The 49,324-nt window shown below is 35.3% G+C and carries 43 protein-coding genes and 1 pseudogene (1 of these 44 running past the window's edge); 22 read left to right on the top strand and 22 right to left on the bottom strand.

The features are described from left to right. Nucleotides 1–3,119 (bottom strand): glycine-rich protein (locus BM253_RS06575; RefSeq protein WP_245758463.1); only part of this gene is annotated, 3,119 nt, incomplete at its 3' end. A gap of 122 nt (nt 3,120–3,241) precedes the next feature. Next, a complete protein-coding gene (locus BM253_RS06570; protein WP_091521078.1) occupies nt 3,242–4,924 on the bottom strand; it encodes a DUF4139 domain-containing protein in 1,683 nt (560 codons plus the stop codon). A gap of 295 nt (nt 4,925–5,219) precedes the next feature. Here BM253_RS06570 and BM253_RS06565 point away from each other — a divergent pair, with 295 nt between their 5' ends. Then, nucleotides 5,220–5,903, top strand: coding sequence for a hypothetical protein (locus BM253_RS06565; protein WP_091521075.1), 684 nt, complete (start codon nt 5,220–5,222; stop codon nt 5,901–5,903). A gap of 36 nt (nt 5,904–5,939) precedes the next feature. On the opposite strand, the gene radA is transcribed toward BM253_RS06565, so the two are convergent. The 6 genes from radA to panC form a co-directional block, all read right to left on the bottom strand. Next, on the bottom strand, nt 5,940–7,301 hold the full coding sequence (gene radA, locus BM253_RS06560) for a DNA repair protein RadA (RefSeq protein ID WP_091521108.1): 1,362 nt from the start codon (nt 7,299–7,301) through the stop codon (nt 5,940–5,942). A gap of 125 nt (nt 7,302–7,426) precedes the next feature. Further along, the gene (locus BM253_RS06555) at nt 7,427–7,729 is read right to left on the bottom strand and encodes a type II toxin-antitoxin system RelE/ParE family toxin (protein ID WP_091521071.1); all 303 of its coding nucleotides are present in this window, start codon (nt 7,727–7,729) and stop codon (nt 7,427–7,429) included. Between the two features lies 1 nt (nt 7,730). Next, nucleotides 7,731–7,949 carry a hypothetical protein gene (locus BM253_RS06550; RefSeq protein ID WP_091521068.1) on the bottom strand — a complete coding sequence of 73 codons (219 nt, stop codon included), beginning with the start codon at nt 7,947–7,949 and terminating at the stop codon, nt 7,731–7,733. Between the two features lie 74 nt (nt 7,950–8,023). Next, entirely contained in the window at nt 8,024–8,947 is a 924-nt protein-coding gene (locus BM253_RS06545; RefSeq protein ID WP_245758462.1) for a lysylphosphatidylglycerol synthase transmembrane domain-containing protein, read from the bottom strand. 45 nt (nt 8,948–8,992) lie between these two features. Further along, the gene (panD, locus tag BM253_RS06540; RefSeq protein WP_091521060.1) at nt 8,993–9,343 is read right to left on the bottom strand and encodes an aspartate 1-decarboxylase; all 351 of its coding nucleotides are present in this window, start codon (nt 9,341–9,343) and stop codon (nt 8,993–8,995) included. 18 nt (nt 9,344–9,361) lie between these two features. Continuing rightward, on the bottom strand, nt 9,362–10,210 hold the full coding sequence (gene panC, locus BM253_RS06535; protein ID WP_091521057.1) for a pantoate--beta-alanine ligase: 849 nt from the start codon (nt 10,208–10,210) through the stop codon (nt 9,362–9,364). Between the two features lie 107 nt (nt 10,211–10,317). Here panC and BM253_RS06530 point away from each other — a divergent pair, with 107 nt between their 5' ends. From BM253_RS06530 to BM253_RS06510, 5 genes are all read left to right on the top strand, one after another. Continuing rightward, nucleotides 10,318–11,121, top strand: a complete 804-nt coding sequence (locus BM253_RS06530) for a glycogen/starch synthase (protein WP_091521053.1) — start codon at nt 10,318–10,320, stop codon at nt 11,119–11,121. Between the two features lie 12 nt (nt 11,122–11,133). Beyond that, nucleotides 11,134–12,738: a BamH family beta-barrel-assembly machinery protein gene (locus BM253_RS06525; protein WP_091521050.1), complete on the top strand. Its 1,605-nt coding sequence runs from the start codon at nt 11,134–11,136 to the stop codon at nt 12,736–12,738. A 2-nt stretch (nt 12,739–12,740) separates the two neighbouring features. After that, on the top strand, nt 12,741–14,588 hold the full coding sequence (glmS, locus tag BM253_RS06520; RefSeq protein ID WP_091521046.1) for a glutamine--fructose-6-phosphate transaminase (isomerizing): 1,848 nt from the start codon (nt 12,741–12,743) through the stop codon (nt 14,586–14,588). Nucleotides 14,589–14,740: 152 nt separating this feature from the next. Continuing rightward, the gene (gene atpD, locus BM253_RS06515) at nt 14,741–16,252 is read left to right on the top strand and encodes a F0F1 ATP synthase subunit beta (protein WP_091521043.1); all 1,512 of its coding nucleotides are present in this window, start codon (nt 14,741–14,743) and stop codon (nt 16,250–16,252) included. Nucleotides 16,253–16,325: 73 nt separating this feature from the next. Beyond that, nucleotides 16,326–16,607 (top strand): F0F1 ATP synthase subunit delta/epsilon, encoded by a 282-nt coding sequence (locus BM253_RS06510; RefSeq protein ID WP_091521039.1) that lies wholly within the window; start codon nt 16,326–16,328, stop codon nt 16,605–16,607. A gap of 185 nt (nt 16,608–16,792) precedes the next feature. Here BM253_RS06510 and BM253_RS06505 read toward each other — a convergent pair whose 3' ends face one another. Together BM253_RS06505 and BM253_RS06500 are read right to left on the bottom strand one after the other, a co-directional pair. After that, nucleotides 16,793–18,367 (bottom strand): S41 family peptidase, encoded by a 1,575-nt coding sequence (locus BM253_RS06505; RefSeq protein WP_091521036.1) that lies wholly within the window; start codon nt 18,365–18,367, stop codon nt 16,793–16,795. Next, a complete protein-coding gene (locus tag BM253_RS06500) occupies nt 18,360–18,806 on the bottom strand; it encodes a deoxycytidylate deaminase (protein WP_091521033.1) in 447 nt (148 codons plus the stop codon). The genes BM253_RS06505 and BM253_RS06500 overlap by 8 nt, the downstream gene beginning before the upstream one ends. A gap of 223 nt (nt 18,807–19,029) precedes the next feature. Here BM253_RS06500 and BM253_RS06495 point away from each other — a divergent pair, with 223 nt between their 5' ends. Next, nucleotides 19,030–19,479 (top strand): tellurite resistance TerB family protein, encoded by a 450-nt coding sequence (locus tag BM253_RS06495; RefSeq protein WP_091521028.1) that lies wholly within the window; start codon nt 19,030–19,032, stop codon nt 19,477–19,479. Nucleotides 19,480–19,506: 27 nt separating this feature from the next. Here BM253_RS06495 and BM253_RS06490 read toward each other — a convergent pair whose 3' ends face one another. Next, nucleotides 19,507–20,268 carry an SIMPL domain-containing protein gene (locus BM253_RS06490; RefSeq protein WP_091521025.1) on the bottom strand — a complete coding sequence of 254 codons (762 nt, stop codon included), beginning with the start codon at nt 20,266–20,268 and terminating at the stop codon, nt 19,507–19,509. Between the two features lie 74 nt (nt 20,269–20,342). Beyond that, nucleotides 20,343–21,338: a class 1 fructose-bisphosphatase gene (gene fbp / locus BM253_RS06485; protein ID WP_091521106.1), complete on the bottom strand. Its 996-nt coding sequence runs from the start codon at nt 21,336–21,338 to the stop codon at nt 20,343–20,345. A gap of 144 nt (nt 21,339–21,482) precedes the next feature. Between fbp and BM253_RS06480 the strand changes: the two genes are divergently transcribed. The 10 genes and pseudogenes from BM253_RS06480 (at nt 21,483) to BM253_RS17670 (ending at nt 32,229) form a co-directional block, all read left to right on the top strand. Further along, nucleotides 21,483–22,736 (top strand): aspartate kinase, encoded by a 1,254-nt coding sequence (locus BM253_RS06480; RefSeq protein ID WP_091521022.1) that lies wholly within the window; start codon nt 21,483–21,485, stop codon nt 22,734–22,736. A gap of 343 nt (nt 22,737–23,079) precedes the next feature. Continuing rightward, on the top strand, nt 23,080–23,637 hold the full coding sequence (locus tag BM253_RS06475) for a hypothetical protein (RefSeq protein WP_091521019.1): 558 nt from the start codon (nt 23,080–23,082) through the stop codon (nt 23,635–23,637). Nucleotides 23,638–23,784: 147 nt separating this feature from the next. Further along, entirely contained in the window at nt 23,785–27,183 is a 3,399-nt protein-coding gene (locus BM253_RS06470) for a hypothetical protein (protein WP_091521015.1), read from the top strand. Nucleotides 27,184–27,442: 259 nt separating this feature from the next. Then, nucleotides 27,443–27,727 (top strand): annotated as a pseudogene (locus BM253_RS17675) (hypothetical protein); the annotation flags it as partial. Nucleotides 27,728–27,821: 94 nt separating this feature from the next. Continuing rightward, nucleotides 27,822–28,052, top strand: coding sequence for a hypothetical protein (locus tag BM253_RS06460; RefSeq protein WP_091521012.1), 231 nt, complete (start codon nt 27,822–27,824; stop codon nt 28,050–28,052). A gap of 202 nt (nt 28,053–28,254) precedes the next feature. Then, on the top strand, nt 28,255–30,315 hold the full coding sequence (metG, locus tag BM253_RS06455) for a methionine--tRNA ligase (RefSeq protein WP_091521010.1): 2,061 nt from the start codon (nt 28,255–28,257) through the stop codon (nt 30,313–30,315). Nucleotides 30,316–30,463: 148 nt separating this feature from the next. Further along, on the top strand, nt 30,464–30,925 hold the full coding sequence (locus BM253_RS06450) for a lipocalin family protein (RefSeq protein ID WP_091521006.1): 462 nt from the start codon (nt 30,464–30,466) through the stop codon (nt 30,923–30,925). A 20-nt stretch (nt 30,926–30,945) separates the two neighbouring features. Beyond that, complete coding sequence (locus tag BM253_RS17310; RefSeq protein WP_177205742.1) at nt 30,946–31,089, top strand: hypothetical protein; 144 nt, start codon at nt 30,946–30,948, stop codon at nt 31,087–31,089. A gap of 404 nt (nt 31,090–31,493) precedes the next feature. Further along, nucleotides 31,494–31,676 carry a hypothetical protein gene (locus BM253_RS06440; RefSeq protein ID WP_091521000.1) on the top strand — a complete coding sequence of 61 codons (183 nt, stop codon included), beginning with the start codon at nt 31,494–31,496 and terminating at the stop codon, nt 31,674–31,676. Between the two features lie 286 nt (nt 31,677–31,962). Next, entirely contained in the window at nt 31,963–32,229 is a 267-nt protein-coding gene (locus BM253_RS17670) for a T9SS type A sorting domain-containing protein (RefSeq protein WP_091520996.1), read from the top strand. Between the two features lie 36 nt (nt 32,230–32,265). Here the strand turns inward: BM253_RS17670 and BM253_RS06430 are convergent, their stop codons facing one another. The 6 genes from BM253_RS06430 to BM253_RS06400 form a co-directional block, all read right to left on the bottom strand. Beyond that, a complete protein-coding gene (locus tag BM253_RS06430) occupies nt 32,266–33,084 on the bottom strand; it encodes a helix-turn-helix domain-containing protein (protein WP_091520992.1) in 819 nt (272 codons plus the stop codon). Nucleotides 33,085–33,141: 57 nt separating this feature from the next. After that, on the bottom strand, nt 33,142–34,245 hold the full coding sequence (locus BM253_RS06425; protein ID WP_091520988.1) for a DUF2891 domain-containing protein: 1,104 nt from the start codon (nt 34,243–34,245) through the stop codon (nt 33,142–33,144). 75 nt (nt 34,246–34,320) lie between these two features. Continuing rightward, entirely contained in the window at nt 34,321–34,599 is a 279-nt protein-coding gene (locus tag BM253_RS06420) for a GNAT family N-acetyltransferase (RefSeq protein ID WP_091520984.1), read from the bottom strand. Nucleotides 34,600–35,139: 540 nt separating this feature from the next. After that, nucleotides 35,140–36,567 (bottom strand): amino acid permease, encoded by a 1,428-nt coding sequence (locus BM253_RS06410; protein ID WP_091520978.1) that lies wholly within the window; start codon nt 36,565–36,567, stop codon nt 35,140–35,142. Nucleotides 36,568–36,649: 82 nt separating this feature from the next. Further along, nucleotides 36,650–37,207 (bottom strand): hypothetical protein, encoded by a 558-nt coding sequence (locus tag BM253_RS06405; protein WP_091520975.1) that lies wholly within the window; start codon nt 37,205–37,207, stop codon nt 36,650–36,652. Then, on the bottom strand, nt 37,204–37,392 hold the full coding sequence (locus BM253_RS06400; protein ID WP_091520972.1) for a hypothetical protein: 189 nt from the start codon (nt 37,390–37,392) through the stop codon (nt 37,204–37,206). Before BM253_RS06400 ends, BM253_RS06405 begins: the two co-directional genes overlap by 4 nt. 121 nt (nt 37,393–37,513) lie before the next feature. On the opposite strand from BM253_RS06400, the gene BM253_RS06395 reads away from it, so the two are divergent. Together BM253_RS06395 and BM253_RS06390 are read left to right on the top strand one after the other, a co-directional pair. After that, the gene (locus tag BM253_RS06395) at nt 37,514–38,209 is read left to right on the top strand and encodes an HAD family hydrolase (RefSeq protein WP_091520969.1); all 696 of its coding nucleotides are present in this window, start codon (nt 37,514–37,516) and stop codon (nt 38,207–38,209) included. Further along, nucleotides 38,206–38,832 (top strand): CatA-like O-acetyltransferase, encoded by a 627-nt coding sequence (locus BM253_RS06390; RefSeq protein WP_091520967.1) that lies wholly within the window; start codon nt 38,206–38,208, stop codon nt 38,830–38,832. The genes BM253_RS06395 and BM253_RS06390 overlap by 4 nt, the downstream gene beginning before the upstream one ends. A gap of 15 nt (nt 38,833–38,847) precedes the next feature. On the opposite strand, the gene BM253_RS06385 is transcribed toward BM253_RS06390, so the two are convergent. Further along, a complete protein-coding gene (locus BM253_RS06385) occupies nt 38,848–39,846 on the bottom strand; it encodes a hypothetical protein (RefSeq protein WP_143095599.1) in 999 nt (332 codons plus the stop codon). Between the two features lie 37 nt (nt 39,847–39,883). Between BM253_RS06385 and BM253_RS06380 the strand changes: the two genes are divergently transcribed. After that, nucleotides 39,884–40,786, top strand: a complete 903-nt coding sequence (locus BM253_RS06380) for a histone deacetylase family protein (RefSeq protein ID WP_091520958.1) — start codon at nt 39,884–39,886, stop codon at nt 40,784–40,786. Between the two features lie 50 nt (nt 40,787–40,836). Here BM253_RS06380 and BM253_RS06375 read toward each other — a convergent pair whose 3' ends face one another. Then, nucleotides 40,837–41,160, bottom strand: a complete 324-nt coding sequence (locus BM253_RS06375; protein ID WP_091520954.1) for a single-stranded DNA-binding protein — start codon at nt 41,158–41,160, stop codon at nt 40,837–40,839. Between the two features lie 189 nt (nt 41,161–41,349). Between BM253_RS06375 and BM253_RS06370 the strand changes: the two genes are divergently transcribed. Together BM253_RS06370 and BM253_RS06365 are read left to right on the top strand one after the other, a co-directional pair. Continuing rightward, entirely contained in the window at nt 41,350–42,084 is a 735-nt protein-coding gene (locus BM253_RS06370; protein ID WP_091520950.1) for an ATP-grasp domain-containing protein, read from the top strand. Between the two features lie 93 nt (nt 42,085–42,177). After that, entirely contained in the window at nt 42,178–42,702 is a 525-nt protein-coding gene (locus BM253_RS06365; RefSeq protein ID WP_091520947.1) for a DUF6896 domain-containing protein, read from the top strand. A gap of 37 nt (nt 42,703–42,739) precedes the next feature. Here BM253_RS06365 and BM253_RS06360 read toward each other — a convergent pair whose 3' ends face one another. Beyond that, nucleotides 42,740–47,575, bottom strand: coding sequence for a DNA repair ATPase (locus tag BM253_RS06360; RefSeq protein WP_091520943.1), 4,836 nt, complete (start codon nt 47,573–47,575; stop codon nt 42,740–42,742). A 372-nt stretch (nt 47,576–47,947) separates the two neighbouring features. Further along, nucleotides 47,948–49,324 carry the 3' portion of a flotillin family protein gene (locus BM253_RS06355; protein WP_091520940.1) on the bottom strand. The gene runs 744 nt beyond the window's last position, so 1,377 of the gene's 2,121 nt are visible here — the last part of the coding sequence; the start codon falls outside the window, past its right edge; it ends in the stop codon at nt 47,948–47,950.

The following is a 49,324-nucleotide window of genomic DNA, read 5'->3' as shown; positions in this document are numbered from 1 at the left end:
AATCCTATTACTCCGTCTGACCATAACACCGTGTAAGGTGCAATACCGCCACTTGGTGACACACTGGCAGATCCGTCGTTCTTGCCGTTACAACTCACATTTGTGAATGTTAAATTAGGTACTACTAATGTTGGCTGGGTGATGGTAAACGATCTATTGATTACCTGTCCACTACCATCACTAACTGTTAATGAATAGGTACCCGGAGCCAAATTTGAAATAGATGTAGTTGTAGCTCCTGATGGTGTCCATGCATACGTATATGGTGTTTTTCCACCAGATGTTTTGGTTACGGAGATACTTCCGTTATCCGCTCCAAAACAATTAATATCAACCTGAACAACGTCTATAGCTAAAACCTCTAACGTTTTAAAAGCACCTGATTTCCAGAAACTAAAATCTGAAGAACTACAAGCTGTACGTACATAAATTTGATAATCGGTATTAGCAGGTAGTCCCGTAATATTAAACACCGGTGTAGTAGATGTTCCTGTTGCTACACGACCAACAGTCCCACTTCCTGCAGCTCCTGAAGTACGAACTTCATATTGATAAGTAACTGTACCCGTATTTTTTGGATCAGGAGCTAAAGTTACCGTTACTCCTTTTTCTGTAACATTTGATAATGTCATAGTTAAAGGTTCGTAACATGTTACGCGTTTAATTTCAATATTGTCTATTGCAGCAGGAGGCATTGTACCTCCACTACCATCATTTATCCATTCAAATATAACTCTGAAAGCACCTGTATAAGCAGCAGTGCCTCTAATAATCTGCGCACGTTTAAATGATGCATCTTGATTTAAATTTCCAAATAAATTAACTCTCCCTGTTGCTGTTGCTATTTCTGTTCCTGTTGTAGGTTTAAAGGTAATAGGCACCAACCACACCTTTAAGTAATCCCAAGATGATTCGCCCATAGCATGCCAATCAAAAGAAATACTTACATCTGTAATACCAGCTACCAATTCAAAATCTTTATATGCGTGTACTACTGTAGATGTACCTGTATTGTATGCGTTGGACACCCCTTGATCATTACTTATATATAGTGATTTCGTTCCAGCACTAGCAACAGCATTACCTATAACCCATTCGTTAACTGATCCTCCGTTAGCAAGTACCCAACCTGGTTGTGTTCCTTCAAAATTTTGTGTATATGGCAAGGTTGCCGGTATTCCAAATTCAAAAGAAGAATACTGACTAAAATCTGTTGCGCTACAACTAGTTCTAATGTAAACAGTGTAGACCGCTCCTGCTTGTAGTCCTGTTATTGGAAAGTTTGCACTTGTAGCTGATCCAGATGTTACAAGACCCGTAGCACCTGAGCCTGGTAAACCAGAAGTTCTAACTTCATATTGATAACTTACAGTTCCGGTGTTAAGTGGACTAGGTGTAATAGTTACGTTAACAGAAGTTGCAGACGCTTTTGTTACACTTGTTATTAATGGTCTGTAGCAACTTATTGGAATAATATTGACTTCATAATCATGTGTTTCACCCCAATTACCATTTGCACATGCGTCTACTGTAGCATTATAATTAGCACGTACACGCATTCTGTGTACCCCTGGATTAGCCGATGCTGGAATTAAGATTTTAGGGCTAACAAATGCTGGACTTGTTGCCATTGGTAAATCTTTTATCAACTGTTCAGAAGTTTCGAAAATACCATTGTCATTGAAGTCTATCCAAAGATTAGCCCAAACAAAAGATCCTGAGGAATAATTTGTATTAACTTGTACTACATATTCACCATCTTGTAAAAGATCCACCGGTGCAAATGAAGGTATTCTATTCTGATAATTACCTGTTGAACACCCCGTATTAAGATCACTAATAGCTGAAGTTCCCTCACCAACTAATATGAAACTATTTACATTTTCACTGGTATTTGAACAAGAATATGTATAAGTAGGTGTACAATAACATTGATTTACCGGTTTAATTGTAACAGTTACCACATTTGAAGTTGCAGTATTACTTGTGTGCGTACAAGTTACTATACAACGATAATCTCTTGAAGCAGTTGGGTTAGTTACTGTATAATAAACACCCGTAGCACCTGAAATATCACTCCAATTATTAGCCCCAGGAGCAGAACTTTGCCATTGGTACGTAATACCCCCACCGCTTGTAGCTCCCGTAAGAGACAAATTAAATGGCCCTGGACATATATTTGTTGCGGATGCTTGTGCAGTACCAGCAGTTGGCGTTCCTGTGCATGGTGCTAATGATCTAATAACAATTACACCATTTCCTGTTGAATCTGGATTAGGAATAAAACCTGCGTCACCAAACATAAGAGTTGTTCCTGCTGTTACTCCCCCTACATAAGAAGAGCCGCCGCCGCCGCCGCCAGCACAAGAGCCACCACCAGAACCGCCGCCGCCGCCGTAATAGCCACCGCCACCGCCAGCACCGTTACCAGTACCCGTACCACCGTTGCCACCTAAACCTAAAGTTCCTGCACTTCCATTACCGTGAGTGGTATCAGTTCCACCTGCACCACCTGCTGTTTGTGTACCACCTTTTCCTACTCGGGAAGTATATGAGAATCCAGCTGGGGTTTGCCCTGTAGAACCTCCCCCGTTACCACCTGAAATAACATTAGGCGAACCATTACATTCCTGATAACCTGCTGCGCCACCGCCGCCTGCGACTATTATTCTATTTGTTAAAGCATTACCTCCTATTCTTACATCTGAAGCACCACCACCACTACCACAAACGGCTCCAGTTGTTGTACCAGAGCTACCTCCTCCATTGAAGCCACCAGGAACATTCAGCCCCTCTAAAGCACCTTTACCTCCAACATAAATACTTACCGTAGTTGAAGCAGTTAATGTTAAAGTTCCCTTTGCATAGCCACCTTTTCCTCCCAATTTAGCAACGGCTGCAGAAGGATTTGTACCTGTTGTACCCCCTCCATCAGCTCCCCACATTTCTATTTCGTATGAGCCTGCAGCTAAAGTTGCGGTTTGTACAGATCCAGTGTGTGAAAAAGTCTGTGCTTGTCCTTGAATAAAGGACAACACCATACCAAACAACAATAATACCAAAGCATTATTGTTTAACCAACGTATTTTAAGCTTTGTTTGATTAGTAATTTTTTTCATAAATTATAATATTTACAATTAATCATTTGAATGATAAACTTAACTATTTTTTTTTTATGATTTCACATTCTTTTATATTTTTTTTAACTTTTAACAACATTATCCTAATATTGTTATCTAATTCATAGAGCTAAACTTTTATCCTTCGCAGATTTTACCTGATAACCAAAACGTATCTTCTTTGTTTCGTTTGGTTTTAGGTTTATTTCCCATGTAAGCTTACCTTTTTCTGCATCTGTTGTAGCACCACCTTTATCAGATAAAGTAATTTCGATATCGGTATTGCTGCTTATTGGCACCTGATCTTCAACAATAATGCTTATATTTTCTTTTTTGTTGTTTCGAATCGAAATTTCGTAAACAAAATCTTGTACTTTACGTGACGATAATGTTTTTGATCCCGATTTATCGTTAATCATAGTTCTGGTAACCGATATGTTTTGATCTTTACCTAAACTCAAGCGCAATTCATCTTCGTTGGCATTCGCGTTTACATAGGTTTTACCTACATACATTCCTTCAAAAACAACATTGGCTTCACCGGGTAAAATATTGTAGTCGCCATAATTTTTCACTTTTGCAATTAAATACGCATTGGTATCTAATTTTGGCGTGGTAATATAACTGTAAGTTGCCGGTAGCTGTGTATCTTTCAAAGCGACACTGTGCTGTTTGCCGTTGCTTAAAATGGTGTACGGAATATCAATATCAAACGTAATGTTTAATTGTGATTCGCTGATTTGGGTGTAATCACCCATTGTAGAAATTCCCATTCCCGGTTGTCCAGCTCCTGTCTGAATATTTAATCCTGGAACTTGTCCTTGAAGAGTTTGAATCACACTCGCATTCGGTCTTCCTTCAATACTTTTTTTACTAACTCTATCGGCTGAAGCAACAGAAACTTCTTCCATTACTTGATCATTTCGATAAGCATTCGAATAATAATAATCTAAAAACCAAGGTTGCAGTTCGGGTGCAAAGGTATTTTGATTTGCAGGTCCGCTGGTTAACGATAGTTTGACGTTTTTCCAATCGATACCCGTGTGTTGCTGAACCTGTGCTTTGTACAGCATTTGTATAGGTTCGTTAATTTTATCGATACGCATTTCGTAGCTTGGCTGCCACGTTGCCTGATTTGTTAAATACGACACTTCTAAAGGAATGGTTCCTGTGGTGCTGCTCATTACGTTCACAATCAACTTGCCTTGACTTGTTTTTTCAGTAGTCGTTTCGTTAAAAGTCAGTTTTCCTTTTAAAGTATTCAACTCTTCAAACAATGTTTTTTCCTGATTTTCTAACTTGTTGATAGAATTAGCAAGTTCGGTACGTTTGGTTTTGTAGAAATCTAAAAGTTTGGTTAATTCGGCTACCGAAAAATTTTGCGCATTGCTCATGGATTGATTTTTATCTAACAGTTCCACTCCTTTTCGTTCGGCAGTTAATTGATTCTGCAACGTTTTCAGTTCAATTTCTTTCTTGGCAATTTCCTCTTTTACCGGTTTAACCAAAGGCGAATCCTGATTATTGTCGTACTCTTCTACATACGCATTGGTAAATTGAACCGACATTACCGTTACATTTTTTGGAACACCGATTTGCACCGTGCTTTCGTTTAAATAATTCGCCACATTGGTAATAACGATTTCTGATGTGCCCGATGGAATTTGAACCGAAGCTTTGTGTTTTAACTCGGCAGCATTGTTATAAACTCGAGCCGATTGAATTTGCGCTTGTGTAAAAACAGGTTTTTGTGCATTTGCCGTTATACTAAAAACGATAGCGGCAGGAAATAAGATATTTTTCATAAACAACATTAATTAATGAGTTATTCTTTTAAGGATATTCCTTTTATACAAGGAGTATCAAAACAACCAAAAGGTTGGGAAAAGTAGTAAATATTTTTATTTTTTTTATTGATTTAAAACTTTTGTACAGATATAATTACGAACATACCCACAAGCTTTTTAAAACCTTGCAGCACAAAATAAGGTTCTACCAATTAAAAAATTTATGAGATTACTAACAATTACAATGCCGTTTTTAACAAAAATGTAGTATTTGATTAATTAGCTTCGCATCGAACATTTAAAACCTTCATCTATGAAAAACTTAAAATTAAAGATGCTTACAGCAGCAATTACATTAACTGCAATTTCGGCATCGGCACAAGAAGAAAAACCCGAACAAAAGAAATGGAACTTTGGTTTTCATTTGGGAAGTGATCAGTTTTACACTGGGAAAGCTCCTTCAAATCCTTTTAACTATCAGTTGGATAATACGCATAGTTATAAAATGGGTATTTTGGCAGAACGAAATCTGAACGAGAAATCGTCTGTAACTTTAGGATTAAATTACAACTTGTACTTTCAAAAATCATCTACACAATATAACGGTTTTGGTAGATCTGGCGGAAGAACTTTAGACAATTATTTCGATTTAGACATTCAATACAATAGGTATTTAGTTAAAAATCTAAACTATTTTGTAGGAACAAATGTTTCTTTTCAACGCGGACATAGTAATTATGGAGGTGGTGGCGGATCTAATGACGGAATTGGATTTAGTGTTCAAGGAAAAGCCACAGATTTTAATGTAGGATTAAACACTGGTTTAAAATACACCCTTAATCCAAAAAGTAAATTTAAGGTTGAGCCTTATGTAATGATGGGCGTAAATGCTTTTAGCAAAGAAAAAGAAGAAGTAATTTTTACACCAAGCAATCAAACACAACAGCATACATTAAGTAATTTTTATACCAGATTTGGTGTAAACTTTAAATTCTAAAAAACGAAAGAGGTCTTTTTTTGACCTCTTTCTCTATTAAAACAATGCCGATACCAAATCTTCTATTTTTGATACCATAACCACTTGAATTTGTTTAGATGAATACGTAATCTTATTATATTTTGATACAAATATTTTAGAGAAACCTAATTTTTCGGCTTCCTGAATGCGCTGATCTACTCTGTTTACTGGTCTAATTTCGCCAGACAAACCTACTTCGCCCGCAAAACAGATATCTTTTGAAATGGCATCGTCTTCGTTTGATGATAGAATGGAAGCAACAACCGCCAGATCAATCGCGGGGTCGTCAACCGAAATTCCGCCGGTAATGTTTAAAAACACGTCTTTCATTCCTAAACGAAAACCTGCACGTTTTTCCAACACAGCCAAAATCATGTTTAAGCGTTTTAAGTTGTAACCTGTGGCACTGCGTTGTGGTGTTCCGTAAACAGCGGTGCTTACCAACGCCTGAATTTCCAACACCAATGGTCGCATTCCTTCTAAAGTTGATGCAATGGCAGTGCCCGATAATTCTTCTTCGCGGTTTGATAATAATATTTCGGAAGGATTAGAAACTTCGCGCAAGCCCGATCCTAACATTTCGTAAATTCCTAATTCGGCAGTAGATCCAAAACGGTTTTTTAAAGCACGAAGAATTCTGTACACATGATTTCGATCACCTTCAAACTGAAGCACAGTATCAACCATGTGTTCTAAAATTTTAGGTCCGGCAATGTTTCCGTCTTTCGTAATATGACCGATTAAAATTACGGGCGTTGATGTTTCTTTTGCAAACTTAATCAGTTCGGCAGTGGTTTCTTTTATTTGAGAGATGCTTCCTGCCGAAGCTTCGATATAATCGGTATGCAAGGTTTGTATCGAATCGATAATCAACACATCTGGTTCGATTTCTTCAACCTGCTTAAAAATATTCTGGGTATTGGTTTCGGTTAAAATATAACACGAATTGTTGTTGGGATTAATGCGTTCGGCACGCATTTTTATCTGTTTCTGACTTTCTTCGCCCGAAACATACAAAACTTTGTAAGGCAATTTTAACGACAATTGCAACAACAGCGTACTTTTCCCTATTCCAGGTTCACCACCAAGTAAAATCATAGATCCGGGAACAATGCCACCGCCTAACACTCGGTTTAACTCCTGATCCAACGTGTTTAAACGAACTTCCTGCGTACTGTCGATTTCATTAATCAACAAAGGTTTTGCCGTGCGTTTTATTCCTGCCGAAGATTTGGTTTGCCACGCCACTTTTTCTTCTTTCTGAATTAATTCTTCCACAATGGTATTCCACTGTTTACAAGCGCCGCATTGCCCCATCCATTTAGCATATTGTGTACCACAAGACGAGCAGAAAAATGCTGTTTTTACTTTTGCCATTTTTTTAGCTTTAAGTTTTAAGCCGTAAGCTATAAGCACTAACTTAAAACTATTAAAAAACGAATTTACAAATTATTTGGCTTTGTTAACGACAGGAAATGTCATGAATGAGCGATTGGAATAAATCAAAGCTCTTTTGATAATTTATCGGGACTTTGTCGGGTATCAAAAATGGTAATTATTTCAATTGATTTTGGGTTAGATGCTATTCTGTAATAAAAAGTAGTTTGTTTGGTTACTACACATTTATAAAGATTTTTAAAAGCAGAAGATTGCACACAGCTTTGAGGTTGAAGTACAATTTGATTTATTTTTTCTGTCAGTTTATCAATAAAATCTTTCTTTGCTTTTACACCCCAGTTTTCAAGCAGATATTCGGTAAGTTTTAAAAGTTTTTCTTCGGCAGATTTTGATAAAAAAACGTTCATTTTAAGAAATTTTCTTCAAAAAAGAATCGAACGAAACTTTCTTTCCTTCGTTTAATTCTTCAATTCCTCTTTTAATTTCTTGCTGATCTGCCTCGGTTAAATCATCCCAAAAATCACTTTTTTCTCTTTTGATAAAATCCGAAAGTTTTTGAAGAAATTCCGAATTGTCGTTTTCCAAAATAATTTTAAGTAAGGCTAATTTTGTTGCTTGAATATCCATTTTGTAACATCTTTCCTTTCAAAATTACAAAAAATTTTAAAAGATCAATTTAATTTTAATTGATTATTAGTTCTTTACGATAACTTTTCTTTATTAAGAATAGGCAATAATAAAAACGACAATCCGCCTAAAACAACAATTGATGCCGTTTGTGTTGTCCATAACAACCAACCAAAAGCTGTACCTGCAGTTAACGAAATCCCGTAAAGTGCAAGAATTTTAGCTATTAATAAAGGAAATGCGCCAAAACCGCCATTTGTAAAACTTATTGCCAAGCTACCAACCACAAAAGCAACCATGGTTACACCTAACGATATTTCACTGGTTTCAGGTAAAGCTTTGGTTCCAAAATAAAAGGTTAGCACAAATCCAATCCAAATAATAAGAGTGTGAATAAGAAACGGAATACGGTGGGGCATTTTAAAGATACTCAACACACCTTCTACCAATCCGGTTATTTTTTTTCGGATAAAAACAAAGACTTTCCAGTCTGATGTATAAAGTAAATACAAACCTACTATTGCAGTAATTGTAAAAACACCACCAATAATCACTAGTTGTTTAACCGGAATTTGCTGTGTAATAAAGCCCATTAACTGTTTGTACTGCAACAATAATGCTGTAGCTACAAATAAAAGTAGAAAAAGCAGATCGATAAGGCGTTCGGCAATGATGGTTCCGAAACCTTTATCAAACGGAATGTTGTCGTATTTCTGAAGAACCGCTGCACGCGATAATTCGCCCGATCGCGGAATCGTTAAGTTCAATAAGTATCCAACAGCAATTGCCATGAAATTATTCCAAAAGTTAGACTGATAGCCTAAATACTGTAAGCTGTATTTCCAACGATAGGCTCGCGATGCATGGCTTATCTTCATAAATAAAACCGATAAACCTATATAAAAATAATCGGCAGAAACAAAATAGCTTTTCATTTCGGTAATCTGCGCCGGTGTAAACTGGTTGTACGCGTAATAAACCAAAAAAACTCCCAACAAAAGTGGGAGTGAAATATTTAGTATTTTTTTAAAAACCTTCAACTATTAAGTTAAAGTGTTATTTTCTTCGTTTGGAAAAATAATCCAAGGTGAGAATGTTTTAGCTTCTTCAAAATCCATTAAAGCGTAGGTGATCACAATGATGATATCATCTTTTTGAACACGGCGCGCTGCCGGACCATTCAAGGTAATTTCACCACTGTTTCTTGGACCCGGAATAGCGTAAGTTTCAAAACGTTCGCCATTATTAATGTTTACAATTGAAACCTTTTCGCCTTCGATAATGTTCGAGGCTTCCATTAAAGCAATATCAATAGTAATACTGCCAATATAATTTAAATCGGCACCTGTTACTTTAACGCGGTGGATTTTAGATTTTAAAACTTCTATTTGCATGGTGCAAAGTTATAATTTTTAATTTAAAGTAATGTTATCAATTAATCGCACACCTTCTATGTGAACTACAATAAAAGCACGATAGTTTTTATTCTTTTCTTTTACAATTGCCGTTTTTAGTGAGGCTTCATCGGCAATTATAAAATATTCTAATGTAAAATCTGTTTCGCTTTCAAAAGCGGTTTTAACAAAAGCTTGGGCATCTTTAACATCTTTTTCTATAAAAAGATCTTTTGCAGCTTGTAACGTTTTGTAAATAAAAGCCGCTTTATCTTTTGCCTGAACAGACAATCGTTCGTTACGTGAACTCATTGCCAAACCGTTTGCTTCGCGAAAAATTGGGCAGCCAACAACATCAATTTTCATATTGTTTTTTTCGACCATTTTGCGGATGATCTGCAACTGCTGAAAATCTTTCTCGCCAAAATACGCTTTTGTTGGCTGTACAATTTCAAACAGTTTCTTTACAATGGTACCAACGCCGTTAAAATGTCCGGGACGATTAGCTCCTTCCATTTCATTATCCAAACCATCGTAATCAAAATTTTGGGCAACGGTATTTCCTTCATAAATATCGTCAACAGTAGGCGCGTAAACAATAATTTTGTTCGATAACGCTTCTATCAGCTCCAGATCTTTCTGCAAAGTGCGCGGATATTTCTCTAAATCTTCTGCATTATTAAACTGCGTAGGATTTACAAAAATGCTCATTACTATCACATCGTTCTCATTCATAGCCTGTTGCAGCAACGAAAGATGTCCTTTGTGAATTGCCCCCATTGTTGGCACAAAACCAGTAGTTTGCTTTGCCTGCAAAAACGGTTGTAAATGCTGTTTTAACTGGCTTTGCGCATGAAATACCTTCATGTTCTTATTTTTTTAGTGATTGCAAAATTAGTACATTACTTAACATCGTAACACATTTTTTCGTAATTTTGCCTCTTAAAAGCAATTTTTAATTTAATTAAAGAAGAATGAAAGATAAGAGGATATTATATGTATCATCTGAAGTAGTGCCTTATTTACCTGAAAATGAAGTTTCGCAAGCTTCGTTTGACACTCCAAAAATGATTAATGATTTAGGTGGGCAGATCCGTATTTTTATGCCAAGATACGGTAGCATCAATGAAAGAAGACATCAGTTGCATGAAGTTATAAGACTATCGGGTATGAATTTGGTAATCAATGACATGGATATGCCTTTAATTATTAAAGTTGCTTCGATTCCTAAAGAAAGAATCCAGGTTTATTTTATTGATAACGACGACTATTTTAAGCGTAAGGGAACTTTTGGCGATGATGACGATACGTTATACGATGACAACGACGAACGCGCGATTTTCTTTGTAAAGGGTGTGGTTGAAACCATTAAAAAATTAAACTGGGTACCCGATGTAATTCACGTGCAAGGCTGGATGGCTTCTTTGTTGCCGCTTTACATGAAGAAATATTACAACGACGAAAGTATTTTTGCAGATACTAAAATCATCACATCGGTTTTTTCATCAGGTTTCGAAGGAAAATTATCAGACAATATGTTTGAAAAAGTGGCTTTTGATGAATTTGATGCAGACGATATCGATTCTTTAAAAGATGCTACTTTTGAAAACATCATGAAGAATGCCATTAACCATTCAGACGGAATCGTAATTTCTTCACAAGAGATATCAGAAGATTTAACAAATTATATACAAAGTTCAAATAAACCTTTCTTACCTTTCGACGCGAAAGAAAAAATGAAGGATTTTTATCCGGAATTCTATCTTCATAAGGTTTAATTTAAAGCATCTATGAAAAAAAAATCGATTGTTAAATTTGCATTACTTTCAATTTTATCTGTAACCGCAATTTCTTGTGAGCAGGAATTTACCGAAATGGGTTCTGAAATTATAGACAGTGACCAGTTTGGTTTCGACAAGTATTTGGTTCAGAATATTTCAACAACAAACAGCGAATCCGGCGTTGCAAACACACGTAATTTACCTGTAAACAACTTTGGGGTTTATACACACAGTGCTTTTGGAAAAACGGCAGCACATTTTGTTACGCAGCTTGAAATGAAAAACAACACCGATTTAACTTCTATTGGAGCAAATCCGGTGTTAGACTCGGTTTACGTTTACATTCCTTTTACAAGTTCGGTATCAGCAACAGATTCAGAAGGAAACAGATCTTACAATGTATCAAATATATATGGTAACGGAAAATTCAGTTTAAATGTTTACGAAAACGGATATTTTTTACGCGCAACCGATCCTAACAACAATTTTGATCCACAGTTTTATTATGCCGATGAAAAGAAGGTTTTCGATCAATATAAAAAAGGATTAAACGGTAACGAACGTTTAAATAATTCTACCAACACAGCACAAAATACCGATTTTACTTTCAATAAAAACGAAATAAAATTGTATGCGTATAATGCCGACGGTACACCGCAAATGGTAGATGGCAAGCACAAAGTAAAAGAACGCTTGGCACCGGGTGTTTGGTTAGATTTGGATAAAAACTACTTTCAGACCAAATTTTTTGCAGGCGACAAACATAAGTCTTTAATTAACAACGGACTTTTAAAGGAATATTTCCGCGGATTGTATTTTGAAGCGGTAGATTCTTACAACCAAAATGCATTAGCGCAGTTAGATTTAAGCAAAGGAAAGGTTATTTTTGTTTATAAGGCAGATGGTGCGATTGACAGCGAAACCAACCAACCAAAACGCGAGCGTAAAACGTACGAGTTTAACATTGGTTACATGGACGCTACTTCGGGAGCAAAAACTGCTACAACAGTTAATTTATTAGATAATAATTTCGATTTAGAAAATAATTCGGCAGGAAACATCTGGTTAAAAGGTGGCGGAAAAAGCAGTTATGCAACTATTTCTCTTTTTGGAAACGACAGCGATAACAGCGGAAAAGCCGATGAGTTAGAAACATTAATCAACAATAAATGGTTGGTGAATCAGGCATTGTTAACGCTTTATGTAGATCATACTGCAACAGGTTTGGATACTATTTCATCGCCAAGACATTTGTTTTTATACGATTTTAAAAACAATAAGGTTATTGCAGATTATATAAGCGATACATCAACAACAGGTAAACCAATTTATGGCGGCGGTTTGAACAAATCGAACAAATCTGTACATAAATACCAGTTCAGAGTAACAGATCACATCAACAATTTAATTCAGAAAGATTCTACAAACGTACCTTTAGGATTGGTTGTTGCAAACGATATTAACAACGCAATAATGAACCCTGTAAAAGGTTCTAACAAAAGAATTCCTATGACCGCAACAATGAATCCGTTCGGAACCGTTATTTACGCTCCAAATGCTTCAAACAGCGACGTAAGAATGAAATTAGAGATTTATTACACTAAAGAAAAATAATTATGTGTGGAATTGTAGGGTACATTGGACCAAGAGAAGCTTATCCTATCATTATTAAAGGATTAAAGCGTTTAGAATATAGAGGATATGACAGTGCCGGAGTTGCATTATACGACGGTGAAAAATTCATTTCAAGCAAAACAAAAGGTAAAGTTTCCGATTTGGAAAAAAGAGCCGAAGAAGAAAATACCTTTAAAGGATCAATGGGAATTGGGCATACACGTTGGGCTACACACGGAGTTCCAAACGATGTAAACTCGCACCCGCATTTTTCAAATTCTGGTGAATTAGTAATTATTCACAACGGAATTATTGAAAACTACGAACCTTTAAAACAAGAATTAATCAATCGTGGTTACACTTTTAAGTCGGATACCGATACAGAAGTATTGGTAAACTTAATTGAAGATATTCAGAAAAACAAAGGCTTAAAATTAGGAAAAGCTGTTCAGGTGGCGTTAAACCAAGTGGTTGGCGCGTACGCAATTTGCGTTATGGATATTAAAAAACCAAACGAAATCGTGGCGGCACGTTTAGGCAGTCCGTTGGCAATTGGTATTGGCGAGGGCGAATTTTTTGTAGCTTCAGATGCTTCTCCGTTTATTGAATACACCAACAATGCGATTTATTTGGAAGATGAAGAAATGGCGATTATCCGTTTACACAAACCAATTAAAATCCGTAAGATAAAATCAGATAGTGAAGTAAGCCCGTACGTTCAAGAGTTACAGTTAAACTTAGAGCAAATTGAAAAAGGCGGTTATGATCATTTTATGCTGAAAGAAATTTACGAACAACCTCAAGTTATTCGTGATACATTCCGCGGCCGTTTGTTAAGCGACCAAGGATTGATAAAAATGGCAGGAATTGAAGATAATTTAAACAAATTCACAAACGCAAAACGCATCATCATTGTGGCTTGCGGAACATCATGGCACGCTGCACAGGTTGCAGAATACATGATTGAAGAATTTGCACGCATTCCTGTTGAAGTAGAATATGCTTCAGAATTCCGTTACAGAAACCCGATCATTAATGCAGACGATGTAGTTATTGCAATTTCGCAATCTGGTGAAACGGCTGATACTTTGGCAGCAATTAAACTGGCTAAAGAAAAAGGCGCATTCGTATTTGGTGTTTGTAACGTAGTTGGATCGTCTATTTCTCGCGAAACACATGCAGGTGCTTACACACATGCAGGTCCGGAAATTGGCGTGGCATCAACAAAAGCATTCACAACACAAATTACTGTTTTGGCATTAATTGCATTGCGTTTGGCTAAAGCAAAAGGAACCATGTCTCAATCTGATTATTTAAGAAATTTGATCGAATTAGAATTGATTCCCGAAAAAGTACAAGAAGCTTTATTAGAAAACGACCGTATTTTGGAAATCGCTCATATATATAAAGATGCACCTAACTGCTTGTTTTTAGGTCGTGGATTTAATTTCCCGGTAGCATTAGAAGGAGCTTTAAAACTGAAAGAAATTTCGTACATACACGCAGAAGGATATCCGGCTGCCGAAATGAAACACGGGCCAATTGCTTTGATCGACGAAAACATGCCGGTTATTGTAATTGCACCACAGCAAAATCATTACGATAAGGTGGTGAGTAACATTCAGGAGATTAAAGCTCGTAGCGGAAAAATAATTGCATTGGTATCAAAAGGCGACGAACAAGTGAAAAATCTTGCCGATCATATCATCGAAATGCCAAATTCAACCGAAGCGTTAACATCTATCATTGCTACCATTCCATTACAGTTACTGTCTTACCACGTAGCTGTTTTACGCGGCACCAACGTAGATCAACCAAGGAATTTAGCCAAATCGGTTACCGTAGAATAATTTAAAAATGACGAGCACAAACAGGGTTCGTCATTTTTTATAGAAAATATTAAGTAGGGCTATTTATTATTCCAAAAAAAAACTATCTTTGCACATCGAAAAAAGTCGTTTTTTCACAATTGATAATTAGCTGTTAAATAAATACATAAGCAATGTCTAAAGTTACAGGAAAAGTTGCACAAATTATCGGACCAGTAGTTGACGTAGTTTTTGATACTACATCTGCTGCATTACCGAAAATTTACGATTCATTAGAAGTTACTAAAGCCGATGGATCAAAATTAGTTTTAGAAGTTCAATCACACGTTGGTGAAGATACCGTACGTACAATCTCTATGGATTCTACCGATGGTTTAAGCCGTGGAACAACCGTTATTTCTTTAGGTTCGCCTATACAAATGCCAATTGGTAAAGAAGTTTTCGGTCGTTTATTCAACGTGGTAGGTGATCCTATCGACGGATTGGAAGCTTTACCAAAAACAGGTGAAAATGGTTTGCCAATTCACCGTCCTGCTCCAAAATTCGAAGATTTATCAACATCATCAGAAGTTTTATTTACAGGTATCAAAGTAATCGATTTGATCGAACCTTATGCAAAAGGTGGTAAAATTGGTTTATTTGGTGGTGCCGGTGTAGGTAAAACCGTATTAATTCAAGAGTTAATTAACAATATCGCAAAAGGTCACGGAGGTTTATCTGTATTTGCCGGTGTTGGTGAGCGTACTCGTGAAGGAAACGATTTATTACGTGAGATGTTAGAGTCTGGTATTATTAAATATGGTGACGATTTCATGCACTCTATGGAAAACGGAGGATGGGATTTAGCTAAAGTTGATAAAGCCGGAATGATGGACTCTAAAGCAACTTTCGTATTCGGACAAATGAACGAACCACCTGGTGCACGTGCGCGTGTAGCTTTATCTGGTTTAACAATTGCTGAATATTTCCGTGACGGAGCTGGTGATGGTCAAGGTAAAGACGTATTATTCTTCGTTGACAACATCTTCCGTTTTACACAGGCTGGTTCTGAAGTATCTGCATTATTAGGTCGTATGCCTTCTGCAGTAGGTTACCAACCAACTTTAGCAACAGAAATGGGTGCAATGCAAGAGCGTATCACCTCTACAAAAACAGGATCTATTACATCGGTACAGGCGGTTTACGTTCCTGCGGATGACTTAACGGATCCGGCACCTGCTACAACATTTGCTCACTTAGATGCTACTACGGTATTATCTCGTAAAATTTCAGAGTTAGGTATTTACCCTGCGGTAGATCCATTAGATTCTACTTCACGTATCTTAACTCCGGAAATCTTAGGTAAAGAGCACTACGAATGTGCACAACGCGTTAAAGCTATCTTACAAAAATATAAAGAGTTACAAGACATTATTGCGATTTTAGGTATGGAAGAATTATCAGAAGCTGATAAATTAGCCGTTCACCGCGCACGTCGTGTACAACGTTTCTTATCACAACCTTTCCACGTAGCTGAACAGTTTACAGGTATTCCTGGTGTATTGGTTGATATTAAAGAAACTATTAAAGGATTTAACATGATTATCGACGGTGAATTAGATCATTTACCAGAAGCAGCATTCAACTTAAAAGGTTCAATTGAAGATGCGATTGAAGCTGGTCAAAAAATGTTAGCTGAATCATAATAATTTTTTTTAGTAAAAGTTTCCGGTGCACAGCCACTAAGAGCTAAAAACTAAAAGCTAAAAACTAAAAAATATGATTTTAGAAATTGTTTCGCCAGAGGCTACACTATTCAAAGGTCAAGTTACCGCAGTGTCTGTTCCTGGAATCAATGGTGAGTTTCAAATGTTAAGCAACCACGCGCCAATTGTTTCTTTATTAGTTGAAGGAAGAATTAAAATAGCAGGTACTAACTTACAGTTTGAGCCACAATTTGAAAACCGATTTGAAAAAATTGACAATAATACCTATTACTTGCCAATAAAATCGGGAACACTTGAATTAAAAGATAACAAGATAAATATCTTAGCAAATTAAATAAAAAACCAACTCAATTGAGTTGGTTTTTTTATATAGATTTCATTATCTGCTGCAAGGTTTAAAAACCCTGTAGCTATATATTACAATGAGTAACAACAAAAACAACCTACAAGGTTAAGAAAACCTTGCAGGATAATATATCAGCTTACTGAATTTGAATAAAACAGCCACAAAAAAACACCTTATTTTAAGGTGCTTATTTTTTGTATCATAGGATCTTGTTGAAGAATCCAGTTGTAGTATGCGTTATCATCGTATAATTGATGCATATATTCTGCAACCAGATAAAACATAATATTCGGTTTATGTCGGTCTAAATTAAAAGTCAATCCGCTGGCTTTTAAATGCGCCTTTAGCTCATTAAAATATTTAGGATCTTTATATATTTTATCTGCCAATTGTTTTGGCGTTAAACGCTGTAAATACGCTCGCTCGCTTTCAATCTCTTCAAAAACATAATAACTTACTAACGACGTTTTCATTAACAGCTGTATGGCATCTTCGCCGTGTTTGTTCTTCAACGGAATAAACACATCGGGAACGATACCACCGCCACCATAAACAGTTCTTCCAGCAGTTGTTTTAAACTTTAAACTATCAGCCAAATGAATACTGTCTTTAGAATACAGTTCCCCCGATTTAAATCGATTACTCAAATCGCTGTTGTATTCATCTAAGCCATCGTTGTAAGGTTTTTGGATCGATCTACCTGAAGGCGTGTAATAACGCGCTGTAGTTAAACGAACGGCAGATCCATCGCCCAAATACATTTCGCGCTGTACCAAACCTTTTCCGTACGATCTTCTTCCAACAATAGTTCCACGGTCGTTATCTTGAACTGCCCCTGCAATAATTTCACTTGCCGATGCCGAATTTTCGTTAATTAAAACGTATAGTTTTTTATCGGTAAATAAACCTTTGTTTGATGCTTTGGTGATTTTTACGTTTCCTTTTTTGTTGACCGTTTTTACAATAACCTCGTTTCCTTTTAAGAAGTCATCGGCAATCTGTATCGCAGGTTCCATATAACCACCACCGTTTTCACGTAAATCTAAAACCAATTCATCAATACCTTGCTTTAATAACGATTCTAATCCGGCTTTAAATTCGGTATAGGTAGTTTCTGCAAAACGATTAATCTTGATGTATCCAGTATGATCGTTCACTTTAATGGCAACATCAACGCTTTTCAACGGAACTTCGCCACGAGTGATTTCAACATCGAAAAATTTATTGGTTGATTTTCTGTAAACTTTCAATAAGGCTTTTGATCCTGCGTTTCCTTTCAGTAGATTAATAATCGAATCGTTTGATAGACCTTGATTAAACAGCTGCACTTTCTCTGCATACAGAATACGGTCACCAGCTTTTAAACCAGCTTTATCAGAAGGACCGCCAGGTAGAGGTTTTACAACCGCCAAGGTATCGTTCATAATATGATAGTTGATACCGATTCCTACAAAAGAACCTTTCATCACATTTTGAACCTCATCAAATTCAGACTTTGAAATATAAATAGAATGCGGATCTAACTGAGCCAAAATATTATTAACCGTCATATCGATTATAGAATCGGTATTTACGTTGTCTACATATTCCTGTTCAATTAAATCGATCAGTTTGTTAAGCTTCACACGACCTTTATCATCTTTCACAGAAAAGGGTGCGCCGTTTTTAGTAAAAAAACCACCTAAAACAATACCTGCCGCTAAAGACCCCATTGTAATTAAAGGCCACAAATAATTCTTCTTATTCATACAACAAAGAGCTTATATCCTCTATCTGAACCACTTCTACTCCAGCTCTCTTTAAAAATTCAATACCAGCTAAATCTTTATAACTATTTTGATAAACAACGCGTACAATGCCTGACTGATGTATTAATTTACTGCAATCTCTGCACGGACTCATTGTTATGTATAAAGTAGCATTATCACAAGATTGTGTAGATTTTGCTACTTTTAATATGGCATTAGCTTCGGCATGAAGCACGTACCATTTTGTTGTTCCTTCTTCGTCTTCGCAACAATTCTCAAAACCAGATGGCGTGCCGTTATATCCGTCTGATATAATCATTTTATCTTTAACGATAATAGCACCAACTTTTTTACGCTGACAATAAGACAACTGTCCCCACTCTTTCGCAATTTTCAAGTAGGCTTTGTCGTACTTATTCAACTTTGCATGGTTTGTCATAGAATTGAAAACAAGGAATATTATAATTTTTTTAACAAAAATTCGGTAGTGCAAAATTACATAAAAACAACATCAAATAGTTTAAAATTGATATAATTCTGTAAAAAAAATTAAAAATAATTTTGATTTTAAATTTTGATAAATAAATCATAATTGCGATTAAAACATTTTGATATGATTATTTTTTTGTTAATTTTAAAGATTAATAATAAAACAGACGGTTATGTTATATCAGGATATTTATGACAGTGGTTTCAAAGAACGAAACAAAGGGCACTTTGCATCGATTGTGAGGGTGGCTTATAATGATGGAGAATACACTAAAACAGAACGCGAGTTTATAGATGCTTTGGCAAATAAATTAGATATAAGCGATGAAGATTACAGAGCTATTTTAAAAAATCCGAACGGTTACCCTGTAAACCCACCTTACTTGCAGGAACAACGTATTGAGCGTTTGTACGATTTGGCACGAATGGTATTTATAAACCATATTTTAGGACCAGAACAAAAGGCTACCTTACGTAAATTTACGTCGGCACTGGGTTTTGTAGGCGATATTCCGGCAATTACCGATAAAGCATTAAGTTTATTGGTTATGGAATATAACTTAGACGATTTTAAACAAGAAATGGACGTATATATTAAAAATGTAAACAAAAAAGCGAGTTAAGAAACTCGCTTTTTATATATAATAACTTTATTCTAAGAAAAACACAATGGTACTAACTACTCTTGCTTTTTGTAAATAATTCTGCTTTGGACTTTCAGACGGTTCTGCGCCTTCGCCTTCGTAATAACTGTAATTTCCAACAATAGAAATTTGTCCTTGCGATGCTGTTTTTATTTTACCTAATTGTGCTTGTGAATCTTTTGCAAACTGCTCGCCCGCAATACGTGCATTTTTTGTACTTTCGGCAATTAACTTAGGCTTTATGGTGTTTAATTCAGGAAATGTGTAAGCAATATTTATGTTTGAAGTTAGATCTTTACTAATTAAATCTAATTCAATTTTTGATGTTTTAGCTTCTAATTCTTCCACTTTATCAGATTGTATAGAAATGCTTTGCGACGCAGCGTATCGATCTACTTTTACCTGTACTTCTTTTCCACCTCTCCATTCGGTTGAATAATATGTTTGGCGATCGGTAACATCTAAATTACTTAGCTTAATATCGTTTTTGGCATAACCTACACTTTCTAAATAGGCAACAACATTATTTTTTTTAACTTCTGTTTGATTTATAACTCCTTTTAAATCATCGCCCGAAAAAGAAAAACTTAATGTAACCCAAGCCGATGTAGCCTTCATTTCCATTTCGGCAAGTCCTTTTACAGCAACCACTCGATCTTTATCGCTGAACGTTTTAAGTCCTCTAAAAATGAAAAATCCCAATAAAAAAAGTCCTAATACAATTGAGATACTTAGAACAATTGATCTTGATTCGCTTCTACTTTCCATAATCGTTTTTGATTTGTGTTCTTGCTAATTTACAAAAAAAAATAGCCTGAATTTCATCAGACTATTAAATATGTTTACAAGAAACTTTCTAATTTATCAACCATATTTTTGCTTCCGCAGAAAATAGGCACACGCTGGTGCAGTTCGGTAGGTTCAATTTCTAAAATACGTTGATGCCCATCTGTTGCTTTACCGCCTGCCTGTTCAATAATCATGGCAAAGGGGTTGCATTCGTACAATAAACGCAGTTTTCCGTTTGGTTTTGAAATGGTTCCAGGATACATATAAATTCCGCCTTTTAAAATATTTCTGTGCACATCGGCAACCAAACTACCAATGTAACGCGAGCTGTAAGGTTTTTTTGAAGTATCGTCTTTACAAAAAGCTACATAATCTTTTACACCTTGTTCAAACTGATTGAAATTCCCTTCGTTTACAGAGAAAATTGCTCCGTCTTCACTGATTTTCATATCCGGATGCGATAAAAAGAACGTTCCCAAAGAAGGATCTAACGTAAAACCGTTTACACCGTTACCGGTTGTATAAACCAACATGGTAGAAGATCCGTAAATAACGTAACCTGCCGCTACTTGATTGATTCCTTTTTGAAGGAAATCGGCTTGAGTTACCGGTGTTCCAACTTCTGAAATTCTGCGGTAAACAGAAAAAATTGTTCCAACCGAAACATTCACATCGATATTCGACGATCCGTCTAAAGGATCCATCAACAAAACATATTTATTGCTGTTGCAGTTATTTGGACCTGAAATGGTAATAAACTCGTCGTTTTCTTCTGATGCAATTCCACAAACAATTTCACGGTTGATTAAGGTCTGAATAAAAACATCATTTGCAAAAACATCCAGCTTTTGTTGTTCTTCACCTTGAATATTTTCGCTACCAAACGCTCCGGTAATATCAACCAAACCTGCTTGGTTTACCTTTTGAGCCACAATTTTTGAAGCCAAACGAATGGAGTTCATTAAACGAGACAATTCGCCCGAAGAATACGGAAAATGCTCTTGTTTTTTAATTATAAATTCGCCTAACGTAATAAATCTCTGTTCCATAATTGTGTGTAAAAAGTGGTACAAATATCGGTAAAATGTGCTTACAAATCTATTTCTTTTCACATTTTTAAAAATAGGTATGGTGTTAAGAAAATGGTTCGCTACTTTTGCTTCTGTCAAACAAAATATTTTTAAGTTAATCATATGAAGGTATTTAAATTCGGCGGGGCATCAATTAAAGATCCGCAGGCAATTCGCAACGTTTTACATGTTTTAAAAACCGTTGGGTTTACCGATAGTTTAATTATTGCGTCGGCTATGGGAAAAACAACAAACGCTTTAGAAGATGTGGTGAATTCGTATTTTAAGAAACCCGATGAACTTAAAAACAGTATTGAAATTGTTAAAAATTATCATTTAGATATTGTTGCAGATTTGTTTACGGATAAAAACCATGTGATTTTTGATCGAATTTCTGCTTTGTTCACCGAAATGGAGCTTTTTTTAGCAAACAACAAATCGCCGAATTATAATTTTGTGTACGATCAGATGGTATCTTACGGAGAAATTATTGCAACTACTGTTTTAAGTAATTTTTTGAACGATCAGCAGATAGAAAACACTTGGATTGATGCTCGAAATTTAGTTAAAACCGATACCACTTATCGCGATGCCATTGTAGATTGGAAAGCTACCGAAGAAAATATTACTAACCAACTTAAAGACCAAAAACTGTATATTACACAAGGTTTTATAGGATCTGACGCCAATAATTTTTCGGTTACTTTAGGCAGAGAAGGATCTGATTATTCTGCTGCAATTTTTGCGTATTGTTTGAATGCCGAAAGCGTAACAATCTGGAAAGATGTTCCGGGCGTTTTAAATGCTGATCCTCGTTATTTTGAGGACACCGTGCTGTTGAATAAAATATCGTATCACGAAGCAATAGAATTGGCTTTTTATGGCGCATCGGTTATTCACCCGAAAACCTTACAGCCGTTGCAACGCAAAGAAATTCCATTATATGTAAAATCGTTTGTAAATCCAACATTACCGGGAACATCAGTATCAAAAGGTGCCGGATTAGAACCGCAAACCGCCTGTTTTATCGTTAAGAAAAATCAACTGCTTATTTTAATATCATCTAAAGATTTCTCGTTTGTAATGGAACATCAGGTAAGCGATATTTTTAAATTGTTTGCCGAACAGCACATAAAAGTAAATGTTATTCAAAACTCGGCAATTAGTTTTACGGTTTGCGTAGAAGATAAGTTTGGTAACTTCGATCATATTTTTGAAGATCTTGCAAAAAACTTTAATATTACTTACAACGAAAATGTTTCACTATACACCATTCGTCATTTTTCCAGTAAAGATGCCGAAAAAGTTATTGCAGGCAAAACCGTTTTGTTACAGCAGGTTAACCGCGAAACCATTCAAATTGTAACTAAAGAATAAATTTATTCCACAGATTTTATGCTTTTTAAACCATAATAGAAAACATAGTTGTTTACTGATTTATCAGCTAGGCTATACTCAACAAATAATAGTTTTTATAATTTATAAAACACATAGTTAAGCTATGTTTATTTTGTAATATATAAAACTATGTAATCTAAAATTTGCTCAACTATAAGCACAGCTTCTATGTGGTAAAAAACTATTTGTTTTACAATATATTACAAATTAATATCATGTACCACGTGTTGATTAAGTTACTTTTTTAAATAAGATTTTTGTTTTTAAGATTTTTTTGGCACACTATTTGGCTTGCGTTAACAAATTTAAAAACACAATAATCATGAAAAGAATTATTTACCTTTTAGCCCTAATCTCTACAAGTGCTTTTGCCCAAGAGCACCAAAAAGATGTTGTAACTGTTTCTGCAAACTACAATTTTTCTGAACCTACACAATATGGTGTTAGTTTAGAATTTACAAAAGAAGCAAGAGTTGATGAACGTTTAACTTCGCGATTGTTCAACGTAAGTTACGGACAGTTAGAATACGATAACAAGTATTTAAAAAGTACCGGAGAAGGTTTTGTTATTGAATTAGGTAGCCGTACCTATTTTAAAAAAGGTGTACGTGAAGGTTTCTACGGTGAAAACTTTATTACACACGGACAAATTAAGTTTGACGAAATGATCAATGGTGAAAATTTTGAAGGAAAGTACACATTCTGGAGTATTTTTAATCCGAATATCGGATACAAAATTCAGCTGACTAAAAATTTAAGTTTAGATCCGTCGGTTGGTTTTAACTGGAAATGGGAAGTTCGCGGTAAAGGCGGCATCGATAACCGCCATTTTGATAACTTCGTATTTAAAGCCGGTGCAAAAATTGGTTATACTTTTTAATAAAAACACTATTCGCAAAAAGTCTGTATTGTTAAATGATGCAGGCTTTTTTATTTTATTCGAATCTTGAAAGTATCATATCGTTCAAACCATAAACTTTCTACAAGAAAAATACACTATTTTTGATGTTTTGAAGTTATAACTTACATGAAGTTTTTTTGTTTTGTATGGTGTTTTTTAATTTTTTCTTTTGCCAATGCACAGGAAACAAATTCGCTGTACAAATCAAAAAAAATTATAACCGATTCTTTAACCACAACCGTTTATTTAGACAGTGTTGCGCTGAACAACACTTATTTTAAGATCGTCAATAATCAGGGAATCGATTTGGATCCCGCAAATTACACGGTAGATTACAACAAGGCAACTCTTACATTTACCCAACCGTTACAAGATACTTTAAACGTTTCCTTTTTAAATTATCCCGATTTTTTAACCCGAACTTATGCTTTGTACGATACCAAACGTATCGTTCCGAATAAAGAAGGCGCGTATATTTTCTCGGTTCCCGAAAAACAGGCAACTACTTTTACGCCTTTTGAAGGATTGAATACTAATGGAAGTATTTCCCGGGGAATTACCGTAGGAAACAATCAAAACTTGGTAACAAATTCCAATCTCGATTTACAGATCGTGGGGAATTTATCAGATAAGATCCAAATTCGGGCATCGCTACAAGACAGTAACGTTCCTTTGCAAAATGGAGGATATTCACAAAAAATGGATGAGTTCGATCAGATTTTTATGGAATTGTTCTCGACCAACTGGAGCATTAAAGCCGGAGATTTGTTTTTAGAAAACAGAGCTTCCCGCTTTTTAAATTTCAATAAAAAAGTTCAAGGAATTTCGGGCACCGTAAAATTCGGAAACGACAAAAGCAAAACCACCATTGAAACCGCAGCTGCGTTGGTTCGCGGACAATATGCAAAAAGCGAATTTGTTGGTCAGGAAGGAAATCAAGGTCCGTACAAATTAAAAGGCAGCAACAATCAATTATACATTCTGATTATTTCAGGATCGGAATCGGTTTATGTAAACGGACGAAAATTAACGCGCGGCGAACAGAACGATTATGTGATTGATTACAATTCGGGCGAAATTCGTTTTACTACGCTTTTCCCAATTACTGCCGAAATGCGTATTGCGGTGGAATATCAATATACCGACAGAAATTATGCTCGATTTTTAGGTTATGGCGGCATTAAACACGAACGCGAAAAATGGAATATTGCCGGATATGTTTATACCGAAACCGATATTAAAAATCAACCAGTACAGCAAAATCTAAACAAAGAACAGGTCGATATTCTAAAACAAGCCGGCGACAGTCTGGCTTTAATGATGGCTCCGTCTGCGTATCCCGATACTTATTCAGAAAACAAAACGCTGTACAAAAAAGTCAACCAAAACGGTTACGAATTCTATCAATATTCGAACACACCAACCGATACTTTGTACATGGTTTCGTTCAGTTATGTGGGGCCAAGCAACGGAAATTATCGTTTGGCAAATTCGTCGGGCGTTGGTAAAATCTATGAATTTATTGAACCTGTAAACGGATTAAATCAGGGCGATTATGAACCGTTGATTCAGCTGATTGCCCCCACTCGTTTAACTTTGGCAACTGTTATGGGGCAATACAAACCAAAAGATTTTACGCAGGTAGATTTTGAGTTTGGATTTAGCAACCACGACCAAAACTTATTTTCGCCCATTGATGATGAAGACAATCAAGGAATTGCAGCCAACGTTAACGCCACACACAGGGTTTTAAACAATAAATGGAAGGTGGATGTTTTTGGAAACGTGCAGTTGGTAACAGAAAATTTTAAAACCATTGAACGTTTGTATTCTATTGAATTTGATCGGGATTGGAATGTTTCAAACACTTTCGGAAATCAATCGTTACTGACTTTTGGATCAAAAGTTTCGCCGAACGATAACAGTTTTTTCACTTATCAATACAGCCGCTTAGAGTACACAAACAGCTACATTGGGCATAAGCAGTCGTTAATTGGTAATTATCAGTACAAAAACTTCAATCTAAATACCAATACCAGTTTTTTATCCGCAAAAGGCAGTGTTTACAATACTAATTTTGTTCGAAGCAAAACACAGGCAGTTTACACAAAAGATAAAAATTGGGCAGGTTCGCGTTTAGATTTAGAAAATTATCAGGTGAAGGATGTTGCCACGCAGCAGTTTCAAACCTTATCACAAAAATACGCGCAAATTGATGCGTTCGTTGGGCGTGGTGATACGTTGAAAACTTATGTAGAAATCGGTTATAAATTTCGTGTAAACGATTCGTTGCAGAATAACGTGTTGCGAAATGTTTCAAACGCGCATTCGTTCTATGTAAAATCGCAGCTTTTTAAAACCCAAACCAGCGATTTGTCTGTTTACGCAAATTACCGTCGATTAAAATATACCGACACCGGCTTGGTTGAACCTACATTAAATTCGCGTATCACCTACAACGACCGTTATTTAAAAAATCTGATACAAACCAATACCATTTACGAAACCTCATCGGGAGCTGTCGCGCAGCAAGAATTTACCTACATTAAGGTTGATCCCGGTTTGGGAACGCACATGTGGAATGATTATAACGGCAACGGAATTCAGGAATTGGAAGAGTTTGAAATTGCGCCTTATCCCGATTTAGCTGAATATGTGCGGATGTTTTTACCGAATCAGAGTTTTGTAAAAACGCATCAAACCAAGCTAACGCAGGTTTTTAATTTCAATTTCAGCATTTGGCAGAACGAAAGTGGTTTTAAGAAATTCGCCAGTCAGTTTCATTTGCAATCATCTTTTATTATCGATCGAAGTATTTTGAGAGATGGAAACGGAATTGCCTGGAATCCTTTCGGGTCTTCATCAGATGATTTGGTAGCAGAAAATTCAAACATTCGTAATTCGATTTATTTCAACCGCGGAAAACAAAAATACACCACCATTTATTCGTTAATAAACAATCGGGCGAAAAACCTGATGAATTTTGGTAGTTTAGATAATAAAATCACTACACATCAGATACAGTTTCAACATTTACTGAACAAGTGGTGGCTGGCACAGTTAACCAATAAATTTGACCGAGTTGAGAGTGTTTCGGAAAACTACGGATCAAAAAATTACCTACTGAATAATTTAAGCATTAATCCGCGCATTAGTTATCTGTTTTCGCAAAATGCCCGAGTAGAATTATTTTACGAATGGAAGGATAAAGAAAATGTTCAAGGCGATTTAGAAACATTGGAACAGCATCGAATTGGAACGGCTTTTAACTGGAGTACCTCACAGAAATTCACATTGAATGGAGAATTTTCGCTTTACAACAATAAATTCGTAGGGAATCCTTTGTCGGCTGTGGCTTATCAGATGTTGGAAGGTTTACAGCCCGGTAAAAATATTACATGGCGATTGTTGTTTCAGCGCAATTTAACCAAGTATTTAGATGCCAACATAAGCTATCAGGGCAGAACCAGCGAAACCGCAAAAACCATTCATACAGGAAGTATTCAATTGCGTGCGTTTTTTTAAACAAAATGTTTATATTTGTTACTTTAATAGATCAAAAATCATGAAAAAAATAACAATTATTGCATTATTTGCTGCATTAGGTTTGGTTTCTTGCAACGATAAAAAAGCAGAAACAACAACTACAACAGAAACAACAACTACAACAGACGCAGCTCCGGTAGATCCGCATGCAGGTCATAACCATGCACCAGGCGAAGGTCACGACCACGATCATGGAGCAGCAACTACAAATACAGCTGATACTAAAACAGCAGCAGGTATGAACCCACCACACGGACAGCCAGGTCACCGTTGCGATATTCCTGTTGGCGCACCATTAAATTCGCCTCCAGGTCAGGGAGCAGGACAAACTTCTGCACCAGCAGCACAACCAAGTCAAGGTGGCTTTTTAGGTGGTGGTAATGCACAAGCACAAGCTCCGGCACAGCAACAACAGCAAATGCCTAAACAAGAAACGGCTCCAGGAATGAAAGGAAAACCAAACCCGGCTCACGGACAACCAGGTCACCGTTGCGATGTATCGGTTGGTCAGCCGTTACCATAATTAAGTTTTTAGTCTTTAGCTTTTAGACAGCATTATAAATTACAACCTGTGAGGTTTTAAAAACTTCACAGGTTTTTTAATTATATTTACTACTATGAATTCAAAAAAAATACTCGGATACATTTTCATAGTTATTGCAGTTGTTTTAGCGTTAGCAACTATTGCACTTATTCCTCAATTAATGGAGATACTTGCTGCTCTTAAAGATAATTCAAATAGCTATGAAACTGGATATAGTGTAGGATATATAGCTTATTTGATTATTCAAATTTCTATAACTATTATTTTATGGAGAGTGGGAATACGTTGGACTAAAAGATCTTAAAAGATATAATTTTCAACCTCGCCTGCGTTAGGGATTGCAGCGGCATCCTTTTATAGGTGGCTGAGGTACTCGAAGCCCCGATAAAAGATACAGCGGAAAGCCCGACCGGCTCACTAAAAAGCCGGTAACGCCCAAATAGAACTTATATTATTACAAAACGCTAAATTTTTCACTATTTTTGTAGGCTGAAAACCATACAGTCATGATTCAAAATCCTAAACGATATACCGTAACGGCGGCTTTGCCGTACACCAACGGACCTATACATATTGGGCATTTGGCGGGCGTTTACGTTCCTGCCGATATTTACGCTCGTTTTTTACGCCAGCAAAATAAAGATGTTGCTTTTATTTGCGGAAGCGACGAACACGGAGTGGCAATTTCTATGAAAGCCAAAAAAGAAGGCATTTCTCCGCAAGAAGTGATCGATAAATACAACAAAATCATTAAAGATTCTTTTCAGGAATTTGGAATTTCGTTTGATAACTATTCGCGTACTTCAGCTAAAATCCATCACGATACAGCTTCTGATTTCTTTAGAAAACTGTACGATGAAGGCAAGTTTATAGAAGAGGTTACCGAACAATTATACGATGCCGTAGCAGATCAGTTTTTGGCAGATCGTTTTGTAACCGGAACTTGCCCAAAATGTAACAGCGAAGGTGCGTATGGCGATCAGTGTGAAAAATGCGGAACATCGTTAAACGCAACCGATTTAATCAATCCAAAATCGACCATAACAGGATCAACACCAATTTTAAAGGAAACCAAGCACTGGTTTTTACCTTTAGATCAGTACGATACTTTTTTGCGCGAATGGATTATTGAAGGTCATAAAAACGATTGGAAACCGAACGTTTACGGACAAGTAAAATCATGGTTAGACGATGGTTTGAAGCCACGTGCTGTAACTCGAGATTTAGACTGGGGAATTGATGTGCCTGTTGATGGTGCCGAAGGCAAAAAACTGTACGTTTGGTTTGATGCGCCTATTGGTTACATTTCATCGACCAAAGAATGGGCTACCCGCGAAGGAAAAGATTGGGAACCTTATTGGAAAGATCAGGACACGAAAATGGTTCATTTTATTGGGAAAGACAATATTGTGTTTCACTGCATTATTTTCCCGGCAATGCTAAAGGCAGAAGGCAGTTATATTTTACCTGATAACGTACCTGCAAACGAGTTTTTAAATTTAGAAGGAAATAAATTATCGACTTCTAAAAACTGGGCAGTTTGGTTGAATGAATATTTGGTTGATTTCCCAGAAAAACAAGATGTGTTGCGTTATACGTTAACGGCAAATGCACCTGAAACCAAAGACAACGATTTTACATGGAAAGATTTCCAAGCTCGTAATAACAACGAATTGGTTGCTATTTTCGGAAATTTTATTAACCGTGTGGTGGTTTTAACCAATAAATATTACAACGGAATTATTCCTGCGCCTAATCCTTTTAACGAAGTTGATGAACAAACGTTGGCAGAATTAAAAGCATATCCGGCAGTAATTGAAAGTTCAATTGAACGCTACCGTTTCCGCGAAGCATTAAGTGAATTAATGAACGTAGCACGTTTAGGAAACAAGTATTTAGCTGATGAAGAACCTTGGAAATTAATAAAGACTGATGAAGAGCGCGTAAAAACGCAAATGTACGTGGCATTACAAATTGCTGCTGCATTATCGACTTTGGCAGAACCATTTTTACCATTTTCGGCAGCGAAACTTAAAAACATGTTGAATATTGCTGAACCGATTGCTTGGAACAAAGTGGCAGAAACATCAAATTTAATTGCGGCAGGTCACACAATTGGTCAGGCAGAATTATTGTTTGCAAAGATCGAAGACGAAGAAATTCAAAAACAAATAGATAAATTGGAAGCTACAAAACTGGCAAATGCAGCCGAAGCAAAAACCGCTGAACCTCAAAAAGAAACGACACAATTCGAAGATTTTGCAAAGATTGATTTACGTGTAGGAACCATTATTGAAGCCGAAAAAATGCCAAAAGCTAATAAATTATTGGTTTTAAAGGTTGATACAGGTATCGATGTTCGTACGATTGTTTCTGGAATTGCAGAACATTTTACTCCAGAAGAAGTCATTGGCAAACAAGTTACCGTTTTGGTAAACTTAGCTCCAAGAGCTTTACGCGGCGTGAATAGCGAAGGAATGCTGTTACTAACCGAAACCAAAGAAGGTAAATTGGTTTTTGTAAACCCTGATGAAGCTGGTGTTCACAACGGAGCTACAATTGGGTAAATATCTTAAATTGAGATTATGTTGATTGGTAATGGCTAAAACCCATTACCATTTTTCATTTTTTTACATATGAATTTCGCTCTTTTACAAATAAAAATAAAAATCAATTTGCAAATTTGTTAATAAGATTAATTTATAAATCATTAATATGAGAAAAAATATTGTTTTATTATTTATGAGCATTTTTGTTTTCACTAGTTGTAAGAATGACGACACTACTGCTATACCTTCAGAACCTGACGATCCAAAAACCTTATTATTAGGAAAATGGAAAATGATTAAAGAAGAAATGTATAGAGATGGTAATTTGACTAATAGTGAAAATTTAAAAAATCCAGAATGTGATTATGATTTTTATGACTTAAAAAAAGAGGGAATAAAGGATGAAGTATATCACGATTCTGAAAACAGCTGTTTACCTGAGAACTATAAAGGATTATGGTCTTACGACGAGTCGAAAAAAATAATCACTTTAACAGACGATGATAATGGAGAATTAATTCTGCAAGTAACCTCATTAACTAACAATGATTTGAAAGTCAAAATTATTCGTGAAGATGGTTCATCGCCACCCACTGGATTTGAAGTTTATCTCTATTTAAAAAAATAAATTTAATACATAGATTTATCATGGAAAAAATAATTACCATCATCATTTTTGTACTTACCTTTGGAAAAATGCAGGCACAGACGCAATGGAATATAGTTCCTACTGCAAACGATACTATTTCTACGCATTACAACTATACACTTTCGATTCTTCTAACATTATAAAAACAACTGATGGTGGACAAACTTGGAACTCTTATATTATAGATTCAACAATGTACACTATATTGCACGAAGTTGAATTTATAGATAAAAAAACTGGATATATAGCTGGCGGAACCGATTATGGTGACTGGCGTATTTTATTAAAAACTGAAAACGGAGGACAAACATAGCAACAAATTAATACAGACTTTTTTCCAACTTTTTCCCCCACACAAATAAGCGAGATAAGCTTTATAACAGATCAAATTGGATTTATTGCGCGAAATGGCGAAAACAAGGTATACCGAACTACAAATGGTGGAATTAATTTTACAGCTTTAACTTTACCTCAACTTACAAACGGTACTTATACTAATTTAACTGAGATGCATTTTATTAGTCCCTATGTGGGTTTCATGATAAGAATGTTAACAGATGATTACATTAACAGTACTTCTGAAATTCTAAAAACAAACGATGGCGGAAACACTTGGAATGTTATCAATTCTATGAATTGGCTAAATATAGATCTATGGAATAAAAAAGATAAGATACAATTCGTAAACAATTTACAAGGTTTTGCAATTACTGGAACAGGTGTTTTATAAACAACACAAGATATTGGGAATACTTGGGCAGAATTAAATCTGCCTTTAGCAACGCGTCCGCCAACCGATTTTTATTTTATAAATAATGCTTGTGGGTATATAGCTTTAGCCGGAAATATTTACCGTAGCGACAATGCTGGTCAATCGTGGAGTTTGCAAACTATTGAAAATAATCTTAATGGTATAAATTACATACAATTTGATATGGATAAAGGATACGCTTCAAATGAGGAACTTTTGAGTAACAACCGTACAATAAGTTCCTTATTAAAAACTAAAGAACAACCTGCTACAGCACTTTTCATTAAAAGAATTTATAGATGATAATACGTTTAATATTTATCCCAACCCTGCTCATAATTTAATTAACATTCAAAATTCAAGTAATAATAATATTAATTTTATCCATTTAATGGATACTTCAGGGAAAATTATTAAAACATATAAAGACGATTTAGAACATTTAGATGTTTCGTCCGTTTCATCAGGAAATTATTTATTGTTTATTCAAACATCTAAACAAAAAATAGTTAAAAAAGTAATTATAAAATAAAAAGCAAAAGCCTTGTAATACAAATACAAGACTTTTTTACATTTTGTATTCCGAAGGTATTATATTGGTATGCTTTTTAAACCAATTACTAAAATATGCCGTATCATTAAAACCTAATTCAAAAGCAATTTCGCTAATACTTAAACCCGAAATACAGATTAACCGTTTAGCTTCTTTTAATAACCGGTCGTTTTGCAATTCTTTAATGGTTTTTCCAGATATTTTATTTACTCTGTTTTGTAACGTGCGTGGTTCTATATTTAGCAAACCTGCATAATGCACCAATGTAAGGTGCTTTTTATAATTTGTTTCTATTAAATCACCTATTTTGTGAATTAAAGGATCTGAGGTGCACTTTGTATTTAGCAATTCAAAATGTGTAGAAGCTATCCTAACTATTAAAGCAGCTACTAACTGCAATAAATAATCGGCATTTTGTCGGTTTCTGCCTATTTCATCAAATATAAATTCATAACTCTTTTTATCTTGTTTATTTAAATTTATAACATTTGAATTACCAAAAAGATCAAAAAAATCTATTCCCTGGTTTAAAATGCGTAATTTATGTAACAATTGATCTTTATACATAACGGCAAATCCGTTCGATGTATGTGCGCGTTCAACCCAATGCAGATCATTTGCGGCAAGCAAATGAATAGAATAATCGCAAATTTCATGAATTTTAAAGTTGATATTATGCGTTCCACCACCCGAAATAAAAATCAGCATTTCGTTGTATTCGTGAGTGTGAAAAGTATCAAAAATATAACCGCTTGATTCTTCTAATTGAACCACCCGTACTAAATTATTTTGAATATCCTCCTCATTGAATTTGTATATAGGAAACTGATTCATAATCTTTTAATATAAATATACTAAAAATTACATTTCTATTTTTAATTTTAAAATATATTATTGTTCTTCTAAAGCTTGCAATGCAAAACTTCCCAACCAATGGCTTCCCATATAATCATCGTTTGATATATTTGGAAAAGCAGTATTGAAATGTTTTTCAGCTATTGGTTTTAAATGGTTCAGTTCAGGCAACACTTTGGTAATTTGAAACAAACAAGTAGCTCTGCTGAAATTCAATCCGTCTAAATGCACCAAGTGACCGTCGGTTCTATCCGATACTTTTCCAACTTCTAAATCAAATTTCTTATCAAACAATTGTGGTAAAAATTTCTGTAACCAGGCTTTATAATCGGTTTGTGGCAAAACTTTACTCATTAGCCAAGCTTCCTGCAAACAAGGCGATAAAAAATCGTGACCGCTTGGTTCGTAAGTAATTGGGCAATCGGCATCGTTCGTATATAATTCTTTTGCTTTTGCGGTAATCGCGTCTTTTAATTTGGTGTTACCAACCGTTTGAGCATATTCCAAACTCAACGCCATTCCAAATGCGGTATTGTCGTGTGTTCCGGTTCTGATTGGGTAATTTAATTTTGGCAGATATTCCAAATATCGTTCAACAAAAACATTTTCTAAAGGTTGCAACGTTTTGTACCATTGCTGCGCTTTCGGGTTATCTTTCCATGTATATAATTCTTCCTGTAACTTGAAAAACCAAGCCCAACCGTAAGTTCTTTCGAAAGTTTTATTGTGTGGTTGATCGAAAAAAGATTTTTCTATTGATACATTTTCATCAGTAAATACTTTTGTTAGCAACTGATCTATTGTTTTATCCTTGTATAATTCTGGAAACTGCTTCACTAACTTCACTATCGACCAATATCCATGTGCCGACGAATGCCAATCGAAACAACCGTAAAAAATTGGTCGCAACTGTTTAGGCGATTTCAATTCGTCTGATGATTTTAAAACCTGTCCCAATTTATTCGGATATTCAACTTCTAAACAATGCAGCGGCAGCGCGATGATCTTTTGTGCTTCGGCTAATTCTAATTTTAATGTTTTTTGATTTTGTTCTGGCTGAATAGTGGTTTCCGGAGTATTCTTTTTACAAGAAAGCATCAGGAAAGCACAAATAAATAATGAAGAGAAAAGCTGTTTCATGTATCGAAATTTTTATAAATATAATGAGAATAAACAAAAAACAGTTCCGAAGAACTGCTTTCAAATATTTAATGCTTAAAGTACATCTTGAATAGTTGCATCTTTATCGAATGCTGCTTTAGCAAACGGACATAAAGGCAAAATCTTAATGTTGTTTTCTCGAGCGAAATCAACAGCTGACAAAACCATCTTTTTTCCAACTCCTTGACCACCAAATGCGGGATCAACTTCGGTATGATCTATAATAATTAATGTATCACCTGCTTTGCTGTAAGTCATTTCGCCAGCTTTTGCTCCGTTTTCAGTTGCAATAAAAGCACCTTTATTTTCTTCTTTTCTGTGATTGATTTCCATAATAATTTTAGTTTTGTTCGATTCTTAAAATTACAAAATACTTTGGCAACAATTGTTAAGCTATATTAAGATTGATGTTTTTTATAGCTTTTAATTGTTTTGTAAAGAATATTAAAGTCTTCTTTTTTGATTGATCTTTCATCAATAATAATCTTCCGACCATTTTGTGTTGCAATACTGACTTTTCTAAATATAAAATACTTGTTATCGTTTGAAAACCATTTAATAATATTCAGAGGGTTTTTAAAATGATTTGTGTTTACGATCTTCTTATTATAAGTAAATGAATCCTTCAAATTGATCGTTTTCTTATACAAACCCAAGAAATTTGATTTTATAAGTTTATCATCAATAATTATAAAAGTTTCTATTTTCCATAGACTAAAAGTCACGATTAAAATACCTAAAAAAAGCCAAAATATTGAAAATTACTTTTTGGTTTAAATTATAAGAAAACAAAAATAGTAAAGTAAAAAACGCTCCATAAACAATACTGAATAAAGGAATAGTTTTATCTATACGTGCTTTCATAATTAACTTCTAAACAGTTTTCTGCTGTTTGTTCTTTTGAACAATTTGATACGTTATAAACAGAATAATTAACCAAACCGGAATTAAAATTACCGAAACATGCATACCCGTAATAGTCATAATTGCTAAAATTGCCAGTAAAAACACAATACAGATGTAATTTGAAACAGGATATATTATAGATGGGAACTTCGTTTTGATATTTGCCTGATCTTTAAACTTGCGGAATTTTAGATGCGTAAAAGAGATCATTACCCAGTTGATGATTAAACAAGAAACCACAAGCGACATTAATATCTCAAATGCTTGTTCTGGCACAAATTTATTGATTAAAATACAAATAGCAGCAAAACAGCTTGATACGATAATGGCACGCGTTGGCACAAAACTCTTGTTCAACTTTAATAGGAATTTCGGTGCATTACCTTGTTCTGCCAAACCAAACAACATACGGCTGTTGCTGTAAACCGATGAGTTATAAACCGATAACGCTGCTGTTAAAACAATTAAATTTAAAGCATTTGCAATTAAGTTTGTTGCCGAAACATCGGTTCCGAAAAAGTTAAAATGCATTCCTTTTAAATTATCGAAAACGGTAACAAACGGACTTGTTTTTGTGGTGATGGTTTCCCAAGGCGAAAGCGAAAAAAGGATGATTAAGGCTCCAACATAGAAAATCAAAATTCTATAAATAACCTGATTGGTTGCTTTTGGAATGTTTTTCTCCGGATTTTCGGCTTCGGCAGCTGTAATTCCTATCAGTTCCAAACCTCCGAATGAAAACATGATGATTGCCATAACCGACAATAATCCCTGATATCCGCTTTCTGTTTTTTCGAACCATCCTTTAGGAAAAAATCCGCCATTATTTGTCAGATTTGATATACTTGCCTGTTCGCCGCCCGTTCCCGAAATCAATAAATACGTACCAAAAACAATCATTGCAACAATAGCAACAACTTTAATAATAGAAAACCAAAACTCGGCTTCGCCAAACATTTTCACAGAACCTAAATTCAATGCCGTAATTGCCAAAAAGAAAAAGGTACTTGATGACCACAAAGGAATTTCGGGCCACCAATATTGTACGTAAATTCCAATAGCGGTTAATTCAGACATGGAAACCAGTATGTACAAAATCCAATAGTTCCAACCCGAAGCATAACCCGCAAAAGAACCCCAATATTTATAGGCAAAATGCGAAAAAGATCCCGAAACAGGTTCTTCTACCACCATTTCTCCCAACTGACGCATAATAAAAAAAGCGATGATTCCTGCAAAGGCATATCCAAAAATAACCGATGGTCCTGCTAAAACGGCTGCCGGTCCAATTCCTAAAAATAAGCCGGTACCAATAGCACCACCCAACGCAATTAGCTGAATATGGCGGTTAGACAACCCGCGCTTTAAGGTGTTGTCTGTTGTTGTTTGTTCCAAAGTTGAAAGTTTTAGTTTGTTTTAACTGCTAAAATAAAAGTTTATTTTAGAAAATCAATAAAAAAGGTTGCACTTGGCAACCTTAATATTTTATAATAAAAACCCATTTGGCGTTTTCTACCAAACCGGTATCAAAAACCTGCTTGAAATAATGCACTTTACCATTGTTGTTTTGCAAAGCGTAACGCACAACTTTCAAATTTTGAATTTGCGCCCATTTTTCTTGAGCTTTACCGACTGGAGATGGCGCATTTGTTAATTCCACAGCATTATTTGGTAACGCAATAAAATCTTCGGTTAAAACTCGATCGAAATCTTGTGGTGGTGTTATCGGGTTTGGAACAATTATTTCGCCACTACCCATAAAAACCTGCGTTGCATGATAAACCAACTGATTTCCTTCGGTATAATGAACTTTAATATATCCAACATCAGCCGGCGGAACATTTTCAACCTTTAGATTATACGTTGGATAGTGTTCATTGTAATGATAAACCTTTCCGCCTTCAAAATTATTGGTTAAATCATCAACAATTAAAACCGTGACATTATTAGTTTTTTCAACAGATATTATATCATCGTATTGACAACAAGACCCAGTTATAATAGCAACAACAAACAACAACACTAATTTTTTCACTTTCCGTATTTTTTCAATAATCCGTAAAACAACATACTTAAGCCAACGCCAACAGCCGCACCCAATGATTTTGAATGCCCTGTAATTTTTGTTACGGCAATACCTGCCGCTGCACCTGTGGTTACCAAAGCAGCTATATCTTCGTAATTTAGCTGCTGCATTTCTTGTTTAATTACATTTTTCATAGTTTCTCTTTTTCTATTAAATGTACAAAATTTAATTATTGGTCGATTTTTTTTAACAAAAACACCAATTTTGAAGGATAGAAATTTATTTAGGTTTTATCTTTGAGGAAACTTTCACCCAATGATTGAAAACATTCAAGTAATTGCTTTTGATGCAGATGATACGCTGTTTATTAACGAACCTTATTTTGACGAAGCCGAAGAAAAATTTTGTGCTTTAATGAGCGATTATTTATCTAAACAAAGTTTGGCGCAGGCATTGTTTAAAACGCAGATTGATAATTTGCAGTTGTATGGTTACGGCATTAAAGGATACGTTTTGTCGATGGTACAAACGGCTTACGAGGTTTCGAACCACACGGTATCGACCAAAGTAATGGAAAAAATCATTGAAATTGGTAAAGATCTATTAGCCAAACCTGTTGTTTTGTTAGATGGAATTGAAGAAACCTTACAGCAGTTACACGGAAAATACAAATTGGTCGTGGCTACAAAAGGCGATTTAAAAGACCAACACCGCAAGTTGCATTTATCGGGTTTGGGCGCTTATTTTCATCATATCGAAGTAATGGTTGAAAAGGAAGAATTAGATTACGAAAAGCTTTTGAAACGTTTAGAAATTGAACCTGAGAACTTTTTAATGATCGGAAATTCGTTAAAGTCTGATGTTTTGCCGGTTTTAAACATTGGTGCAACCGCCGTGCATGTGCCTTTCCACACCACTTGGGCACACGAACGTATTGACCATGAAATTGTGCACAACCATTTTTACGCTGTTGAAAAAGCAAGTGAACTTATAGATTTATTGAATTTATGAAAACCGAAATTAATTTAGATATCTGGAAACGCAAAAGTCATTTTGAATTTTTCTCGGCAATGGACGAACCTTTTTACGGCTTAACTGTTGAAATGGATGTAACCCAAGCCTACAAAAAAACCAAGGAATTAAAAACGTCGTTTTTTATCTACTATTTGTATGCTACGTTGAAAACCATAAATGAATTACCGGCTTTTAAGTTGCGAATTGATAACGGAAAGGTTTTTCAACACGATCGTATCGATGCTTCATCGACAGTTTTAAAAGAAAACGAAACGTTTGGGTTTTCGCATATTATCTACCATAACGATTATGCTATTTTTGAAGAAGCCGTAAAACAGGAAATTGCGCGCGTACAACAAACCGACACGTTACTTACAAAAGACGATTACGGCGATAACATTATTCATTTTTCGGCGGTTCCGTGGGTGAATTTCACTTCGTTGACGCATGCGCGTGGATTTAAATATCCCGACAGTTCGCCTAAAGTTTCTATTGGTAAAATGATTGATAAAAACAATAGAAAGTTTTTTAATGTTGCCTTATTTGCACATCACGGTTTGGTTGACGGTATTGATATGGGTCGCTTTTTTGATTTGTTTCAGAATATTTTGAATGAGTAATTTGTTGTATTGATATTAATCAAACTCCTTTAAGATAAGTTGAAAAATGTTGTTTTTAATATTTTCTTCATTTTCTAATATAATATCTGATTCTGAAAGAATAATTTCACGTTTATCTTCTTCCGAAAAGGTATTAAAGGATACAAACTCTTCCAAAACGAATTCTATAAGATTTTTTAAATCTTTTTTATTAAATTGATTATATGCTAAATTTTTAGCTGCTGTATTTTTTATATTATTAAGCGACTTTTCTACATATACCGCATTATCTTCTGATATTTTAGAGCAATATTTACTTTCATTATCTTCAATAACTTTAATAATTCTACTTACAAGTTCATAATCGGCAGAAGTAGATTGTCTTTGAGAATTACTAATAATTTGATCAAGTATTTTTCTATCGGCTTCAGAAATTTTTACATTTCGTTTTGATTGGGTTTGTTTTATTAAATTTTCAACAACATCAATAAGGCTTTTTATTTCTGGATCTCTCGGTGAATTTACGTTTCCACTTCTCCAACCGTAATAATCCCAAACACCTAACAAATATTTTGTTCCATCATAAATATCCATGTTACTTTTCTCATACCTTGTCTTATCTACAACCACGGCAAAAACATCTGTTAATAATTCAATATCATCTTCATTCATAGAAGCTTCATATTTCTTAACTTTAACTTTATCGTAATCTTCTAAAGTATGTATTCGTGAATTTAATTTGTGAAAACGTACTACATATTTTTCTAATTGATAATCCTTAAGAATTTCATCTATTTGAAAAATATATTTTACATCAAACGACGGTTGTACCAACATTCGAACTTTATATCTGTCTGCCAAACCATCAAATAATTTTTCTTTCGTTTTCTGATTATGTTTTAATGTAGAATCTAAAATGTCAAAATAATTCTCACTAGGTTCCAAACCATCGTAAAAAATCCTGCTTTGGCAAATTCCGCTCGTATTAGATGTAATTATAAATATTAAAACACCTATTGCTTTAAATAATTTCATTGTTTGTTTTATTTTAGTACCGAAATTTACATAAAAAATGTTCTCCATAGCGTATCATTCTATATACAATCATCCTGTTCCTGAAAGCCATCGGTTTCCTATGGAAAAATACCAGTTGTTGCCCAAACAGCTGTTGTTAGAAGGTATTGTTACAGAAGATTGTTTTTTTAAACCCGCACAAGCTTCTTTACAAGATATTTATTTGGCACACAACCCCGATTATGTAAACCGCTACACGCAATTGCAGTTAACCGATAAAGAGCGTCGAAAAACAGGTTTTGTGCATTGCCAACAATTAATTGACCGGGAACTTACTTTGGTTCAAGGTACCATTGACGGAGCTTTAAATGCTTTTACCCAAAAAGTAGCTTTTAACATTGCCGGGGGCACGCATCATGCTTTTTCTGGTCATGGCGAGGGTTTTTGTATGTTGAACGATCAGGCTGTTGCGGCAGCTTATTTATTGAAACACAACAAAGCTTCTAAAATTTTAATTGTTGATTTAGATGTGCATCAAGGAAACGGAACTGCCGAAATTTTTAAAAACAATCCGAATGTTTTTACTTTTTCTATGCACGGAAAAAGCAATTATCCGTTTAAAAAAGAACAATCAAACATAGATATTGATTTAGAAGATGGAACTACCGACGAGATTTATCTAACTATTTTACAAGACCATTTAGAAAAAATCATTGTAAAAGAACAACCCAATTTTATTTTTTATCAGGCGGGTGTTGATATTTTGGCAACCGATAAATTAGGTAAACTAAATTGCACCATTAACGGTTGTAAACAACGCGATGAACACGTTTTTTCATTAGCAAAAAAGTATAACATTCCCGTACAATGCAGTATGGGCGGCGGTTATTCGCCTAATTTGTCAACCATATTACAAGCACATGTAAATACGTTTAAAGTTGCTAAAGATTTATTTTATTAAAATTTAAAAACAGATGCACAAATTAAATAACTGTGCATCTGTTTAGGTGGTTAAAAGAACAGCACTTCGTTGATGACAATTTCGGTAATGCTGCGCTTTACACCTTCTTTGTCTTCGTAGGTACGGTAGGTTAATTTACCTTCAACAGCAATTTCCTTACCTTTTTCTACGTATTTCTGAATAAGCTCTGCAGTTTTGCCCCATGCTACAATATTATGCCATTGGGTGGTTTCTATTTTTTCTTTTTTATCGTTGTAATAAAAATCGCTGGTTGCTAACGATAAAGTTACTTTTGTACCGTTGTCAAAAGTTTTTGTTTCCGGTGTGTTACCTACTCTTCCTACAAGACGAACACTGTTTCTTAATGTACTCATGGCGTTTAAATTTTAAATGATTAAATAATTATCTGGTACAAAGTTGCAACAGCTTACAAATTTTATTCGGTTGTTAATCATTTATAGTCGATTGTAAACGTTTGTTGTCGAATACAGCGTTGTTTTAACAGTTAAAAACTTTTGTATATTTGAAAAAATTAGCTGTAATACTTAAACATATCTACTAAATTGAAAGCTTACATTCAAACAGATAAATCCGGAGAATTTTATAACGTAAATGCATTTATTGCAAACGAAGGTTTTAAGCATTTTGGTTTCGAAACCGAAAAATTTTATAGAATTGAGGAAATAAATGATAAAAATCCAGAAAATGTTATTGTTGGTGGAATTGGAAACGTAAGGAAAAGATTAGAAATTTTGGGTATTACCAGAAATCAAAATGAAATTGATTATCCAATTGAACTTCAGAAATACTTAGGAAGAAGAATTTGGAAATCAACATTGGAAACAGTTTTAGCAGAACAAAAGTTTAATATTTTTATAAAACCAGATATAGAAACTAAAAAATTTACTGGAAAGGTATTTAAAAATGAACTAGATTTTATTGGTTTAATAGATGAAAATAGTCCAACAAAAGTACTTTGCTCTGAAATCATAAATTTTAATGCTGAATTCCGCTGTTTCATTCGTTACAAAGAAATTCTTGACATTAGAAGATATAAAGGGGATTGGAATAAGGCTATTAATTTAGAAATCGTTAAAAATGCAATATCTGACTTTAAAACACAACCGAATTCATTTGCATTAGATTTTGGAATTACTGACGATAATAAAACTGTTTTAGTAGAAGTAAATGATGGACATTCCTTAGGAAGCTATGGAATATCCTCACAAAACTACGCTAAATTCTTATCGGCAAGATGGTCGCAATTAACAAACACAACTGATTACTTAAATTTCTAAAAAGTACCCTTTTACTCTTGGATTGATAAAGAACTTGTCTTAAGCAAAAGTTTGACACTTGTGCTATTGTTAGAAATTTTTAATTAAAATTTTATGATAAACATAACTCTTTTAGACATAATTAAAGATTATCAAACTGGAGCTGATAAGGCTGTTTTAATTTTTAAGAACAAATACAATGTCAATGATATTTTAGAAGGTTGGCATAGCGGTATATATGAACAAACAGGTAAATTAGTTGATGAAGGACTTTATTTTTATGCCTTTCACGGAATTGGATTAGCTGCTCATTTCAAAGACAAAATTGTGGACTTTGATTTTGCATATTTTCCTGAACCTAGACATGACGGCTTTGACTTATGGAGATTAACAAATTTTATTCAAAACCAACGTAACAAATACCCTGATTATAACAACAAAGAAAAAATAGAAAGAGAATTTAATGAAATTATAGAAAATGGAATTATAGCAAAACCGAAATTAGAAAATTCTACAACGCTTTATTTTTTTAAAGATACGTTAACTACTGAAATAATTAATGAAGCACCAAGGAAAAACAATAACAACTCTCAAAAAAAGTCGCAGACTTGGTGGAAAAAACTTTTGGGATACAAATAGATATTATAAAAACCAAAAGGAAGTCAAATGACTTCCTTTATTTTTCTTTAATAACCTTAATAATTCCTTCCAGGTTTTCGTTTAAATTCAGCATTTCGGCAAACACTTTATCGTCTTTAGCCAAACCGCCGTGTTTATTATTTTTACGAAACAGTTCCTTGATTTCTTCCCAACGAACTTTCTCGTCAACCGTAATTAATCCGGCAAGTTCCTTTAACTTCAGTAAATTGCTTTCTGTATCGGCAGTCAGCGTTTGCGATTCGCTTTCGTAATGCGTAAGCAACAAATCGTTAATTTCCTTTTCGTTCATCATGGGCACAACCTGTGCAACCAGTTTACTCATGTTTCGGTACGATCCCTGCATTTTAAAAGCTGGTTCGGTTCGGTAGGCATCCTGCATTGCCGCACTTTGAATGTACTGCTGGTTCACTTTAATCACCACATCGCGAATCTTGATGATATGCTGTAAAACGGTAATGCAATCGTCGATTTCCTGCTTGGTGTAATTTCCTTCCAAGTCGGGCAATTGTTCAGTTCCTTGCGAAATAAAATCGATCAACGCATAAAAATCCTGAAATGATCTACTGGCAATTTTCTCTAAATACACATTTTCAATCGCCGCATTTTCAATCAAACTTAAATTAAACAAATGCGCCGTATCGCCAATAACATCGCCCAGATTATACACATCGGCACGGTTTGCCAACATATCGGGAATCTGAAATTTAGATCCGCTTTCGGTGTACGGATTTCCCGCCATTACAATACAGAAACGTTTTCCGCGCAAATCGTAGGTTTTACTTTCGCCGTCGAAAATTCCATCAATTTTTCGCTGACCGTCTGCCAATGAAATGAATTTCTGTAAAAATTCCGGACTTAAATGCTGAATATCGTCTAAATACAGCATTACGTTATCTGCCATTTCAAACGACAAATTAATCTTTTTCAACTCTTCGCGTTCGCCCGATGTTTTGGCTTCCACAGGATCAATTGACGTGATGGAATGCCCAATGGTTGGTCCGTTTACTTTTACAAAATGCAGCCCCATGGTTTTTGCCAGATATTCCATTAACGTGGTTTTACCATAACCCGGCGGCGAAATTAACAGCAGCATTCCCATACGTGCCGTGCGTTTGCTGTCGCCTGCGGTGCCCAATTGTTTTGCCAGATTGTTACCAATTAACGGAAAATACACTTCGTTGATTAGTTTGTTTCGAACGAACGTTGTTAATACTTTTGGCTCTAATTCGTTTATTTTTAATGCGTTTTCGTACGATTTGCTCAACTGGTTTTTTAAATTGATGAACGCTTCAAAACGCGGAACTTTGTTGTTTGTAAAATCGGTCAGTTTGTTTATAAAAGCGTAATAATCCAACGTAAAACTGCCGTTTTCCAATATGGAATGATTTCCTTTTAGTTCATTGATTTCAACCGAATCTTTACCAAAAACAAGCTGATATTCATCTTTTGAAAACAATAAAACAACTGCGGTTTCATCGATGTATTTTCGATAGATTTCCAAATCGGCATGCTCATCAATAAAAGCATTCAACCAGTTTAATATCAAGAAATAACGATCGGTTAACGAAAATTGTTCGTTTTGAACATCGGCCTGAAAATCTGCCAACGATCTTTTTTCCTGAACAATTCGTAAAAATTCCTGCTTTAAATGATCGCTGAATTCACTAATCGCAAACTTTTTATAGGTACTGAACGAACCAAAAATATAATGCGCCACGCTGGTTTTATCAGTCAAAGTTTGATCTACCGTTGTATGCCACTGCTGAAAATGATTTTCGATTTGATCGATCACCGACTGATAACGCTGTGTGCTTGGAAACGCTTTTAAAACCGAATGTGTGGATTGAATTAACGTGAACAACTTCTGCTGATCGTTCTTTGATAAATGATGCCAGAACAACTGCGCAACCGACCGTGTGGATACATTGTAACGCAACACGCCTAGTTTTTTGTCGATACTTTGCAAGGCTTCGTAAATAACAAGCGCATCGGTATTATGAACGCCTTTTATATATCCTTCGGAATAATTTTGCTCTACCGTTTGGTTGATAAATACCGCTGCATCAAAATCGTTATAAGTTGCCGCTTTAAACGCTTTGAACGCCAGGTATTCCGCTCGATAAACCGTATTGTTTTCCGAAATCAGTTCCTGATTCCAAATATCCTGATAGTTTGCTAAATCGGTATTTTGAACTTTTTGATAAAAACTAGTCCCTGTTAAATGGTAAAAAAGTTCGTTGTTACGGTTAACCAGCGTTAAACTTAACGATTGGTTATTAACCGAAAACTTGTGTTTACCCAGCGCAATAATATTTTGCCCGTCAACATACAGTTCGGTTTTATCGCGTAAAATTCGTTGCGCATCTTCTTGCGTTTTCTTTAAAAGATTTTCAAGATTTTCTGCTTTTGATACATCGTTTAACGTTTTTAATTCGGCAACCAATTGTCGAACCTTATCAATCATTAAATCCGAAGCAAAAAAGCTTAAAATATCCTCTTTTGTTGCAAGCGTCAACGATTTATTTTCGATGTTTTTCAGAACACGCAAACCAATCTGTTCCAGCGAATCGGTTCGTTTGTTAACCTGCGCTACAATCTGTTCACGCTTGGTATTGAATGCCTTAATTACCTCATCGCGCTTGTCGGCAATTTTCAGTACAAAATCATCGATATCAGAAAACTTACTTTCCAGTTCTTCTAACTGAACAACAATTTTGGTATAATATTCATCGGTTTTTTCTGCCGATGTTGAAAGTTCCAAATAATTAGTAACCGTTTGTTCCAACAAGGTCAGCTGTGCAGCGAATTCGGCTCCGGCTTCCTGATTTCGTAACGAATTTATTTTACGAGTTAACTGCGCACGCAATTCGTTCAACGAACTAAAAATCAGCGATATTTTCTCGACAATTTTTGTGGTTTGCGTAGCATCATCGATCTTTAAACCGTTTAAAATATCAATTAAAACTTCTAATTCGGTAGAAATTTCGGTATTGGTTTCTTCTACCGCTTTGGCATCAAAAACCTTATCAATAGCTGCGACTTTTTCTTTTTGAGCTTCAACTTTCTGTTCGTAAGGAATCAAAGCTTCATCTTTTAAAAGAAAAGCAACGGTTTGGTTTGATAAATCAACGGTAATGGTATTCAATCGGTCAATTAACTGATCTACATTTTCTGTTGAAACATAACGAACGGCTTTTAAACTGATAAATTCGCCCTGTAATTTTCGTGCAGATGCCAACAAATTCACCAACTGATCCAAGGTTTCAACGGTGGTACTGTTGATTTTAAAAATCAGTTCCTCTAAATGTTTATCGGATTGCTGGTATAATTCTTCGGCATGTTTGCGTTGTGCCTGAACTTTTACAAATTCGTCGATTGCGGTGTTGGCAACATCTTTTATCTGACTTAACGGCGTTCCTAAATCTTTCAACGCAGCATCGTTAATCCAAAAATACGAATCAAGCAACGTGGTGGTTTTCTTCAGAATTTCCTCATACAAACCTTCGTACGAATCTTCTTTGGTTGCCAATTGAATAACCTCTTGAGTTTCTGCCATTGCCTGCACAATCTGCTTGTTGCCCACTTTGTATAACGGATCTTCTTTACGGGCTTCGTTCTCTTTTAAAACAGCCATGTAGGGCGTTTCCCAAATTTGTACCTGATGGTGACGCGTTGCTTCGGCTTCGGTTCTAAAATAAATTAAACTGCCGTCTTTAAAAATGGTGAAACCGTTGCAAACAATAGGCGTTTCTACTGCCTGCTGAATGATGTTGTACGACATTAAAATGAACGTATTCGTTTCGCGCTGATTAAAAATGTACAGAAAATCTTCTCCGTTGGGCGATGCTATTTTTCGTAAAAACTGCACATTTTCCAAATGCGAATCGAACACTTTGTGGGTGCCGTTTTGCAGATAATATCCGTTCGAAAAAATGATTCCCTGATTATCGGGCAACAAAATCGCCGATTGGTTTAACGACGGAAGGTTGATTACTTCTTTTGTTTTTACGTTGAACACGTAGGCACGAAAATCTTCTTGATACGGTTTTATGCGTATGGCAATTAAATTTCCTAAATCAGCATAGTAATATTCGGCATCGTCTAACTGCTGGTCTAAATTGGTGACTTTTTCACTGTAAATTCCTTTGCCTGTATCGGTATTGTCTTCAATTTTAAAGGTAATATCGCCGTGCAATGCTTCAATAAAAACCTTATCTAAAATAGAAATATGCGGAAACTTACCTAAACGGCGGTCGTCTAAATTGGTTTTAATCCATTGAAATTCAAACTGCGTAGGCTGTTTTACATCGTGAATACTGCGATCGTCCTGATAAATCAGCTTGCCGTCTTTTATCAACCATTTAAAAGCCTTTAAATCATCGACATTTTTACTGGTCTGAAAAATCATGTACAAGTAATTTTCTGTTCTGCGGAATTTCGCAAAAATAGAATCGCGGTAATATTTATACAGATTCTGATAATCGGTTACAAAGTTGGTATCGTTGATTAAATCTAACGTTTGCGGTACAAACTGATTATTTTCGAACAGATAAATGCTGAAAACATCGCCCAGTTTAATTTCGGTACGCAAACCAAAATGCACGTTGTAACCAAAAATGCAAAGATTGTCTATGGCAACAATTCCGCGCGCTGTACAGGTATTTTCGGTATCGATCCGCTGATTTGCCTTTAACACAAAACTGGTAGAATTGAAAACTTCTTTGCGGGCGATGTTTAAAGATCTTAACCTTGCCAGCAACTCTTCTTTCTGTGTATGCAAACGCTTGCGAATAATCTCGTATGCGCCGGAATCTATGGTTGATTGTGGTGTTGTAACTTTTTCTTCTTGCATTGATTTTAAATTAATGCGTTAGTGAAATTAAACTTGCCTTTCTTTGGTTTTAAAAGGCAAGTTTAGGCAAAAGTGTGTGTTTATTTTTATGATAAATCTTGTGTCATTCTGAACGAAATGAAATGTAGTGAAGAATCTTAAACTATTGACTCTAAAGATTGCTCCGCCAGTTCATTATCGCTCGTGTCCTCCTACGCCGGAATGACAACTAAACTATTTGATCAAATTCATACTAAGCAAATCGTCACTTCGAGTAGCGCAACATAGTGAAGCGTATCGAGAAGTTTAAATTTCTTAAGTTCTCGACAAGCTCGAACTGACGCGAACCTGAAAAAACTTATTTAGTATAATCTTCCTGATAATCATTTAAGATTAAATTAATTTTTTGTTTGATATTCCCAGGTTTTTAGCCAAACCGAATAACGAATTAATAAAACCTGCGTCTTCTTCGTTGTTTTGACCGCTTGCTGCTTGTTGTAGTTTAATTAAAGCTGCCGAAACGGTTAGATTTTTAATATCGTTCGATGAAATGCCGTATTTGTCTGCCAAGCCACGGATTTTCTCCGCTAAATCTCCTTTTCCGTCTGGACCCATCAACGATTCTTTAATGTCTAAAGCATGTTGCGAATTGTTGATTAAATGATCGAAACCTTTTGAGTTGGAAACTTGGCGAACAATGTTTTCAAAGAACATAGTTTCACCACCAACGATATCGATTTTAGCGGTTTTCAATGCTTCAGACAATACTTCAGCCTGTGCAGAAGCGATATCTTTTTGAATGTTGATATGTGCCAGTTCTACTTCTTTCTCTTTTTGTAATTGTAGTTTAAACTCCTCGTGCTCTTTACCAACGCCGTCTAGTTTTTTCATAGCTTCGGCTTTTTCTTCGATACCTTTAGCTTCTGCCATTGCTTTTTCACGAACAACTTCGGCTTGTGCCAAACCTTCTTTACGCATAGCTTCTGCTTTAATTTCGATAACCGCTGCGGTTTTTGTTCCTTGAATTTCTTCTGCTTCTGCTTTTGCAATCATTACTTCTGCTTCAGATAATCCAATGGCAGCTTCTTCTTTCGCTTGTGCTTCGGCAATAATTTTACGAGCTTCTGCTTCTTTTGCTGCAGCTTCTTTCTTCGCTTCGGCATCAATCAATACTTCTTGTGCTTTACGTTCTGCAACTAATTTTTCTGCTTCGGCATCGATTACTTTTTTCTCTTTTTCTTGTTCTGCTGCAATTTTTGAAGCTTCGGCAGCTTTTACCGTTGCAATTAAACGCTCTTCTGCTTCTTGAGATGCTGCAATTACACCTGCTTGTTTTTTACGTTCTACTTCACGGAATACCTCAACATCACGAACATTTTGCTGCTCTTCTACAACGCCTTTTTCTAACTGAACACGTTCTTTAATGACGTTTTGAATCGATTTTTTCTCGGTTTCGATCGATCGTTCTTTATCAATCTGTGCCAGGGTAACGATACGCTCTCTTTCGGTTTGCTCTAACGCGCGGTCTTTTTCTACACGCTCGGTTTCAACTGCATCGGTACGAATTTTATTCTTTTCTGCAATGATGATCTGACGCAGTTTGTTTTCTTCCTGAACAGCCAATTGTTCTTCGGTTGCAATACGAACGGTTTGCGATTTTAGACGTTCTTCTTCACGAACTTTAGTAATTTCAGCTTCTTCGCGTGCTTTAATATTATCGATTTCACGTTTTTGACGCTCTTCCTTTTCAGCTAATTGTCGATCTAATTC

The organism is Paenimyroides ummariense (assembly GCF_900115115.1).
GTDB lineage: Bacteria > Bacteroidota > Bacteroidia > Flavobacteriales > Flavobacteriaceae > Flavobacterium > Flavobacterium ummariense.
This window is presented reverse-complemented; position numbering and strand designations above follow the sequence as displayed.

Coding starts and splice junctions, on each gene's coding strand:
- BM253_RS17310 (WP_177205742.1), top strand. CDS start 30,946: ATGGAAAAAATAATTACCATCATCATTTTTGTACTTACCTTTGGAAAA.
- BM253_RS06400 (WP_091520972.1), bottom strand. CDS start 37,392: ATGAAAAATGTAATTAAACAAGAAATGCAGCAGCTAAATTACGAAGAT.
- BM253_RS06440 (WP_091521000.1), top strand. CDS start 31,494: ATGTTAACAGATGATTACATTAACAGTACTTCTGAAATTCTAAAAACA.
- BM253_RS06475 (WP_091521019.1), top strand. CDS start 23,080: ATGAAAAGAATTATTTACCTTTTAGCCCTAATCTCTACAAGTGCTTTT.
- BM253_RS06380 (WP_091520958.1), top strand. CDS start 39,884: ATGTTCTCCATAGCGTATCATTCTATATACAATCATCCTGTTCCTGAA.
- BM253_RS06510 (WP_091521039.1), top strand. CDS start 16,326: ATGATTTTAGAAATTGTTTCGCCAGAGGCTACACTATTCAAAGGTCAA.
- BM253_RS06500 (WP_091521033.1), bottom strand. CDS start 18,806: ATGACAAACCATGCAAAGTTGAATAAGTACGACAAAGCCTACTTGAAA.
- BM253_RS06450 (WP_091521006.1), top strand. CDS start 30,464: ATGAGAAAAAATATTGTTTTATTATTTATGAGCATTTTTGTTTTCACT.
- BM253_RS06385 (WP_143095599.1), bottom strand. CDS start 39,846: ATGAAATTATTTAAAGCAATAGGTGTTTTAATATTTATAATTACATCT.
- BM253_RS06555 (WP_091521071.1), bottom strand. CDS start 7,729: ATGAACGTTTTTTTATCAAAATCTGCCGAAGAAAAACTTTTAAAACTT.
- glmS (WP_091521046.1), top strand. CDS start 12,741: ATGTGTGGAATTGTAGGGTACATTGGACCAAGAGAAGCTTATCCTATC.
- panD (WP_091521060.1), bottom strand. CDS start 9,343: ATGCAAATAGAAGTTTTAAAATCTAAAATCCACCGCGTTAAAGTAACA.
- atpD (WP_091521043.1), top strand. CDS start 14,741: ATGTCTAAAGTTACAGGAAAAGTTGCACAAATTATCGGACCAGTAGTT.
- BM253_RS06420 (WP_091520984.1), bottom strand. CDS start 34,599: ATGGAAATCAATCACAGAAAAGAAGAAAATAAAGGTGCTTTTATTGCA.
- BM253_RS06530 (WP_091521053.1), top strand. CDS start 10,318: ATGAAAGATAAGAGGATATTATATGTATCATCTGAAGTAGTGCCTTAT.
- BM253_RS06505 (WP_091521036.1), bottom strand. CDS start 18,367: ATGAATAAGAAGAATTATTTGTGGCCTTTAATTACAATGGGGTCTTTA.
- radA (WP_091521108.1), bottom strand. CDS start 7,301: ATGGCAAAAGTAAAAACAGCATTTTTCTGCTCGTCTTGTGGTACACAA.
- BM253_RS06460 (WP_091521012.1), top strand. CDS start 27,822: ATGAATTCAAAAAAAATACTCGGATACATTTTCATAGTTATTGCAGTT.
- BM253_RS06390 (WP_091520967.1), top strand. CDS start 38,206: ATGAAAACCGAAATTAATTTAGATATCTGGAAACGCAAAAGTCATTTT.
- panC (WP_091521057.1), bottom strand. CDS start 10,210: ATGAAGGTATTTCATGCGCAAAGCCAGTTAAAACAGCATTTACAACCG.
- BM253_RS06425 (WP_091520988.1), bottom strand. CDS start 34,245: ATGAAACAGCTTTTCTCTTCATTATTTATTTGTGCTTTCCTGATGCTT.
- BM253_RS06470 (WP_091521015.1), top strand. CDS start 23,785: ATGAAGTTTTTTTGTTTTGTATGGTGTTTTTTAATTTTTTCTTTTGCC.
- BM253_RS06495 (WP_091521028.1), top strand. CDS start 19,030: ATGTTATATCAGGATATTTATGACAGTGGTTTCAAAGAACGAAACAAA.
- metG (WP_091521010.1), top strand. CDS start 28,255: ATGATTCAAAATCCTAAACGATATACCGTAACGGCGGCTTTGCCGTAC.
- BM253_RS06430 (WP_091520992.1), bottom strand. CDS start 33,084: ATGAATCAGTTTCCTATATACAAATTCAATGAGGAGGATATTCAAAAT.
- BM253_RS06395 (WP_091520969.1), top strand. CDS start 37,514: ATGATTGAAAACATTCAAGTAATTGCTTTTGATGCAGATGATACGCTG.
- BM253_RS06525 (WP_091521050.1), top strand. CDS start 11,134: ATGAAAAAAAAATCGATTGTTAAATTTGCATTACTTTCAATTTTATCT.
- BM253_RS06550 (WP_091521068.1), bottom strand. CDS start 7,949: ATGGATATTCAAGCAACAAAATTAGCCTTACTTAAAATTATTTTGGAA.
- BM253_RS06570 (WP_091521078.1), bottom strand. CDS start 4,924: ATGAAAAATATCTTATTTCCTGCCGCTATCGTTTTTAGTATAACGGCA.
- BM253_RS06360 (WP_091520943.1), bottom strand. CDS start 47,575: ATGCAAGAAGAAAAAGTTACAACACCACAATCAACCATAGATTCCGGC.
- BM253_RS06490 (WP_091521025.1), bottom strand. CDS start 20,268: ATGGAAAGTAGAAGCGAATCAAGATCAATTGTTCTAAGTATCTCAATT.
- BM253_RS06565 (WP_091521075.1), top strand. CDS start 5,220: ATGAAAAACTTAAAATTAAAGATGCTTACAGCAGCAATTACATTAACT.
- BM253_RS06365 (WP_091520947.1), top strand. CDS start 42,178: ATGATAAACATAACTCTTTTAGACATAATTAAAGATTATCAAACTGGA.
- fbp (WP_091521106.1), bottom strand. CDS start 21,338: ATGGAACAGAGATTTATTACGTTAGGCGAATTTATAATTAAAAAACAA.
- BM253_RS06480 (WP_091521022.1), top strand. CDS start 21,483: ATGAAGGTATTTAAATTCGGCGGGGCATCAATTAAAGATCCGCAGGCA.
- BM253_RS06375 (WP_091520954.1), bottom strand. CDS start 41,160: ATGAGTACATTAAGAAACAGTGTTCGTCTTGTAGGAAGAGTAGGTAAC.